We start from the raw sequence: 57671 nt of genomic DNA, 5'->3' as shown, positions 1-57671 counted from the left end.
GAAATCCGGCAATGATCCCGCCGATGAAGCCTGCTCCTGCTTCACTTCCGTAGAAGCTTCCATTTGCAGCGATATATCCGCCGATCATACCAGGGGCAAGACCTGGTCGATCTGCAATGCTGTAGGCAATGAAACCAGCTAGGATCGGCACCATGAATGTAAAGGACGCGCCCCCGAGCTTTTCAATGTTCTTCCAGAAAGAATCGTCCGGAATAACCAATCCGCCAGGTGTTTTATGTCCGCCAACCGTCAAGGCAATCGCAATCAACAGTCCGCCGATCACAATGAATGGGATCATATAGGAAACACCGTTCATTAAATGTTTATAGATCGGATTCTGTTTATCTTTTCTTTCCTGCTTATATTCCGAGACAGATTTCGCAGTCGATTGGAAAACAGGAACATCCCCGCTTTTAAATTTATTGATTAATTCTTCTGGCTTCCGGATACCTTCTTGGACACCTGCGACCAATAGTTTTTTTCCTATGAACCGGTCTTTATTCACCGTTTTATCCGCTGCAATGATGATCCCATCCGCTTCACGGATATCCGACTCTGTTAATTCATTTTCGACACCTATGGAACCCTGGGTTTCCACCTTCATTTTTACTCCTGATTTATCGGCAGCTTTTTGCAGATTTTCTGCTGCCATATACGTATGGGCAATGCCATTCGGACACGAAGTAATCGCTAACAGTTTCATCCTCTTCCTCCTCATCCACACATTTCGTAATCGCTTACATTTACTTTACAATACAAAACCTCGGAATAAATTTCGGATTTTTACCGCAGGTTCCGGAAATTTGGATTTTATTCAATGTCATAGGTTGATTTCCTTGGTAGAATGCTTCCTTTCAGAGGAGCGGGCGGAGTCCTGCACCTTCCGCTTCAATCAAAAAGAGCCGATGATTTGCGCTCATCGGCTCTTTTTCAGCAGGTGCTCCAAAAATATTTTTTGATCCATCTCGTGTACAGCAGCTTGAACCACTTCTGGCCGTTCCGTCAATTCGGACAGCTCTCTAAATAAGTCCTTTGTTTTATCCTTCTCATCAGGCCTGATGGCAATCATGAACACGAGTGAGACCAGTTCCGTCCCCCACTTCAAAGGCTTTTTCAATGCTGCTGCAGCAATCACAGATGAATGGACCATTTTTGGACTGCCATGGGGGATGGCAATCCCTGAACCAATTGTCGTAGCAGACATTCTCTCCCTGCTGAGGGCGCTATGAGGATAGTCTTTTCCCACATACCCTCTCTTCACTAATGCTTCTGCCATAAATTCAATCAACTCGTAAGGATGTTCAACATTACAGTCTAAAAAAATCAGGTCAGGCTCCAAAAAAGCCGACATCACGGATTTCTTGCCTACTTCACTTTCCGTTCTGCTCAACTGTTCAATAAAATGGCCCAATTGCTGTTCCTCGACAACATCCAACAATGGACTGACGACAATATAAGGAGTATCTTTTAACCCCTTCAGGTCAATCGTCGAGATCACGAAATCGACTGGGTACTTCTTGATGAATGACAGCAGCTCCAGTTTACCTATACAATCAATGACGCGGATGGAATGGAATTTCCTTTCAAGCTTTGTCCTTAATAACTGTGACATACCGATCCCCATATGGCATACGATGACCACTTCTTTCATCCGGCCATCTCTCTTTTGCAGTCGTTCGATCGAGGTTTGAAAATGCAGAGTCAGATAGGCCCCCTCTTCCTCTGGGATTTGCAGGGAGAATACATTATTGGCTTCATCGATTACGGTCATGACAACATCAAATATATATGGATACATTTTTTTGATGTCATTCAACATCGGATTCGAAACGGCCAGGCCGTAATTCAGTCGATTCAACACCGGCGTAATGTGAACGCTCAATCCATCGATCAGCGCTTGATCCAGTTCGAAACTCAGCGATGTCGCCTCACTCATTTTTTTGATGAGAAATGGCACTAACTCCGGTCCTTCCGGATGTTCCACCTTATCGCTCTGATACCTCTGCTTGCTTCCCAAGAAATGCAGGGCCAAATATATGATTTCTTCTTCAGGGAAATGAACAATGAAAATAATTTCCAATTTCCTTAGAAAGTGCTTGGCCCATTGATATTCCATTTTCTCTTTAATCCGTTCATGCTCATGAGGAGAAATGGTAATCGGATACTTAAGCTTCGTTCTTTTAATCAGGAACAATACATGAATTAGCAGATGTTCCATGGTCTCATCGGTAAAAGAGAGCGAGTATTTTTGCTGGAGATCCTTAAGTTCCGTTTGAACAATATCCATTTCATAAGATGAAAATTTCTCTTTTAACAAGTTCAATGTCGAAGAATGAATAAGTGCCGGAAGGTTTGCCAAAGCCTTTCTTCGATCCTTCTCTAAGCCTGTTACCTGAATGCCGACTTTTTGCCTGGCAGCCAGCATTAAATTCATTTCCCTCAGCCATTTTTCAATGCCATCAAGATCCTTTTTGATCACCGCTTTGTTGACGAAGTGCTTAGCAGCCAACTGCTCCAATGTCAAAGGCTCGCTGCTCATGATTAATTGAAAGGCAATATCCACTGCCCTGCTCCCTTCATCCGCCTTGTTAATGTGCGGGAAGGAATTCAATTCCTCAAAGAGCTTTCCTTCTTCTATTTCATTCCCCTCTAAAAAAACACCGACACCGGGCTTTCGCACAAGCTTTATGCTGGTATTCTCACTCAGCCGTCCCTGTATCGCGTGAAAATCATTTCGGATTGTTTTTTCCGAACAACCGGCCATCACAGCCAAATCCTGTACAAGTACCGGTTCCCCCTTATTCGCAAGCAATTGACGTAAAATAGCTCTCTGCCGCTGATTCATCCAGTCACCTCCTTGGAAAACGATGAAATATGTATGTATTCCGTTCCAATCACGATTCCAACACCAAATTATATCAAATCTTGCCATGGTTTTAAAAAACACAACTCGGATATACAAGGTTTAGAAACTTTTTTAGCAATATATTCGTAATACAATACAAGCAGCGGTACACTAATTTTAACAAGTGCTGTTCAATTAAAGGATTTATTCATTACGTATCATATACCTATGGAGGAATTCATATGAAAACCGAGCGCAAGATGTGGCGTATGTGGAAGGTATTGTCACTTGCCCTCTCCATCGTACTCCGGGTTTATTGGCATCGGATCACGAAAAAATCGGAGGCCGATAAAGAAGCCTTATGGGAAAGGATCGGCCAGCAATTCAGACAAACCTTATTTGAGTTGGAAGGCGTCCTCATCAAGGTCGGGCAAATGCTCAGCATCCGAGCCGATTTGCTGCCAAATGGATTTATCAAACAAATACAGGATATGGTGGACCAGGTCCCTCCTTCCCCATGGGAAAAGATTCAAAAGGTGCTTGAAGATGAATGGGACCGCCCGTTGAACAATGTCCTACATTCGATTGAAACAAAGGCCATCGCTTCGGCTTCAATCGGGGAAGTATATCAAGGCATCTTGAGGGATGGGACAAAAGTTGCCATCAAAGTACAGCGTCCAAATATCAAATCCCTTGTCAGGACAGATTTCCGATCTCTCGCGATCATCATCTGGTTTGCCGATCGCTTTGCTCCTGTTCCAAAGGGTTTTATCAATTTCAACATGCTGTATAAGGAATTGAAGCATGTCATTGAAAGGGAGCTGGACTTCAACAAAGAAATGGAAACGGCCATTCATTTCCATCAGCGCTTCCAGGAATTCAATGGAGCCAAAGTGCCAGGCGTCTATCCTGAACACTGCACATCAAAAGTAATGGTAATGGAGTGGGTCGAGGGCTTTCGCGCTACAGATACAAAAGCACTCGAACGCTGTAATATTAACCGAAATGAGCTTTCAGAACGCCTTTTGCGCCTGTTCCTTCCACAATGGCTGGAAGCCGGCATCTTTCATGCCGATCCACATTCCGGCAATGTACTCATCCAAGAAGATGGCACCATCATTTTGTTGGACTTTGGCATGGTAGGCGAAATCTCCAGGAAGGACGCCTCACACTTTCAATCATTCCTCGAGGCAGTCTTGATGAAAAATTATGAAAAGGCAGCAGGGGCACTGGGGCAGCTAGGATTCTTGCTCCCTGAAGCAGATCCGAAATCGATTGAATCCGTCCTTGCTGAGGCCCTTTCCTTTGACCTTGAAAAAATGAAGGAAATGGACATCCTCACAGCAAAAAAAGAAATCAATGATATGGTAAAGGATCTGCCTATTCAGGTCCCCACACGCTTTGTTTTTCTAGGGCGATCCTTTGTGACGATTGAAGGGATGATTCATATCATCACACCTGATAAAGAAACATTGGAGATCGTCAAACCTGCTTTCATGGACTGGCTGAAACATTCCAATACAAGCAAATGGCAATTATTTTTAAAATGGATGAATGCACAGCCATTCTTTCAAATCGTCCATTCTGTCCAAGATTATTTGGAGGCGCCGAAACGGCATCTTGAACTTCAGGAAAAGCAGCAATACGAGCAGTTTGAATTTTCGATGCTGGAAAACAGAAAGACACATGCTTTTTTCTTTAGCCTTCTTGGTATTATCGGCACCTTTTCGGGGATTTACTTTGACCGGACCATCCTCTGGGAAGGCGCGTCTCTCCTTTCTGCACTTGCTTTTATCGGCTACTTCATGACCAACAGGAAACAGCGTAAATGGCTAAAACGGGTCAAAATGAAACGCTGATTTCACCTAGTCCGTGACAATTCGGACTAGGTTTTTTTAGTCTAAAAAAAGTGATCAGTTTTGGACTAAAAAAATTTTTTTGAATCGATTGGAGCCGAAGGTGCGAGACTCCAGAGGGATCATCGGGCCAGGTGAGACCCCAGCATCGGATCGGGGAGAGGTATGGCGGATGTTCGATTAAGTTCGGCACGTCGTGTGCCAACATCGAACGACCTCACATCCTGTGAGGCCCCTCGGAAAGCGAGTATCCTACAGCGGAAATCAACCTTACACACAATTGATGAATAGCAAAAAAATCACGAAAGAACCATAAAAACAAAATGTCAAATACATTTGACATTTACAATAATTGGTATAGACTGAGAAATGTAAAAATCTTTTTACATTTCTCAGCCCGAAGGTGATGTGAATTATGAAGAACCAGATAAAAGTTCTTAGAAGAAAAAGAAACATCTCACAGGAGGAACTTGCCAAAAGGTGTGGAGTCACAAGACAAACCATCAATGCAATTGAAAATGATAAGTATGACCCTACATTAATGCTTGCCTTCAAATTGGCAGATGTTCTTCAAACAAATATCGATCAACTTTTTATTTTTAAGGGGGAATCAAAATGAAAATCCGCAAAGCCGACGAAATGGAAAAAGCACATAATGACAAATCAGCCAAAAATGCCTTTCTTTTTTATACCGCCGCATTATTGATCTGGTCCATGTATGACCTATTCACAAAAGGAAAAACAGGTTGGGAATTCACTGTACTCTTGATCGGAAACGCCATTTTTTTCTGGACAAGGGTAGCTTACGACCGAAAAACAAGAGAATAGTTATTGCTGAGCATTTTATTTCATCCATTTTACTGTCTTTGATATCATTGGTTTAACATGGAAAAAGGAGATGAGAAGATGGTGAAAAAGGTGAGGCTTGGGAAGTCTGAGTTACTTGTAAACCCGATTGGCCTTGGGACCAATGCAGTCGGCGGCCACAATATATATCCAAACTTGGACGAAGAAGTCGGGAAAAATATTGTCCGCACTGCCTTGGAAAACGGCATGAACTTTTTGGATACTGCTTTTATATATGGACCTGAAAGATCGGAAGAATTAATCGGGGAAGTCCTAAAAGAAAAGGGGACACGGGAAGATGTGGTGATTGCCACAAAAGGTGCGCATAAATTTGTCGGAAAAGACATCGTTGTCGACAATTCCCCCTCATTTTTGAAAAAAAGCGTTGATGAAGGCTTAAAGCGCCTGCAGACGGACTATATCGACTTGTTTTACATCCATTTTCCAGACAACGACACTCCAAAGGCCGAAGCCGTCGGTGCTTTGAAAGAACTGAAGGATGCAGGGAAAATCAAGGCGATCGGAGTGTCCAACTTCTCCATCGAACAACTGAAGGAAGCAAACCGAGACGGCTATGTGGATGTGCTTCAATCCGAATACAATTTATTTAAACGTCAGGCAGAAAAGGATCTGCTGCCTTACACCGCCGAAAATGGAATATCATTCGTTCCTTATTTCCCGCTTGCTGCAGGCTTACTGGCAGGAAAGTATACAAAGGACACCACTTTCAATGACGGAAGAGCGAAGAATCCGATGTTCCAGGGGGAAACATTCGCCAAAAATCTTGCAAAGGTCGATCAACTCCGCGATATCGCTGAAGCCAAAGGAGCCGAGATTCCCCATATCGTTCTGGCTTGGTACTTAACCGTCGACTCCATCGATGCCATCATTCCCGGAGCGAAAAAGCCGGAACAGGTCGAAAACAATTTGAAGACACTGGATATTTCATTATCAAGTGGTGAAATCGAAAAAATCAGCAGTATTTTCAAGGGTTAGTGACCCTTTTTATGCGATTCCAACTTTGACGGAATCGCTTTTTATTTCTTTTTTAAGGCTCTTTTCTCAAAGATTGTTGTTTTTAACAATTTTTCTTTAAAATAACTCATCATATGTTGTTGATTGGAGAGGAAGGTGCAAGACTCCGGAGGGATCAGCGGGCCAGGTGAGACCCCGCAGCGGAAATCAACCTTATTCAACCTTTAATGAATAGAAACAAACTTTACGAAAAGAGCTTTTTTTTAAGAATATTTCGGTTGAATCGACTACATCCTAACATAAAGGAGTTGAAGTTACATTGCCGAAAAGCAGCGATAATAACAATACCCAAGTAACTCCTCATCGTGATGGCGACTATGACCGCGTCATTTCCGATTCCAATTCTACACTGGGAAAAGAAGCCGGAGTCGTATCAGAAGATCACGAGCATGATAACCCTTATCACCTCTCGGAACTCGGGCATGATGATAAGCAGATGGAAAAGTTCAAACGGATCATGAAGGGGCGAAAGGTCGAAGATAAAGATTAATGCCTCTTACTTATCTTGATTGCAGAACTAAACAACAATCGGTACCAGCATGCTGGTACCGATTTTAAAGTTTTAGAATGATACAGCAAGCTTAATCAATCTGCTTTTTTAAATGTTAAATACACCGTGGTGCCCTCACCTTTTTTGCTTTTAAAGTTCAAGCTTCCCCCGTATTTATTCATAATGTTGTAGCAAATCATCAATCCAAGACCAGTACCAGAACTTTTAAGTGTATAAAACGGTTTACCAAGTTCTTTTAATTCATGCTCATCAAGACCTACGCCATTATCCGACACCTTTAAGGTAAAGTAATTTCCTGTACTTTGAGATGAAATTTGGACGTCCCCGCCAAATTTCATGGATTCGATTCCATTCTTGATAATGTTTACAAGAACTTGCTTGAGTTCGACCTTACTGCAATTCACCATAGTTGGTTCCGGTACATCGATAGAAAGTCGAATATTGTTCATGGAAGCATAGGAAGATAGCAAATCGACAACACTATTTACTGCCTCACGGGCGTTTACCGTTGCAGACTGTTCATCATTCGGCTTTGCCAGGGAAAGAAAGTCCTGTATCACGATTTCTGCCTGATCCATTTCACCGAGCATCAATTTAAAATGCTCTTTCGCATGTGCCGGAATGGATTCGTCTTCCCTGTAAAACTGTAAGAAACCCTTTACTACCGCGATCGGATTACGAATTTCGTGGGCCACTGCTGCAGCCAGCTGCCCCGTTGTCTTCAGACGCTCTGTAGATTGTATTTGTTCATTATATTGCTGTATCTTTTCAATCCGATTGGTGGTCATAAAAAAGACAAAATAGACAATGGCCTGGCTCCCGATAAAATCAAGAATATTCCCTGTGAAATCATTTTTCAAATAGGCAAAACCCGGATTCGTTGATGAATATACGTGAAAAAACAGCCACATGGCACCTACAAAATTCAAAATGAATATCGAATAAAATAATTTTTTATGATAAAAGCCAATTGCTACTGTCGGCAGCAGTGCAATAAAAATAAAATTAAGGCTTGTTTCCTGATACATCAGGAAAATGGCATAAAAATAAGCCGCTATCAAAAAAATTAAACTCCCCTTCAAACTGTTCGTTTCCTTATTAGGATACATCCATAGCAGAATGGAAATCAGCACGACAAAAATACTTTGAACGGAGATCCTCATTCCAAAGGACTCAAATGGAGAAGTGAATATTCCAAGGATCATGACAGCTATAACAATCATGATCATAAATCTATATAGCCTTAAATTAGGTAATTGATTGAACTCCTTCATCTTGAATTTCCCTTAGGGTCGAACATTGGACTTCATCCCCTCAATCATTAAATGTATTCGTTTTGTATTCAGGTTTCGTTCTGTATAACGCTACCCGATTCCCTTTCAACCTACACCTCAAAATATGTAATCTTGTTATTATTTAGTAATTATACCATTTACCTATAAAACGATATAGGTCTAAAGTATTATCTAAAATATTCCTTTTGGGCTCAAAGTCAGAAAAATTCATAAAAGACCCGCTTTCGTCGCATCTTATTAATGGACTCATTTTTCAAATGGCTGTTTTCGTATAGATTGTTCTTAAAATCTTACTGCCGATTTTAATGCGTAAATAGATGTTTAGCGCGTTGAAATAGAGGATCCTGGCTCTCTTCCCGCTTATTAGGCCATTTTAAAGATAAAAAAATTGAATGGACAATCCTATTTTAGTTGTTAAAGCAACGAAGTTTGAGAAAAGAGCCTTACAAATTGACTGACATTCTTCTAACAGCCGGCTTATTATCGGACAAATCGAGGTGATAAAAATGCATTTAGCAATACTGATATGGCTTGCCATCCAAAACATAAGAAAGAGAACATGGAAAAACATCCCTCGTTTTTTTCCCAGTGTGCTGTATGTTGTCATATTCAATGCCGGCTATTATTATTTATGTAATTATAAAGTGCTTTGGGAGTTTAAATCTCCTTTTCTCAAAACACGAACGATAAAAATCCTGCATTTATTTTTTATTATGCCTCTATTGATACTATCTTTTTTGTCCACTTATCCAAGTAATTTCCTGAGACAAATCGTTTATGTAATAAAATGGGTTTTGGCTTCATCATTAATAGAATGGATAGGATCAAAATTTAATGCCATTACATTCAAAAATGGCTGGAACTGCTGTTGGTCGACCTTTATCTACCTATTGATGTTCATATTCAGTAGAATGATCCTAAAAAAACCGTTTGTAACTTTGTTGCTCTCGGGTTCGACAACAGCTTTTTTGTTAACGATCTTTCAAATCCCGCTAAAGGTGACAAGACTGCCGTCCTTCAAAAAATTTTTTCTGCTTGATGATTGATTATTACAGATGAAAAGGAGGCCATGCTGACGGCCTCCCAATAAGCAATTAATTATTTTTCTTCCATCACTTTTATGAATTCCCGCAAATAATCCGGCAGATCCGGCGGACGCCTGCTTGAAACCAAGTGTCCATCCACTACAACGGGCTCATCCAGCCAAACAGCTCCGGCGTTCTCCATGTCATCCTTGATGCCAGGAGTGCTGGTAACCTTTTTGCCTTCCAATATTTTTGCTGAAATCAACACCCACCCCGCATGGCAAATCTGCCCGATCGGTTTCTTTTGTTCTTCCATGAACCGAAGGACAGCAAGGACTTCAGGGAATCGTCGGATTTTATCAGGGGCCCATCCTCCAGGCACAAGGATGGCATCAAATTCTTCCGCTTTTATTTCACCATAGGATAAATCGGATACTGCTGGAACGCCATACTTTCCGATGTACTTTTCTCCGGCATTTTCACCTGCCAACTGGACTGCGGCTCCTTCCTCCTGCAGCCTTAAGATCGGATACCACAATTCAAGGTCTTCAAAATCATGATGGACAAGACTAAGTACTTTCTTTCCTTTTAATCTCATCATTTTCCTCCTTCTTATTTCCATTCAATTTCTATGTTCAATTGCGCCTGATATATCATAATGGCTCGGATCCAGTTCTGTCGGCATTCCGAGAACCAATTTCGCCACTTCGGCGCCAAGGTAGGGGCCGCTTGTCAGCCCGGATGCCCCCAGGCCATTTGCGGCAAACAGCCCATCAAAATATGGAACAGGCCCAAAGACCGGAAGAAAATCAGGTGTAAACGGCCGGAATCCCACTCTTGTTTCCATTAACCTGCCGTTCCCCAGCCCCGGAGCGATCTCCAACGCTTTGCCCAATATTTCATTCAATCCGCCTGCCGTGACCCGATCATCAAATCCTGCCTCATTTTCATGGGTTGCACCCACGACCACCCGGCCACCTTCAAAGGTAAGGATGTATTGATCATTCGGAGGCATCACAACCGGCCAATTGGCAGTGTCCATATCCTGAAGCTCCAGGTGGACGATCTGCGCTTTTTGCGGCGAAACCTTAAATTCAATCCCTAGCGGGGAAAGTAATTCCTTCGACCATGCTCCTCCGGTGACAATCACCTGCTCCGTATCCAGGGTCCTTTCCTGTACACGAACCCCTGTCACCCGATTTCCTTCAAATACAAGCGAAGCACTTCCTTTAAGGAAGTCCGCCCCTTTTTTGAAAGCTGACTGGATGAGGGCGTTTCGCAGCGATCTTCCATTTACACGTGCCCCGCCGCTGATGTAAACAGCTCCATATTCGTCGGAGAGCGGAGGAAACATCGACCTCGCCTCGGCAGGGGAAAGAATTTGAATATCCCCGATTTCCGGTGCATCTTCCCTCCGCTTCTGAGCCCGTTCTGCCATTTTTTCCAGCTTCACAGGATCCTTGTGCAGGCTGATTGCCCCTACCCTGTTATAGCCGGTCTCTTTCTCGCACAGCTCTTTCAGTTGATTGATCAGCTGTGGATAGTAGCGGGCCCCGCCTTTCACCAGCTGATACCAATCCTTGTTGCGCCGCTGGGATATCCAAGGGCAAACGATCCCCGCTGCAGCATCCGTCGCCTGGCCGCGGTCAAACCGGTCGACCAGGGTCACCTCTACACCTGCATTCGCCAAATGGTAGGCCGTAGATGCCCCTAGTATTCCTGCTCCAACTACAATCACCTTTTTCATTCTAAACACCTTTTTCATCACAAAACTTTTTAATCATTATTTCACATTAAAAGGGATGCAAACAAACATTATGAAATTCGTCGGAACGAATAGTACTTTTTGGAAAAATACTAATTTTAAAATACTTTAACACTTCATTTACAAATCGATGATAGTCTATGAGCATTACAAAGGAGGGAACCAAATGAGAAAGCAGTTCAAATTAAGTCTTATACTAATTTTCATCTTCTCGATGATTCCAGTTTCCGCTAATGCCTTGGATGGACCAGTTACTGCCTCCGGAATCCAAGATGGTGGAATTGGAAACAGCACAAATTATTTAAATGAGGCCCCTAATATTTCCATCGATCAGAAAGTCAATCAGATTATCTATCCATTGTTTTCGACCCCGGCAATTAAAGAGAAAGGAGGAACATTAACACTAAAAGTTGATACACAAGGAAAAGAAGCCGGAGCTTGGATTGTAAAATTAAAACAAAACAATCATTCTTCCTTGACAACCGACTATGATTTGCCTGTCCTCTCCGTTCAGCAAGGTCAATCTTATTGGAGAAATAGTTCTACCATTTCTGATGTAACTGTAAAGATTCCTGATAATGTTCCAGAAAGATTATATGACTTAGAGGTATCCTATACAGGAAACGGGCAAAGAATCACGGATAAACAACCTCACTCGGTAAAAATCATCGATCAATTCAAAAAAGATTTTACTTTTCTGCATTTAACCGATATTCACGTGGGATCTCCAAGAAATGTCGGTGATCCTGACAATCCTACTTCGACTGATCCAGCATTGGCCCGAGAGACGGGTATGTGGGACCCTGATCCAAACAAACGCTGGCTCTACCTGCAAAAAGCCATCAAAGAAGTAAATCTGAAAAATCCTGACTTTGTTGTCCTTACAGGAGATTTAATTTTTGGACAAATGAATCCCCAAGAATATATTTATGAATACGAAGAAGTGTACAAAGTACTGCAAAAATTAAATGTTCCTGTGTACATTGTCCCTGGGAACCATGATTTCTATGCGCAAGATGCAACTTTGGCAGATGGAGCAAAATATTGGGAAAAATATTTCGGCCCTCAATATTTTTCATTTAACTATGGCCCCTATGCACATTTTATCGGATACAATTCATTTGATTGGAATAAAATTGACCGCAGCGGCCACGGAACTGTCTCTGTCCCGACTTGGGGAGGACAAGTTAGAGCGAAGCAATTGGCATGGATTAAAAGTGATTTAGAAAATAATGCAAAAACGGCTCAAAGTAATCAAATTCGAGGGTTATTCTCCCATCACAATCCTTTATGGCGCGACCGTGATATATGGCCGCAAACGGACTCGGAAGTTCAAAAATATTGGCAGCAATATGACCAGCAGCATGATCCTCAGTCGGTCGATACGCTTGCATTGGGGGAAAAACTGGGACTCAAATATGACCAACAATGGCATGGAGAAAATGCCCAAGCGTTGATTGACCTTATGAAAGAATATGGTGTAACACTTAGTCTTCACGGACATACTCATGTTGACAATGTTACAAAGCAAGATGGGATTCTTTATACGACGACAACAGCCATAGAGCTTACGGGAAAACCATGGGTTGGCTTCAGGGATTTCCAGACAAGCGATGGACAAATCACTTCCTATAATTATGAAGAGCCCGGCCACTCAATTCCTGTATATGAAAATGGCGATACAAAAAGCGGGATCATGTCCTATCAAGCAGATTACCAAAGTGCAAATGACGGAACTGCGTCCTCTCAGAAAATAACCATTTCTAATAGACTGAAGAAGGACTTAACCGTTTCAATACCTATTTATTTGACAGAAGGATCTTACAAAACGACAAACGGAGAACAAGTAGTACAGAACTATTCCGCAGATGGCAAACAATATCTTGAAGTAAAAGTTACTGTACCTGCGAACGATTCGAAAGTAGTGAGTGTAGAAAAAAATTAAACTAACTCACAAAAGTATGTCTTTATCACGGCAGACCGTTTTTAATAACAGGTGGAAATTCGTCAATACTAATTGCATGAATCATCTGCCATATTGTGATACGTTAAAAATGATTCATTAAGATGAAAAGGAGCGAGTCGTGTATGCGTGATAAAGAAACATTGAAGCAGGAAATCTTGGATGCTTACCATTTTAGACATGCAACAAAACAGTTCGATCCAGATAAAAAAGTGTCAGATGATGATTTTCATTTCATCATGGAAACAGGCAGGTTGTCCCCGAGTTCCTTCGGTTTTGAACCTTGGAGATTCGTGGTCATCGAAAACCCTGAACTAAGGGAAAAAATCAAAAACACGGCATGGGGCGCCTACGGAAAGCTTCCTGAAGCCAGTCATTTTGTCGTTATGTTGGCAAGGACGAAGCTCGATACGAAATATGATTCCGCCTACTTGCAGGATCATTTTAAAACGGTGAAAAGTATGCCTGAAGAACATTTGGAAAAATATCTTTCCCGAATTGAAGAATTCCAAAAGGTGGACTTCGATTTACTTGAAGGCGATCGTCCATTGTATGACTGGGCATGCAAGCAAACCTACCTAGCCCTTGGTAATATGATGACAGCCGCTGCCCAGATCGGCATCGACTCCTGTCCAATCGAAGGCTTTGATATTGAAAAAATGAACGCCCTGCTTGCCGAAGAAGGTCTCCTGGAGGATGGACATTTCAGCATCTCCGTCATGGTTGCTTTCGGATACCGCGTCAACGAGCCAAACCCAAAAACGCGCAGACCTTACGACGACATCGTCAAATTCGTATAAAAATACCGGTGCCTGTCACCAAAGTGCAGGGCTGCCTAAAATGGGGAGCCCTGCACAAAAATGCCCTCGGTCCAAGACCGAGGGCATTTATATACAGATCATCTCCTAAACCAATCAGCCCCTTCATCCATATGAAGGAAAGGGATATCCGTGTCCACTTCTCCAGTCAGTCGATCGATATCTAAGTCTTCCCCTTTCAGCCATTTTCCAAAATCAAGTTCCACAGGCTCACGGTCTCCGCCAAGCGCCATCCATGCTCTCAACTCATTCGGAAAGTATGCTGACGTATGAATGGTGCCTGCCCAGCTGCTGTACAGATCAGAGAATACCCCTTTGTTCCGATCGTTCATCATACGGAATGCATCGGATGCTTCTGAAGCTCCGTTTTCCTGCATAGCCTCCAGTCGTCTCTTTGAATCGACAAGATGGTTCCGGTTTTCTTCTGTCAGCAGTTCAAAATGATTTGTACAGGCCTGTGATTGGCGCACCGCAACTTTTCTTGGTGACGTTTCCACGACATAGGTCTCTCCGCTGCGATCAAATACTACATAGCTGAAAGAATGACGATGGGGGATTTCCTTCAGCATTTCGACGGCTTCTTGGACGTTAGCACATGATTCCAAGATCAGCCTGCCGATCATGCAGCAAATAAATCCGTCCCCCGGGTTTTTTCGATGCATGAAATTATAGCCAACCGCCAAGCCCTTCTCGTTCATCCCATCCATTCTGCCGGTCACCCGCTGGCTGGGACCGATGATCGCATAGCCTTGATCTGTCGGCTGGAACAAAACATAGCGTCCTTCATACGTTTTAGGATGGTAGTCATAGTTCCTGATTAAATAATCCTCACCTGTAAAGATTGAACAGCCGGATTTTACATAATCCAAACGGTAGCCTCCGAATTCCTTCAGTACCTTTTCCATAGGCCACTCCAGCGCCTCCTGCAAACCGAGCAGCTCTTCCCAGATTCCCGGCGCAAATTTGATAATCGCATCCTTAGCCTCTGCTTCGTCAATCGAAAACCTTGGCTTCCGCACCTTCCATTGGTTTTCACGATTGATGACGGCAAGCGAATCCTTCAGCCTTTGCCCTTGCATATAACCAAAATCCATGTGGGTTCCCCTGAATTGAATCACATTGCTATGTATTTTCTTCACTTTATTTTCACCTCAAGTATTACGGTCGTCTTTTATCAGGATAATCGATTACCAGCAAGAAATAAAATCCTTGGCACCCGACAGACAAAAAAAAGCCTGCCGCACCAAAGGGCAGCAAGCCAATTTCAAACAATTTTGCTTTTACTTTGCCATCGGCTGCGCCTGGCTCGGACCTGAATCGACTCTGCTGCCATCTGCTTGCTTCGCCGGATTCTTTGACCAGATCGTTGCCAGAATCGGACCCGAAATATTATGCCAAACTGCTGCAATGACGCTTGGAAGTGCAGCCAATGGACCGAAATAAGCCGAAGCTAAAGCCACCCCAAGACCTGAATTCTGCATCCCCACTTCAATCGATATCGCCCGGCGCTCCCCTTCGTCCAGCTTGAGCAGCCAAGCAGCGCCATATCCGAGGCACAGCCCGAGGAAGTTATGAAGCATGACCGCTGAAAAAATCAAACCACCGGAAGATGCGATATGATCACCATTTGCCGATATAACTGCTGAAACAATAATGATAATGGCCAATACGGAAATCAACGGAATGACGTTCTGGCTTTTTTGAACGCCTTTAGGGAAGATTTTTTGCACGATGAAGCCCAATACAATCGGAAAGATGATGACCTGAACAATCGAAAGGAACATCGCTTTTGGATCGACAGGCATCCATTGTCCGGCGAGCCCTAATAAAATCAAAGGAGTGGCAACCGGCGCAAGCATCGTCGAAATCGAAGTCATCGCAACCGATAATGCCAGATTCCCTTTTGCCAAATACACCATGACATTCGACGATGTCCCGCCTGGTACGGATCCCAGCAGGACCAATCCTGCTGCTAGCTCTTTCGGCAGCTGGAGCAAGTAGGCGATCGCTAATGCACCAAGCGGCATGATCAAAAATTGCGCCAGAATACCTGTAATGACAGGAAGAGGTTTCGTAAGGACCAATTTGAAATCAGCCGGCTTAAGCGTCAACCCCATTCCGAACATGACAACGCCTAATAATATGGTTATGTACCCCCCAAGTGGAAGAAACGGTGCCGGAACAAAATACGCGATCCCCGCAATTAAAATGACCCAAACAGCAAAATACTTCCCGGCAAATCGACTGATGGTTTCAAGTGTCTTCATTTATTTTCCTCCTTTTTCATATGAACCAATTTATAGGGGTTCAAAATTTCCATCGGATCGAGGGCAGCCTTTATTTTTTCCATCACCTGCAGAGCCTGCCCATGCTCTCTCTCCTGGTATTTCATTTTTCCGACACCGACCCCATGCTCGCCAGTGCATGTTCCATTCCGTTGTAATGCATACTCGACGATTTGCTCATTGAATATATTTGCCTTTTCAACCTCTACTGGATCATTGACATCGATCATGAGCAGCGTATGATAATTGCCATCACCAACATGGCCAAGAATCCCACCGACCATATCCAATTTTTCCATTTGGCTTCTGGCATGCTTGATCGCACCAGCCAGCTCCGAGAGGGGGACACAAACATCGGTCACCATCTGCTTTTTCCCGGGATGGCCATGAATATAGGCATAAGCGAGGTTGTGCCTTGCTTCCCACAGCTTATTCCGCGCTGCATTGTCCTTTTCAAATACAAGATCCTCACAATGGTGGTCCTTGACGATTTCCTTTGTAAATTCAACATCCTGGTTCAAACCTGCTTCGTTGCCGTGGAACTCAAGAAACAATGTCGGCTTCTCATTGTAGCTCGTATCACTGTATAAATTCGTCTGGACCATAGACTGCTCATCCAAAAGCTCCACCCTGGCGATCGGTATCCCAGCCTGTAAAATGGAGACAACAGCTGCGACCGCGTCATCCAGCCGTTCGAATGAAGCCCTAGCTGCTACAACATGTTCCGGAATGCCAAATACACGCAGCGTCAGCTCGGTAAAGCAGCCCAACGTTCCTTCCGATCCTACGAATAGGCTGTTCAAGTTATAGCCGGAAGAAGACTTCTGCGCCAAGTTTCCGGTATGGATGATGTCGCCATTTGCCAGGACGACTTCCAGATCACGGACCTGGTCTCTCATCACTCCATATTTCACCGAAGTCGTACCGCTCGCATTTGTGGCTGCCATCCCGCCGAGTGTGGCATCTGCACCTGGGTCGACCGAAAAGAATAGGCCGTATTTTTTTAAGTCTTTATTAAGCTGCATCCTCGTGACCCCTGGCTGGACTTTCACAAGAAAATCCTTCTCCCTGACTTCAAGAACCTTATTCATCAAGGAAAAATCGATCGTAATACCTTTTTCATAAGCAATCACATGCCCCTCCAAGCTTGTACCCATTCCGAATGGAATAATCGGTGTCTTATGAGCGGAAGCCAATTTGACGACGGCGCTCACCTCCTCGGCACTCTCAGGAAAGACGACAATGTCGGGAGAACTCGGCGTATGATAGGATTCATCCTTTCCATGCTGTTCGAGAATCGTTTCATTCACAGTGACTTGTTCATCTTTCAACAATGCTTTCAAATCGTCCAACAGCTTGCTCTTTGATGCGTTCATATGTATCTCCCCCTGTTGAAAAAAGTATAATGATTGGAATTATACCTAATACTCAGAATATTTCAATAGTAAATTGGATTATTTTTGTAAAATCCACCATCTCTTATTTCAAAGGCTACATTCTTAAAGTGGGCTGCTAATTATCAAAAAGGTGATTTCCACTAAAGGATCCCCACTTTCCGCGGGGCGGGCGGAGTCTTCGTCTTGCACTCCAATCAACAGCCAGCATAAGCTGAAAACCACAAACATGCTTAAACAAAACCTATTAAAAAAATCCGAATCAATTCGAATTCTAATGTAAGAATTTGAATTGTTCGGATTTTTCTTAGAAGAGAACACTTTTGTCCTAGCCTCTTCTTTCCTCTATGAACCTACTTTTGCATTCTTCATTTTTTCATCAAGGAGGTAGAAGGCTTTCTCTAAGTTCTCCTTCGGTACCCTTCCGTACTGATCACCTATACTCAGTTCATAGGAACATTGCGTTTCATTGATTTCTTTCACATATCCTGTCATGGCCACTCCTGTTTCTTCCGCAATCTCTGCCATGAGCGATTCCACCTTTTCTTTCGGCTCTTGGAAATAGACATGAAACATATTTGAGACCGGCATTTCAGGAATGGTAAATACTCCTTGGCAATCATTGAAGGCTGCGGCTGCTTCTTTAGCTTGCTCAAAATACTCTTGCATCCTTCCAATCCTTTTTTCAAAATAATGGTCCGCACTGATGATATATGGATACAGGCTGATCAAGTCACCGCCGTGGCGCCTCTTCCAAACCTTCGACTCCTTCACAAAGTCTTCTCCCCCAGCGAGGATCGCCCCTGCTACACCACCGATTCCTTTATAGAAGGAGATGTAGACACTATCAAAAAGACTGCAGATCTCTGCTGCCGATTTTTGATAGTATGGAAGGATTTCATAAAGCCTCGCACCATCCAGATGGAGCTTGATTCCCTTCTTACGGCAGTAAGCAGAAATCTCTTCAAGGGTTTTGTACTCCGGAAGCTGTCCGCCGATTTCACGCTGCGGCAACTCAAGCAGCAAACAGGCTATATCCTCGTTTAATTCGGTCACATCCTCTAACTCTATGACCCTATCTTTATCGGCCAATAATATGGGCTCGAGGTGGTGCAATTCCTTCAATCCATCCTCTTCATGAATCTCCAGATGGCAGAGTGGGTGGTAGGCAACTTTTTTCGTTCTTTTCCGATCGCACCAAATCCGTAAAGCGATTTGCTGCGCCATCGTCCCGCTCGGAAAGAAAACGGAGCTTTCTTTCCCAAGGTAGTTGGCCATTTTTATTTGAAATTCTTCAATGATCTTACCGGAGCCGTATACATCACTCTCTTCTTGATCCTCGATGTGTTCCAGCGCCTCCTTCAATACTTCCACTGTTCTTTTCCCGTTCCCCGGGAGTAAATAGGGTGCTTTTTTGAATGCTTCAAGCAGCGGATTGGGTGAAGTCAATTTCTTTTCCTCCTTTGTTTTTAGCTCTTTTTGTCATATTTGTTGATATTGGTCAAAGCTTGAGTAAGGTTGATTTCCACGGAAGGATGCTCGCTTTCCGAGGGCCCTCACACGAAGTGAGGTCGTTCGATGTCAGCTCACGAGGTGCCGAACTTAATCGAATATCCACTATATCTCCTCGCTTCGCTGCGGGGTCTCGCACCTTCCGCTCCAATCAACCGCTAATGTTCAATTATTTTCAAGAAAACCGTTCAACAAAAACAACCTTTTCAATAATGCATTCCAGTTATTTATAGGAGCGGGGGCTTTCGGTGTCTCGTACCTTGCTCGAACGCATAGGCAAGCTCGATCAATACCGGTTCACTGAAGGCTTTCCCTGTAAATGTAATTCCAACAGGCTCACCATCCCCTGTGAAGCCAGCCGGGACATTAATGGATGGATACCCAGCCTTCGCAGGGATGCCTGAGCCAAAATGGCTTGATGAAACGATTGCATCCAGCTGATGCTCTTCCATAACGGAATCGATTCCATGCTCTCTCGAAAAATATTGATCTTTTTCCAAGCACTTCAAATACTCCGCTTCTGTCAAATTCCCACTCGTATCCTGGGAATCGATCAATACTTTTTGACCATACTTCAATGTCTGCTCGCCCAACCTCTCATTGAATGAAATAACATCCGATAAGGAACGAATCCCGATTTCAGGATCGGTAGTCCTTAAGTATGCATTGACACCGGACTTGAATTCATAAAGCAGCACCTTGCTTTTCCATTCCTTATTTGCAGACGGAATACGAACATCCTCAACGACCTCAGCACCCAGTTCGCTCAGTCTCTTGACAGCCCCCTCCATCACTTGACGCTGGGACTCACTTAAATGCTTCATGAAAAGGCTTCGCGCGATGCCTATCCGTTTCCCCTTTAACCCATCAGCCTTTAGATGTTCCATGAAATCTATTTCAAGGAGCTCGTTGCTGCTGGTCACCGGATCTTTCTCATCAACGCCTTGCATGGCACCAAGTATTAATGCTGCGTCCGCAACCGTTCTCGCGATTGGACCTGCCGTATCCTGAGTGTGGGAAATCGGGATGATTCCCGTACGACTGATCAATCCCACAGTCGGTTTGATGCCTACAACTGCATTCTGGTTCGCTGGACTTAATATGGAGCCGGATGTTTCCGTTCCAATTGAAGCTGCGGCAAAATTAGCCGCTACGGCAACTGCCGATCCAGAGCTGGAGCCTCCAGCCTCAAACTCGACCCCATACGGATTCAGCACCTGGCCACCTCTGGAGCTGTAGCCCGAGGGCATATTTTCTGCCATGAAATTAGCCCACTCGGTCATGTTGGTTTTGCCAAGGATGACCGCTCCAGCCTTTCTCAATTTCTTTACGACAAAGGCATCTTCCTTTGCATAGGATTCAGCCAGCGCCAAAGACCCTGCACTCGTATGCATCTTATCTCCGGTATCGATATTGTCCTTAAGGAGAAGCGGTATACCGTGAAGGGGGCCTCTGCTTCCTTTGGTGCGACGCTCAAAGTCCAATGCAGCCGCTGAATACAGGGCATCGGGGTTTATTTCTATGATCGATTTCAATTCCTGATCGAACTCAGCAATCCGGTCCAAATACATCAAGACAAGATCCTTTGAAGAAACTTCACCAGATTGCATTTTATATTGAAGTTCCTCTATCGATATATCCAAAATCCATCCATTTTTGAGCCGATCTAGCGCTGGGTTTTCCATAGTTGAACCTCTTTTCTTAAAATTGTTTTGCCGTGCTACTGAATTTATTCGATAAGAAAAGAGGAAAATCCTTTAGGTGCACTGATAGGCAAGACGGTAAACAAGCATTTTCTCATAAGCATTTTTTTCATAGCCATGCAGGCCGATTTCTTCGAACAACTCAAACGGTGTCTGGTTTTCTAGGTAAAAAATATAATCTTCGGAGCTATAATATAAAATCAAATCGATGCGTCGTGGATTTTCCTCAAATGATTGCAGGATATTGTTGACGACTTTCATGAAAATTTGGACGGTAAAAGGATTAAAAAAGTAAAAATGATTATCCTCTGGGTGGATTTCGTAAGTTTCTGCCAGGCAGCAATGAAAATAAATGTTCCGCTTGTTAGTATTCTTTTTTTCAAAATAACGCCCTCTATTTTCAACTGCTTGTTCATAAAATAGCTCATCCATTTCCACTCCGATCATCGTGGACTGAAACAAGTGATGAGCGAAAAAGTTCAGCCTTCCTTTGCCACAGCCAAAATCGACTACCCTATCACTGCTTTTCAATGGATAATGGCGAAAAAACCGTTCGAGCGCTTCGTACGGAGTAGGCTCATAGCGATGGTAATGCAAGGAGGAATGAAATCCCGCCTGCTCCTTGCTTGTCCGGATATTCAGCAGCGCATCATATTCCTTATCCTTCATTTGCATTCTCCTTTTTGCTGACGAATCATGACTCCATTTTAACACCTTCTCAAAACATAATTATTGAATACACTGAAACAAAACCCATTTTATTGTTAAAATGGATAAAGATAGAAAAATAAAGGTGGTTTGACATGACATGTTTTCTTCAATTAATCTCCCTTCCCTCTTGCTGAATCTTGCAGTATGGGCAGGATCGGCTGCACTGGTCATTTTCTTTTATCGAAAGAATAAGGCTAAACTGACTGGATGGAAGGTCTTCCTTGCCACGTTTGTCGGTTTGTTCTCTTTTTCCATCACAGTCCCTTTATTCCACGATACATTTAAAATTGCCCTTTTGCCGCTTGGCGTCTGGATCTTATTTTTTATTTTTCGAAAAGTTAAAGACCGGTGGGTAAAATACCGTCCATTTGCATGGCTAGGATTTTTTTCAAACTACCTGTTCCTTGCCGCAGGGCTGCTGGCCATTCCGATCAACCATGGACTTTATCCGGAAAATGAAGTATCGACGTATCTATCAAGCTATGAGCAGCCTGTCTTGATTGCGATCAATCCGTCTGCTGATGAGCACCGGATCGATCGTGCAGCCCTTTCGACAGCTCTGAATAAAATGAAAGAAAAGAAGATTTATAGTACAGTGTGGTATCAAAATATTACTGGTCAAAACGGGAAAAAGGGGGATGAGCGGTTTCCCTATGTCCTTAAAGGTACATCATCAAAATCGGGCAGTGGGATCCAAACCATGGTCTTTGTAGAAAAGGATGGGAAGGGTATTTTAGTCAACTCACAAAGAAGACAGCGATATTTCCACTCGCCTTCTTCAATTTGGGAGGTGAAGAACCCGTGAAGAAAAGAATATGGATACTCTCTTCCACTATCGTTCTACTCATCATTATCACATTAGTCATGTATCGTTTTTTCCCTTGGCCTCCTTCTGCTTTCCCGAAAGAATCTCAATTGACAAAACGAATGAACGGATTGACAGTTACTATTCAGGCAGACAAGATTCAAGCAATCGTAGAGCTCGATGCCACCCATAAACTTGTCCCATTCGTTTCGACGAAGCATACATATGGGCTAAGCTTCTGGGTTTGGAATAAGCATGAATGGGAGCTGGATTCAATCGATACTGAGGGCAGTCCGCGGATTTGGAAAATGGATAATAATGACTTGGCTGCTCAATACATCGTTTGGAATCTCAAGCCTGATGACAATTTGAAAACCCTGGACTTTTATTTGATGAAAGATAGGGGATATATGGTCTCCGGAGGAGCTGAAACATATATGCCGAAAATTCAGATGAAGGACACCGTTAAAGTCCATGGACAATCATTCGGCATTATAAAGCTGCCTGAAGAATGGGTATATATCATGAAACAAACGTCACGAGTAAGCAATAGACAACAGCCTGATTATTTTTTTGAAACAGCTGACCCGAATATACATATCGGATGGCAGTCTAAGGACCAAAACGGGAATGAATACTATCCTGAAACACCCAATCATGGCTACAGCTACAGGATTGGAAATGATGATTTAGAAGTTATGATGCCTATTGATAATACCGATTTGGAATAATGAAAAATGAGCCTGGCGACAAAAGTGTTTTAGTAGTCGAAAAAAATCCGAACTATAATACCAAATCAATAGAATTCGAATTAGTTCGGATTTTTTAATAAGTATTATTCAAGCATATTTGTTATTTTTAGATTTTTTTTGCTGTTGATTGGAGTGCAAGACGAAGACTCCGGCGGGAAAAGCAGAACAGGTGTGACCCGCAGGAGCGCAGTGACGGGGAAGCTCACCGGCCGCCAGCGGAAAGCGAAATCTTGCATGGAAATCAACGGCGGTGACATTACAGATTCTAAAAGTTTGGTTCATGCTTATATTGTTTTCTTTTAGAGTGTAGTGATTGAGCTATGTCCCAACCTTATTACTTTCTATTCCTTATTGTTTTTCACAAACATATAAAATGATGCGCCAAAGATGATGATGTACCCGATGATGCTGTACATGTCGGGGACTTGGCCGAAGATCATGATGCTGATCAATGCTGAGTAAACAACGGTCGAGTAAAAGAAAATCGAAATTTCCTTTGCAGGTGCAAACTTATAGGCAATGGTGATCCCGAATTGCCCGATCGTTGCAAATACACCGGCTAATAATAGATAAATCAACTGCTTCAAGCTCATCGGTTCAAAGTAAATAAAGACAAACGGCAGCATCGACACGGTCGTGAAAAAAGAGAAATAAAAGACCACTGTGTAAAACTTCTCTTTACTGCCCAGTACACGCAGCACCGTATACGCCCCAGCTGCAAATACAGCCGATAATACCCCGGCAAGATAAGGGATGAACTCATAGCTGAAGGAAGGCTTGATGATAAAAAGGGTTCCCAAAAAAGCGATGATGATGGCGATGACCTGAAACATCCTTGCCCGCTCCTTCAAGAACAGGGCCGAAAATAAGATGGTCAGAAATGGGCTGAGTTTATTTAACATGTCTGCATCCGACAATACTAAATGGTCGATTGCATAAAAATAAAGGACAATCCCGATGGTGCCCAAACTTGAACGAAGCAAAAGGATTTTTTGATTTTCCTTCCGCCCAAATAGCCGTTCTTTATGATAGACAACAAAACCGAATGCAATGATGGCAGAAACCATATTTCGGAACAAGGTTTTTTGAACCGTGGGAACGTCCCCGGATAATTTGACCAGGGCAGCCATCATCGCAAATCCAAATGCAGATAATAACAATAAGATGATTCCTTTATTTCGATTACTCATAATTCCTCCAATTATAGCTATCTTTCTTTTAATGAAGCTTGTCCAAAGTATGCTCAAAAATACCTATACTTTTTAGACACCACCATAGTGTAACAAAACTTGAATGGAATACTAAAGAATTTTAATCCAAAAAAAAAAGACGCCCATTTTAAAGGACGTCTGACATTTTCGTTTTTAGTAGTAATAAGGGTATGGGTAGTATGGGTAGCCATATCCATAATACGGATAAGGATAACCGTATCCGTAGCCATATGGCGCATATAAAGCACTTCCCAACAATCCGCCCAATAAAAATGGAAAGCCGAATCCAAAGCCGAATGGTCTCCCAAATCCGAATGGTCTCCCAAATCCGAACGGTCTCCCAAAACCAAAAGGTCTTCCGAAGCCGAATGGTCTGCCAAACCCGAATGGCCGGCCGAACCCAACTCTGCCGATGATTCTTTCATCTCCAGGATTGGCATGGACTAATTCTTGATGCATACTTTCTCCTCCTCTTTTGTCTATACAGCAAATGGAGTGAACCTCCATCCATTAAAAGTTTCCACTATAAAGTATGTATCCACCCGAACCTTTGACTAGACGTTGACCCACTTTAACCCATAAGGGGCCTGCCACAGGCACTTTTTATCACCTGGGGGCACGGCCCTCTCCTTTACATTTGTTCTGCATTTGCTTGTGAAGTTCTAACCTCCACTGTCAATGCTCCGTTGTTCACGTAAGCTTTTAATAAAAATGGAATTTTTGTGGTGTTCTGAAATCGAAAGTCCAATCCGCCGAAAGAAACGGTCGCATCCCTTCCAGTCGGGACGTAGCCCACATGAACGGAATGATGGTGCTTTTCCACATAAGCGACCCCCAATTTATCCACGGCATTGTACAATGTGGAAGAAGTTTGGCAGATTCCCCCGCCAATCCCTTCAACCAATTTTCCATTCACCGCTTCCGCTGCGGGTTGATATCCATGCGCCTTGTCGCTTGGTCCGACCGTGGTGTTAAAAGAAAAAATATCCTGCGTGCCGACGATGACATTGTTGATGGCCTTGGCAGACAATTCTATATTCTTTGTTCTTCCTAAGACACTGGCATCAAATTGGGTTGTATAAGATGCGATCACCACTTCTCCCAGGTGGGAAACTTCTTCAGGCTTATAGCCGCTTTCCGTTACGTAGAGAGGCAGCTCGACGGTCCCTCCCTTTTCCGATGCACCGATGATTTTCTCGGCTAATTCGGATTCCTCCAATATTTTTCTCGGTTTCCCTTTGATGACCTGACCGCCATCCCCGATTCGGTCGGGGATCATACGTTGATCGAATCCAGCTTTCCCCTCAGCCCCCCTGGCAGCTTCCTTCGCCCACTTTTCAATATCCGCTTTGTACTTTTCCTTATCGGCGAAGTATCCCATTTCCTTAGGGTTCAGGGTTGCCACCACTGTTTTCGTTTCCGGGTCAATCACTTCAACCAACCCTTGCTTTTTTTCTGCTTCTTGTTTTTCTTTTTGCTTCGCAGCTTCCGCTTTCTCTTTCTTTAATTCATCAATTTGTTTTTGCAGCTCTGCAACCTGTTTCTGCAACTCCTTTTCCTTGGCTGTTTTTCCAGAGCACCCCGCCATACCGATCAGGCTGCAAGTCAATACAATTGCCGCTATCCATTTCATTTTTGAATATGTCCCCCATTGAATAAATTTGTGAAGCTTCTGCCCATTTTTTAAATCTATTCAATAGCTGCAAGACTATGACTCTGAGACATGAAACGATGGACTCATTTTAAAGACAAGAGACAGCCAATACAAAAAGCCGGTACACTCATGCACCAGCAGACTTTTTCAACGATGCCCGTTCCTATTAAGATTTTCTCTTCCCCGTGGTCAATGCGGCAATGATCAGCATGACCATGGCTGAAACTATACCCATTAAGGCTTGATTCATAGATACAAGAACGATGTTCACCACCAAGGCGGCAATGATAAGAATGACCGTGTACCATTTGAATTTCATTCAAGGCTCCTCCTTATTGAGCGGGTGAAGATTCCCTATTTTCAATAAAACTTCTCGGGTTTCATGACCCTCATCGAACGAACTTCACCGCATTTTTTGCATATGTTCAAAAGCAGTGGCGATCCCATGCTCATCATTTTATCAACCGGTCTTACGACTGAATATCCGTCCATTTTTCCTTCCGCAAATTCAGTCCCGCCACAATTTCTGCACACATTTTCATGATTGCCGGTTTCCATGTTCCGCACCTCTCAAATAGTTGGTATCTATCATTACGATTCAGATTGGAAATTGTTTCAATTAATAATCAGCATTCGTTTTTGGCAAAATCAACTAAAATGAAACAAATTACACGCGTGAAGATATAACCGCTAAACATAATGGAATAATTTGATTAAGCGATTGAAAAACTCTACAACATCATTGGATAACCTGCCAAATTTGATAAAAAAAGGGGCTGCAATCGATGATTTCCACCGTCCATAATATTTAATCAAACGTTTGATTATGAGTGATAAAAGCTAATATACCAAGCCTTTCAAGATTTAATCAATCGTTTGATTAATAGAATTCTCTTAAGCACCATGAAACTTTTCCAATTCTTAGACGTATGCACTAGTAATACACAAAAAGGAAGTGTTTTACATGAACGAAGCGTTGAAAAAAGTCGATACATATGCAGCGATTTTCGGACAGATGAAGAACAGGTTCCGCTGGAGAGTGTCGGATTCAAGGATCTTGATGATGGCCGCCTCCTTATATGTGACAAGTGAACGGGATTTTGATCTGCAGCGATTTGATGAGCTCAGTGAGTTTATCAAAGACGAAGTCGGCATGTTTTCCACATTGAAGCATCAGGAACGATTCACCATTGCCGCGATGCTGGATACACGCTTTGAAGCCCCAAAGGACAAGTTGCACGAGTTCCTATCCATTTATGAAGATTTGAAGGATACCGGTTTTCATCGAAGTGTGTATACGTATATTGCTGCCATGGTCGCCCTCTCAGGGGAAAAACATCATAAGGAGTCTGTCCCCCTCGCCTTCAGCATTTATAAAAAAATGAAAGAGCATCACTTCTTCTTAACAGGACAGGACGATTACCCGCTAGCCATGCTTCTGGCACAAGGGGATCAGGATACAGACGAATTGATGGATCAAATTGAAGGCTATTATCGAAAATTGAATGGGGCTGGATTCAGGAAAGGCAATGAGCTCCAAAGCATGAGCCATATTTTATCCCTTCAAGATGAAGTTGCCCAGGATGAAATGGTGAACCGGTGCAGCCAATTGTTTCAGATCATGAAACAGGGCGGCATGAAAGCTAAAGCAATGCATTATCCCCAAATCGCCTTGCTCTCCTTCTTGGAAGATGCTAAGGCACGTTTAGCACAATTGGAGGAAATTTGGGAGAGGCTGAATTCGGAAAAACTATTCAAATGGCATAAAGATATCAATATGCTTATGGCCGTTCAGTTTTTGATCACCGAACAAATCGAGCATTCATCCATGCTGTCTACCAGCTTATATACAACGATGGAAACGTTGATCCAAGCGCAGCAGGCTGCCTCTGTAGCTGCCATTTCAGGGGCTGCCGCAGCCGCAGCTGCCAGTAATTAAAAGAAAACCTGAGACTGCCAACCAACTGGCAGCCTCAGGTTTTTTGATTGCTTATACTTTTAAATCTCTTTTTCTGTAAAAGATAAATGTGATCATCAACAGGAGGAAAATCATCGAAAAGGTAAGAATGACAAACCCGGCATCAAGTCCGCCGCCATGCATCACATGCTTTGCTTCAAAATATTTAAACGGAGTGATGTATTTCAAAAAATCCAACTGATCATTCAAGTCAATGGCGAATGATAAGATAAAAGTCAGCAAAAGGACCCCTGTGGACACCGAGGCAGCTTTGTTGGGTCTTTTTGTCACAGCTGCAATCGATGCTCCTATAGTTAAAAATAATAGCTGCAAGATGAACATTCCTGCAATCGTCATGGAAATGTCTGTGCCCACTGCCACTCCATCACTATACCTTCCAACAATGACGAGGCATGTCAGCCATGTCACCAGTGTTAGAATAATGACGTTCATCAAGGCTGCAAGAAGCTTGGTGGCAATGATTTTGCTTCTTGAAATCGGTTTGACAAACAGAAATTCAGCTGTTTTATCCCGTTCTTCCTTCGAGAGGATGGTTGCACCAAGCATTGCGGCGTGTATCGTCCCAATCAAGAGCAAGTATAAGAACAGCAGCCCTCCATAATATCCGCTTGCCGTCGAGATATCGAAACTGCCGATCCCCATCAATACCTGCAGCGATTTTGGCATTTGCGCCATCAAATCATTCATTGATTGTCCAGATGATGACAACCCGGCGTATTTCCCCATACCTGCCACGATCATGGCGATCATCCCGATGCACCATATGATCAACGACTTCCGCTGAAATTTCATTTCTCTCCAAAAAACATTCACTCACCTTCGCCTCCTTTCCGTTCCAATTTAGACTGAATGAATATCCTTCTTCGTGTAAATTAGATAGCTGGCTGCAAGGGAAACAATAATAACCCCGGTTCCCACCAGTGCATATGATGGCTCATAACTGGAATTTCTTATGATATAGGCAGTATCAAAATATTTAAATGGGGAGAAATAATGTCCGCCATCCTCTCCTCCAACTGCCGCAAGCAACCCGACCATAAAGAACATGAAAACGACCCCAAGTGATACGGTAATGACGGATTTGATTTTTGAAAAAACGACAGCAATCAGGATACCCATAGAGAAGAATATCATCTGAATGAAAAAGAGGGTCAAAGAAATCATCAGAAAGATTTTGAGGCTGTACGCTTCCGTCTTCACCAAATTTGCCAACAAGACAGCTGCAATGATAAAGATGACATTTGTGACGATCAAAGATGTAATCGCTGCTAAAATTTTGGAAGACAGCACTTTCTTCCGGGTCACTGGTTTCGTCAAAAGGAAGTCCGCCGTTTTTTCCCTCGTTTCCTTCGAAACAATCGAGATGCCAAAGTTCATTCCTTGTATCGCTCCGCATAATGTCAAATATAAAAACGTGTACGAATAAAATCCTACCACTGTCCCCATACTCTCGACCTGCAGTCCGATCGCTTTTCGGACACCTTCCGGAAATCCTTCAAGTATCTTTTTGAACTCATCGAAATCATGGGCGATGGAGGGAAACAAAGACATGAAGAGAATGAGTAAAAACACTAATAAGGCAGTCCATAGCATCGTAGACTTTCGATAAGCCTTTAGCTCATGAATATAAATATTCATAGATTGCTAGGCCTCCTTTTCATAGTAGTGCATAAAGATTTCTTCCAAGTCCGGCTCCTCGATCCACAGATTCTTGATTTCAATTTCTGCAATTTTTCTCATTACTTGATTGATATCCCCTCGAAATAAAAAGCTGATGTGTGCATTCTTAGCTTCAATCTTCGTGACGCCGTCCATTTCAAAGTATCCCGGTTCAATCTCACTGCTTACTTCTATTTTGAATTTTTTATGATTGTTTTCTTTTAAGATACTGATTTTTTCGACTTGGACGATCTTTCCTTCCTTGATGATCGCCACCCTGTCGCATAAGCGCTGAACCTCGCTCAATATATGGGACGAAAACAAAATCGTCGCTCCTTTTTTATTTTCTGCCTCCAGCAAATCAAAGAATTTCTGCTGCATCAGTGGATCCAATCCGCTTGTCGGCTCATCCAGTATGATTAGCTTAGGCTCATGCAGAAGTCCTTGAACGATGCCCACTTTCTTTTTGTTTCCGAGTGAGAGGTCATCTATTTTTTTCGATACATCCAAATCCATGATTTCCGCTAATTCCCTAATCCGTTTATTACAGTCTTTTTTATAAAAACTGGCTGAATACTTCAGCAAATCAATGACCTTCATATTGTCATAATAAAAAACTTCAGATGGCAGATACCCTACTTCTTTCGCGATTTCGGGTGCGTATTGGATACAGTCCTTGCCAAAGATCTTGGCACCTCCGCTTGTCGGATAGATCAATGACAACAGGGTCCTGATCGTAGTGGATTTTCCAGCGCCATTCGGTCCGATGAACCCAAATATTTCTCCTTCTTCCACATTAAAGCTGATTGATTCAATCCCTCGGGAACTTCCATATGTCTTCGTCAGGTTGTTGATTTCTATCACATTCATCGCATGAACCTCCCTTTGCCTCTTCATTTTTTTCCCCTATTTATAAAAAGACTGTTTCAAAATATGGATGTAAGCATCAATCTCAGACAATATCTCTTCTTTATCAAGTTGATCGACCGGCACCTCTTTATACCTTTCCTGATTTCTTCTGCCCATGCCTTCAAAAGTCCAATGAATGATTTTAATGGACTTTTGGACATCCACGCTTTCTTTAAATTTATTCACATCGATATTCGCGAATAACTTTCGGAAGCTTTCTGCAATCAACTTTTCCTTCTTGCGATTGATTTCGCCGGCCACTTCACTGTCTGTTTCCTGGTACACAGCGTTTAAAAAATCAGTCATTTCAGGATAAACTTTGAACAGCTCAAATTTCAGCAATACGATCTGCCTTAACACGCAGAAAATATCACTCTCCTCCCAGTCAACCCGTTCATAAATTTTCTCTAAAAACAAATCCGATAATTGTTCGCTTAATGAGAGATACAAATCTTTCTTGCTTTTGAAATAATGGAACAATAGCCCCTTTGATATCTTTGCTTCTTTGACGATGGCATTGGTCGAAGCTTTTTGATAGCCATTTTGCGAGAAGACTTTTAAAGCTGCATTAACGATTCGGTCCTCTTTTTCAGGATCGATATTCAGCGATTTAAACAACAATTTTGAAACGCCTCCGATTTTTCATTGACCAGTATGGTCAACTCAATTATATTCCCATTGACCACTCGGGTCAATGACTCCTCAGCTAAATTTTGGATAATGCATAAAACTTTGACAGGAAGAAGATAATGAGTTAAATTATAAATATACGAACATTTATTCAAAACAAAACTTTAATATTCGTTTTTAGGGGTGTAAAACATGGAAAATGTATTCGATTACGAAGATATTCAATTGATTCCTGCAAAATGTGTCGTCAACAGCCGTTCTGAGTGTGATACGACAGTGACATTGGGTGGACATATTTTTAAATTGCCGGTGGTTCCTGCGAACATGCAGACGATTATAGATGATAAAATCGCACTAAACTTAGCTGAAAACGGTTATTTTTATATCATGCACCGATTTGAACCAGAAAAGAGAAAATCCTTCATTCAAGATATGAAATCACGTGCATTGATTGCTTCGATCAGCGTAGGTGTAAAAGAGGAAGAATATGATTTCATCCTCCAGTTAGCAGAAGAGCAGCTTGTACCGGATTTCATCACAATCGACATTGCCCATGGCCATTCGAATTCAGTGATTGCCATGATACAGCATATTAAGAAGCACTTGCCGCAAAGCTTTGTCATTGCAGGGAATGTCGGGACGCCTGAAGCTGTAAGGGAGTTGGAGCATGCTGGAGCAGATGCGACCAAAGTGGGCATCGGGCCAGGTAAAGTATGCATCACGAAAATCAAAACAGGATTCGGGACAGGTGGATGGCAGTTGGCAGCACTACGATGGTGTGCCAAAGCTGCAAGCAAACCAATCATTGCCGACGGTGGAATCCGCACCCATGGAGATATCGCGAAATCGATTCGATTTGGCGCTACCATGGTTATGATCGGCTCCCTTTTTGCTGGTCATGAAGAATCTCCTGGAGAAACGATTGAAATTGACGGAAAGTATTATAAAGAATACTTCGGTTCAGCATCCGAATTCCAAAAAGGTGAAAAGAAAAATGTAGAGGGCAAGAAAATGCATGTTGAACATAAAGGCTCTTTACAGGATACGCTGATTGAGATGGAGCAGGATCTTCAATCATCCATCTCCTATGCTGGCGGAAACAAGCTTGATGCCATCCGGACAGTGGATTATGTCATCGTCAAGAACTCCATCTTCAATGGGGATAAAGTATATTGATGGATTTGATCAAAGAGAGCGGGCTTTTTATGCCGCTCATAAAAAAACGAGAAGAGCCGCCTGCTCTTCTCGTTTTTTTAAACCAATTCAATTTTCGCAACTGCTTCTACATGCATCGTTTGCGGGAACATGTCCACCGGCTGAATTTCAGCGGTCTTATAGCCTCCGTCCTCTAGCACCCTCAAATCCCTCGCCAGCGTTGCCGGATTACATGAAACGTAGACCACCTTTTTCGGCTTCATATCAATAATGGTTTGCAATAAAGCTTCATCGCAGCCTTTTCTTGGTGGATCGACGACGAGGACATCCGCTTTGTTGCCTTCCTTGTACCACCGGGGGATGACCACTTCCGCTTCCCCTGCCTCAAATTCAGCATTGGCGATTTCGTTGAGTTCGGCATTTCGCTTTGCATCTTCAATCGCTTCCGGAACAATTTCCACTCCGAACACCTTTTTCGCTTTTTGAGCCAGGAACAGTGAAATCGTACCGATACCGCAATATGCATCGATAACCGTTTCTTCCCCGCTCAAACCGGCATACTCAAGCGCCTGTTCATAAAGCACCTTCGTTTGAGCCGGATTAACTTGATAGAAAGAACGGGCAGATATGGCGAACTTCACGTCTCCGATGTAATCGTAGATCACTTCTTCTCCCCACAAAACCTTTGTATCCTTCCCAAAAATCACATTGGTGCGCTTCGAGTTCACGTTATGGACGATTGATTTGATTCCTTTTATGGAGCCTGCGATTTCCTCGATGATTTTGTTCTGATGGGGAAGTTCTTTCGTACGGGTGACCAGGACTACCATAACCTCACCTGTTTTATGTCCGATGCGGGTCATGATATGACGTATGGCGCCACTATGCTTATGCTCGTCGTAGGCGCGGACGCTGTACTTTTTCAAGATATCCTTCACGACTTGAATGACTTCATCATTTTTTTGATCCTGGATGATGCATGCATCCATATCAATGATTTCATGGCTCCGCTTTTGATAAAAGCCTGCAATCAGCTCTCCATTCCTTTCCCCGACCGGAACCTGGGCTTTATTCCGGTAGTGCCAAGGATCTGTCATCCCGAGAGTCTCGTGGATTTTCACGTTTTCCAGTTTGCCGATGCGCGTCATTACATCCCGTACATGCTTTGTTTTAGCGGCTAATTGCCCTTCATAGCTGTAATGCTGAATTTGGCAGCCACCGCATTCTTTATAGATGGGGCAAGGCGGTTCTTGGCGATGACGGCTTTCTTCATAAAGCTCCATCAGACGGCCGAACCCATAGCCCTTGCCAGTCTTGACGATTTTGATCTTCCCTTTTTCTCCTGGCAGGCTATTCGGCACGAAAATGGGATAGCCCTCTACTTTTGCAACACCATTGCCATCGTGGGTCAAATCTTCAAACCCCACGTCACAGTATTCATTTTTCTGGACAGGTGCATGTATTTTTTTACTCATCTGCTTACTTCCTTTTCTATCCGTTTTTTGCTCTCCTGATTGTAACATAATCGAGGATTGAATAGCGATTACGCCTTATTGTAATTAAATGTAATTTTTTCAAATTCACTTCCATTGTACTAACATCTTTTGTTATCACTTCACATATTCTCTATTCAGGGACTTCATAAAGGGGGAGAAAACCATGAAGAAAGTCCTTTTTTTCACAGATCCGGGAATCGATGATGCCATTGCATTGATGTACGCCCTGCTTCATCCGGACATTGAACTTGTCGGCATCGTTTCGAGCTATGGAAATATCAGCAAAAAGGAGGCGACACGGAATATCGCCTTTATTTTGCATACTGCAGGCAGGAGCGATATCCCCCTGATCGGAGGGGCAACAAGACCATTTGATGGCCTTCCGCCTACCTATTACCCAGAAATCCACGGACCAAAAGGGTTAGGACCGCTGATCCCCCCAGACTTTATCAACGGCGAGCTCCTGAACTTCAGCCGCGTGTTTGATATTATGAAAGAGCACCCCGACCTTACAATCGTCGATGTCGGGCGCTCCACCTCCCTGGCAACCGCCATGATCTTAAGCAGCAAGGAAGTTTCGGAGGTAAAGGAATTCTATATTATGGGCGGGGCTTTCTTAACCCCGGGAAACGTCACGGAATATGCCGAGGCTAATTTCTTCGGCGACCCCCTTGCAACAAATCTTGTTTTGACGAGCTTAAAGAACGTTCACATTATGCCATTGAACATCACCAATACAGCAATCGTGACCATGGATATGGTTGAGTACATTTTACAGCATGCCCAGAATAAGCTTGTACACCTGCTTAAGCCGCTGATGAATTTTTATTGTGAAGTGTATGCTGAATTGGTTCCAGGACTTCAAGGCGCACCGATCCACGACGTGACTGCCATGGCCATGCTGACCTACCCTAGCCTGGGAAAATTCCTTTCACGCGATGTAGACGTTCAGACGTTTGGAATGACCAAGGGACAAAGTGTAGCCGATCTTCGCCCGAAGGCTCCCCCATCCAAAAATAACATCAACATATATTTGAAGATGGATTATCAAAAATTCATTAAGGATTTTATTCATACCATGATCGGCCCCAACCTCAAATAAGTGCATCCCACAATTGAAAACTTTTCTCAATAAGCTGTTGACAAGAGTTCCTCTTGTCACTACAATTAGGTTGAGAATGATTATCAACGTCATAACTATTCAAATGGGGTGTCTACATGTTATCAAGCTTATTTCTGTCTTTTCGTGAGGGCTTAGAAGCCGCATTAATCATAGGCATAATCCTCGTACAACTTGCCAAGTTCAATAAAACAACCTTGGCAAAAGCCGTATATTTTGGAGCCATCGCCGGTCTTGTCGTAAGCGCTGTCGGAGGCGTGATCGGTTTTAATGAGGCAAAGGAAATGGAGAAGGCTGGAGAAGAAATTTTCGAAGGCATCATGATGGTGCTCGCAGCTGGTCTCATAGCTTATTTCATTTTATGGCTACATAAAAATAAACAAATGTCGAGCCAAGTCGTTTCCCAAGTTGAAAAAGGAACGAGCTGGATTGGACTATTTGTCCTTGCCTTCCTTTCAGTTCTTCGCGAAGGCATCGAACTGGTCATCTTCACTATGACCCAAATTTCACAAGATGCTGCAAATGTAGCGTTCGGAAGCATCGCTGGAATTGTATTGGCCATCATCCTGGCCTATGTTGTGTTCAAAACAACGCTTAAATATAATCTCGGATTTATTTTCAAAGCTTTGGGAGCCATTTTGATTTTCTTGGGCGGCGAATTATTCGGGGAAGGCTTAGTCAAGCTTTTCGAAGATGGCGGGGAAGCGCTGGAAACCATCGGCATGATTGTTTTCATCGTCCCATCACTCTACATTTTTCTAAAGGACGATATCAACCGCATCAAAGGACAGAAGAAATCGAACGAAAAGCCAAAAGTAAGCTAATAAATAGAACCTTTTAAAATATAAGGGAATCCGACATAGTGCTGCGGATTCCTTTTTTCATTCAATGATCAAAGACTGGTACGAATAGCCCCAGCAAAAAAAGCTTCCTCACTTGATGAAAAAGTGTGGAAGCTTTTTTTCTGTCTTTTATTCAAGATTTTCCGGTCGATCCTCCGGACGGATTTGGTCGATTGGGACAAATACCTCCAAGTGGCGGTACAGATTCTCAAATTCTGCCGGAAGGACTCCGCCAAACTCCCCATCGATATTCAGCTGCATTTTTTCCTTGGAACGGACCTTAATATGATTTGCCTGTGTATAGATGACATTCGGATCCTTCACATGATCTCCACGAAGTGCCATAGAGGCAATACGGATAAATTCAGCTAAATTTGTTTTTTTCAAAACGAGCAGGGAAAACAGGCCGTCATTAATGGATGCATCTGGTGCCAATTTCTCGAAACCGCCTACTGAATTGGTCAGCCCCACCAAGAATAGCATGACTTCCCCTTCAAAGATTTTCCCATCATACTCGATTGAAACCTCGGTTGCGCGGATGGAAGGAAGCATTTCCATGCCTTTCAAGTAATAGGCAAGTTGTCCAAGCATCGTTTTCAGTTTGCTCGGCACTTCATATGTAAGCTCCGTTAATCTTCCGCCCCCGGCTATATTGATAAAGTAGCGGTCATTCATGCGTCCGATATCGACCGGGATGGTATCTCCCTTGACGATGATGTCCGTTGCAGCCATTATGTCGCGCGGGATGTGCAGCGCCCGAGCGAAATCGTTGGTCGTCCCTACAGGTATGATCCCCAGCTTAGGCCGGAAATCCTGCTCGGCAAGTCCGTTGACCACTTCATTGATCGTGCCGTCGCCGCCTGCAGCGATGACAAGGTCATATTTCCTTTCCACTGCAATCCTGGCAGCATTCGAAGCATCGCCCTCACACGTTGTCGCGTGGCATGAGGTTTCATATCCGGCCACTTCCAGTTTCATTAATACTTCCGCTAAACTTTTTTTAAAGATTTCTCGACCGGAAGTAGGATTATATATAATTCTTGCTTTTCTCATTACCCCATCATCCTAATCTACTTAAAATTCTTGTATTTGAAGCATGCTGGTGTTCATTTATTTTAGGAGCCGCCGCTGTCCATAAGCATGTGATCAGCCCCAGCCATTCTCGAAGCATCTGACGCAGAATATCATACCTCTTTTAGTAAAAAAAATCTAATTAAATAATTGTGTCATGTTCAGACTGTTAACAAACACGAACTATCTTCATCTTCTTCATCATACCTCTTTTCCGCCAAGAATAAACGGCCAAAGGAAAATCAATCTTTACAATTAATTGAAAATCCACTTTTTTACAAACGCTCTTTTCGTAAAGTTTGCTGCTATACATTAAAGGTTGTGTAAGGTTGATTTCCGCTGCAGGATGCTCGCTTTCCAAGGGGCCCTCTTTCCCCTCCGGAGTTTCGCACTTTCCCCTCCGATCAACATCATATGATGAGTTTTTTGAGAGAAAAACTGTTAAAACCACAATCTTTTGAGAAAAGAGCCTTCATATAACAGCCCCCCTCCTTGGTGACAGGCACCTGTGAGAGGGGGGCTGGGGTTAGTTTTGGTGGATGATGTTGATGCTGTATGAATGGTCGATGGACAATGAATTGGTGCCTTTTCCTATTTTAAGGACGGCTGAAGACTGGCTGCCTGAGTGATCCCCTGTATTCTTGCTTGCTGCAGGGACCCATCCTTCAGCTTCCCCAAAGCTTTCCACATGATCGGCGTAAACTGTCATATCCGTTTTTGGTGAAACTTGGATGGAGACATCTCCGCCATTATGGATGGTCCAGTTCGTAATCATCTTCCTAGGTTTCAAAGAGATGGATTGCTGGCCGGCTTCCACCTCAAGCATTAACTTACTGGGAACGACAACGGTAGCTGACAATTCTGCAGAAGTATCGAATGGCCGAATGATTGCAGGCGGCCTTTTCAATGTGAGGTATAACGTATCTCCATGTTTTTCAGACTGAACGTAATCCTGCGATTTGCTGATCAAGCTTTTGCCTTTCATCATGTCCGCCCGGTAGGTACCGAAGATGGAAAGGGCGCTTCCACTCGAGCCTTCAATCGTTAATGGCTGCTCTCCAGCTTGTATGACCACCCTTTTTATCCCTTGATCAAACGTTTGATTAAATGCCGGAAGATCCTCTGTTCTTATTTCAGCATTCATCGTATCCGTAACCTTTGCCAATACTCCTGTTGCCGTTAAAGCGGAAAGGCCGATGCCGATTGTTCCAATCAGTCCTACAAAAAAGATGCTGAGCAAATCAAATTTCAGCGATGCTTTTTCATCCTTTTTCAAATAAAGAAATACAAGGATCTCTCCTCCGAGGATGATTAATAGAACCGGCCACCACGCCATCATCACTTGCGTACCGTCAATATCCAATACTCCTATCAGCAGCAAAAATACCCCCAGGAACAGAAGTGCTGCTCCCATAGTAATCGTTCCGACACGCCAAGTTCTCATTATTCTGCCACCTTCTGTTCATTCGGTTTTCTTTTCGTTCCCAACATCAGCTTGATTCCGCCTGCAATTAAAATGACGCTGACGACCCCTGTTTGGAAATAGCGGTCAAACCAGAAAGTCAAATCGATATTTATGATGTTGTATAGCACCGGTGTCAGCGCAGGTACAAGTACATTGCTCGTCAAATAATAGAGGCCCAGCAGCAGCAGTCCGATCCCGATCCACCGCTGATGATTGATCAAATAATAAATGACCGGTCTGTCCTCCAGCTCTTCCTGGCCCGCCTTCGATGCCTTCTGGAGTCCGTCAAAAAAGCTGTAAAACCAAATGATCGGAACAAGGAAAAGGAAGATCCCCAGCCGCAAGACGTCCAAAATATAAATGGAAAACAGGAACCCTGCCATCAATTGGACCCCTCTCTTCTGGAGTCCCAAATAAAGGTGGCCGGCGCCAGGGAAGATGGAGAGAAATGTGGCGACCGATTTACTCTTTTTCCCGCTTTCTCGGCGCTCTTCAAAGTCTTCCATGATGGAACGATCCATTAATGCTTCTCCACGCTGTTTCTTATTCAACTGCTGCATTGCATCAAAAAAGTTGTAGACCCAAATCATAGGAAGAAATGCAAGAAACACAACAAATTCCTCACGGTGGGATAGGAACGTAATGAATAGAACCATGACCCCAAGCCCTAAGAACGCTGCCAAAAAACTGATTCCACGATTCATCAACCCAAGCTGGAAGTGGCCAAGTCCTGGAACAAAGGACAGGATGATCGTAAAGAATCTTTCTGATTCCTGATTTGTGGACGTGCGATCGACCTCATCCTTAGAAGGCGTTTGATAAAGTCTTGAAGCAGTGATGGCTGTATCGATGAAGTTGATTAAATAAATCAGGAGTCCACCTAATCCAAAGAGGATGAAGAACCCATCCCCATATGTTAACTTCATGCCGATGAACATGATGATCGGTAATCCAAATACAGCAAATGTATAGGCAAGCCCCCTTATTACTTTTCCAAGATACAACAGTCCTCCTCCTGGAAAGAAGGCCAATAAGAATGCAATGATAGGGTTTTTCAAATTATTTCTCCTCCTTGGATTCATTTTCCACCCGGTCAACGATGGATACTGTTTTATTCATGATATGTTTTGTAAACGATGTATTCGGCTGCTGGGCAGATTGCTCGAACTGATTTACATATGACGATATCGTCTGGAAGATGCCGGAAGACATCAGCAGGAGCGTCATAGCCGCTGCAACAACATAATGGAAAATGGGCTTTTGATGAAATGCACCCGTTTTGATCTTATCTTTCTGCTGCGAATACCCCTCTTCTTTTGCTGGAGATATGACCGTGGAAATCTGCATGATTTCATCCATGATGGAATTGGTGATGGCAGCTCCATCCCGAATGGCGGGAAAATCATCTTCCCATGCTTCGACTGCCTTCATATAAAGCGCCATACAATGGTCACACTCATACATATGGTCCTCATATTCATTCTTCATGCCCCGAGGCAACTCATCCTTAACATATAAAAGCCATTTTTCATAAGGGATATGATTCATCAGAAATCATCCTCCTTCCAATGCTTTTTCATCCATTGCCTAGCTCTGTATAATTTCGTTTCAATCGTCTTAACTTGCTGATGCTGTTCACTTGCAAGCTGCTGATATGTTTTCTCTTCTATGTAAAATCCATATATCACATCTCGATAATTGTCTGGCAAATCGTCAAGCTTTCGACGAAGCAGCAATACCTTTTCCTTTTTTAAAATATTCGCCTCCAAGCTTTCAAGCTGAAGATCATCCGAGATTGTTTGTTCAATATCCTCGTTCAGATTCTCCCGCCTTCTTTGCTGCTTCCGTTTCATATCAATGGCATGATTGACGGCAATCCTCGTAATCCATGTCTTGAAGCCTTGATTCTCATATCGGGGGAGAGAAGTGTATATTTTGATGAAAACTTCCTGAAGCGCATCCTCTGAATCCTTTTGGTTTCGTAAAATGGCATAGATGCTTCGAAAGAGATCCTGTCGGTATCTTTCAATGATGATCCGGAACGCATGATCATTCCCCTTAAGCACCTGTTCGATCAACGACTGATCCAATAAACTCTCCCCCCTCTCGACGTCTGTTCACTAAAATAGACGAACTTCACCAGACACCCCCCTACACAAAATCCAAAAAAAATAAATAAATCACCCCTGCCCCTTGGTGACAGGCACCAAAGGTACAGGGGTGATTTTCAATCAGAGCATGTTTGATACTGTTGTAAAAGTGGTTCAGTGCTGCTTTGAATGGAGTGAATGAGGTGATGCAGGGAAACTTGCACGCTTTGAGCTTGATCGCTAGACATTTGTTTCGTATTCACCGCTTCCTCAAGATCATCCTCATCCAAAATGTACATTTGCTTATCAGGCAGGAGCACGAGGTCTAGATACGCATCCAAGTACCAAGGGGAGTTCCTTTTAGCATCGAAGCCCTGATCGAAGCACAGATCATAATAATATTGGACCACTTTCCCCGTTTCATCGATCATCGCGGTCAAGGTGTATGGAAGCTCAAACCGAAACCACTGGATCCAGGTGTAGCCATCTGCGGCAATACAGATCCTTTGCTGATCATACTGAACATAAAGAGAAGGTGAGACTTTCTGAAGATCGAGTCTTGTTTCATATGTAAGATTGCCATGATTGCCGAGCACACGCACATGATAGTTTCGTTGTTTCACGCGTTTCCAATCTAGACGATCACCATACTTTTTCTTCATTTGCCCCTCCCGGCATCCTTGAGAATCCATTAAAACAATGAAACACCACGCTGCTTTAAAAACCGGATGGACTCATCAAGTGAATTTTCATCAATTTTATAGACTTCCTGAACATACTTCTTCCACTTGTGAATATCCTGGAGATTGATTTCTGATATATTGCGATAGGTCATGACCTTCAAAGAATGGTCCCTTAAAAAGTAGCATTCGTGCCCATTAAAACGGACTGCTGTTATCCTTCGCATCGTTTGGTTTTCATCATCATCGAGATAAGAGCATTCGATATCATTGATGATGTCCTCTTCCGTAAGCGGCTTCCATTCGATCTCTTTTCTCACAAAAGACTTCCCATTTGCACGCCTGTCAACCTCATAAATGTCCTTGCTTTTTTGCGTGAAAATGATATCCTCACCAAAACCATGGAGGGTGTGCTGCCTTTTCGCTTCAAGTTCGATAGGCTTCATGATCGGAGAACCATAGCCTACATCCGCATAAAACTTTTTGGAGCCCAGGATCACCATTAAGGCCAAATGTCCGGGCTTGACCCTCACAAGGTGGCAATCGAACTGCAAGGCCTTTAAAAGTCTGGCAAAATTTATGTTCAAGGTGAAGCATGTGCCGCCCCACCCCTTTTCAGTTAAATTCTGAACGAATATATCCAGCGAAGGGACATACCGGGGATCGATTGAATAGTAGTGAAACTTACTGAAGGTTTCATATGGCACTCGAAACAAGTGCTGTTGAATCAGCCTTTGCAAATAATTCAAGCTTGGCGATTCCACTCCAATCCGTAAACAATTCAAATATTGATTTATCGTATCATTCATCTTTATCACTCTTCCATCCTATGCTAAGTTCAAAAAAACATGCCTAGTAAAGTCTGTGAACGAAATAGAATCCCTAATCCGTGACTCCAAGAGCCAATACTGGGCTCATTCCCTTCTCATCTTCTATTAAACAATTCTTATGTGACAATGAAATGACACTAATATGATAAAACGAAGACTTGTGGTGTTGAATCTGTCAATGATGTTAGCGCTAATTGAAAACGTTAAGTTTGAAATGTCTTTTTACCGATTTTACTAGTGAAAACGACGAAAATCAATTTCTATCGTTCTTCATTTTTTTCAAAAAGACTCGGGAAAAATCAAAGTTTAGCAGTTTTTGTTAACGATGTGAAACCAATTGAGCATCTCAATCGTCTATACTAATAAATAGACGATTTTTGAGGAGCCGGTGAAATGCGCAGAAGAAAAACTTTTATATCCATATTGATAGCAGCTCTCGTATTATACGGTTTACTCATCATTGACAGTGCGAACAAAGAGGCAAGAAAGATCGAACTCGAAAAAAAAGTGATTGGTTACATCCAAAAGCATGAGCACAACGGCCAATTACATATTAACTTCTCGAAAGACTTGAATCTTTCCTTTGACAAAGTCTATATTTTCCCACCATATACTCCTGAAAAAGAAATCAAACAGCATCTCGGTCCGCGATCCCAGGACCTTAAACCTTATGGCATTCACTATCGGGACGACATCTCCCTGCTGGTCTTTGTCCAAAATCAAGAGATTAAAAACGTGGTGGAACTTCCATCAAAATACGAAGTCACCCATCCCGGCAAGCCTCATCAGCCCTATTTAATACCGTCAACCGTTCAAATCAATGTGGCTACCTAATAAAGAGCCCCCCACCCTTGGTGACAGGCACCAAGGTGGGGGGCTTGTTTTTTGCAGAAAATACAGGTACTGGGTCGGCATAATTGAATTATCAGGAAAAACGAGCCGAACCAATCCCGCCAATTAGGCCCTTTGTCTTGAAGAATCATACCTTTGGTTCTTGAAAAGTATGTTATTTATTGTATAACATAGGAGATGGATTAAAATATTGGGGGTTTCATGATGTTTAATATCGTGATTGCCATAGTTGGCATTTTCATCTTATACGAATTAATCAAGACAAAGAATGAAGTGATTGATTTGAATGATACGGTAAAAGATTTAAAAGAAGAACTGACAAAAAAGAAAGAAAAAGATTTTGATTTTTAATAGAAATCATTTTCATATAACGAATAAAAAATGGAGTATAGTCCGAAGCGGCTATACTCCATTTTCGCTATAATGGCTGTTTTCGTAAAGATTGTTGTTAAAATCCTAATGCCGATTTTAACGAACAAAATAGCCATTTTGTTCGTTGAATGAAAGTTTTCCAGCTCTTTTCTCCCAATATACGATTTTGAAGTTGAAACTTTGCTTACTTTATTAGCAAAAGCAACAATGTATGAGAAAAGAGCGAAAATAAAAAAGAATTCAGTAATGATTACTTATAGGGGCTGTGAATGCAAACAATCTTCATAATGACGTTGATTAAATCGATTTCCCATCATTCATTTTTTGAACATTTTCTTTCATCGTTTTCTCCAGGTCTTCTGTAAAACCTTTTAACATAACCGAACGTTCTTTTTTAAAATACTCCACTACTTCATTATCAAATTCGATTTCTATCAACTCGCGAATATCCCAGATCCTTAAAGCTATCATGATGGATATCAAGTGAGCGACAGTCAAGGATTTTTTCTTGAAATGAACCAGTTCATTAATCGTTGCTACGCGCAGTCCTGTTAACCGATGAAGATCACCTTGTGTCATTCCTCTTTCCTTCAGGATTTTCCCGAGTTTCACATTTACTTTGTGAGGATATGTCATGAGTGTTTCTTTGATAATCTCATTGGTTTTCTGATGTATCATTTCGAAAAGCCCTCCAGTCCTATTAGATATATTACCGTGACTAAAGAGTTTAGTGAACACATGAACATGCTCCAATTTTTGGATTATGTCCAATTTTTGTCTTTGATGAAGGCTGGCTGCTTCCGAATATTATACCTATCATAACGTACTTTGATTGAATATCAAAAAACGATATACTTATTTTCAAAGATTGTCATTAAATCTGGCTCTATTCATCCCTTTTTTTGCTATTAAAAATTGGTTTTAGCTGCTTTCCACTGCAGGATGCTCGTAATGAAAAACAGCAATTTTTCAGAAAAACCCTAATAATGATTGAAATTTATGTTTGAAAGAAGTGAAACTTAATGAATTTTATCGCTGTGGGAGTCGGGGGAGCAATTGGCAGCCTTCTCCGCTTTCTCGTCGGAATAGGAAGCAATCATCTGTGGAATGTACATTTCCCTTTGGGTACGTTGATCGCTAATTTGCTCGGATGCTTTATCCTGGGCTGGTTTACATCGTCATACATAAAGATGAAAAAGCTGCACCCGCATATTTTGACGGGCGTCGGAACGGGAATGATAGGTTCCTTCACTACCTTTTCCACCTTCAGTGTGGAAAGTGTCCAATTGATGCAGGAAAACCATTATGGCACGGCCTACGCTTATATCATGCTCAGCATGATCGGTGGCCTCTTCATGTCCTGGCTTGGATATAAGCTGGAGACGACAATTAAAAAACCTGCAGCAGCGGAAAGAGGTGACTTATAAGATGAATGTTCTTTTGATTGCGGTCGGCGGCTTTTTTGGCGCCATAGCAAGATACAGCATTTCCCTCTGTTTTAAAAAGGTCTATCCAACCACATTCCCCCTTGCCACATTGACAGTCAATCTGTTAGGTGCATTTTTGCTTGGGATATTGGTTGGATCAGGCATGGCCTCCTCTGCCTATTCGCTTCTTGGTACGGGGTTCATGGGGGCATTCACTACTTTCTCCACCTTTAAGCTTGAAAATATCCAGCTAAGGGAAGGGAAAAATCACAGCACATTGATTTCCTACCTGCTGGTCACCTATACAATTGGAATTTCCGCTGCATTCTTAGGCATCCATCTCGGATCCAGCCTATGAAAAATCCAGCCCTGCCCTTTAGTGACAGGCACCAAAGGGCAGGGCTGGATTCCGTGACAAAATAAAAACCCCCTGTGAAAAATGAAAGGGGCTTGCTGGAAGATCGGATGAATTAAGTGTGAAAATACTATTCCAAGTGCGCATCTATGATAGTCTTCACTTTATGGTAGTAGTATCTCACTTCCGCTTTACTCTCTGCTTCCTTTATCTTTTTAATGAAATCCTCAGCTTCCTTTAATTTTTCCGGGGGTAATTCAACCTTGACTTTCTCTTCCTTCGACATCGTCAACCGGGTTCACCTCATTGTGTTTAGTAGATCCGTGATCGGACTTTGTCTCAAGTCTATATCTAGCTAGCTCTCCAAGATAGTAATCCTTCGTACGCTCTAAACTTTGTTCCAACTTTCTTGTAATTACAGAGCTGCCCCCTATTCCTGACACAAGACTAATGTAAACGACATACCAGATGGGAACTGACTCAGCCACCGGCAACACGGATAGCAAACCAGCAATGATGCCAATCAAAATGTCCTTGATCGATCCAAAAACGTAATGTGTTTCTCCATTCTCTGTCACAAACTTCCGAGGAAACGTAAATTCTCCATCCTTAAAAACTAAAATGTGTCCTAACCCCCCGATACCTCCCATTAACATCGGCAACACGATCATTTCAATTAAGGACATACCATACACCCTCTGGAATGATTTACTATTATTATATATTATTGACAGAATATTCTGAATGGACAATTAGGAGCATTTTTTCAAAATAAAGGAAATCATATTTTGCACAAACTCGTGATTAAAGTCACAACCCTAATGGCATCAGGCCTCCATCCCACCTTTATAGTACTCCAAAAGGAGGAAACAAGCTGTTCGGCAGACATGTAATTTAGGCTAGCGGGAAAATGGCGCAATTCAGCATTCACAAAGGTTTTGGAGGCAAATTCATCCTAGTTTCTCCAAATGAATCGAGTTCCCTTATCTTCCTCTTTTTGAAGCTGTGCAGCCGTCAGCTTCAACTGCGGCAATCCGCTTGCAAACAACGGCGGGTCCGGCAGCCCCTTCTCCACCACAAATGGAGTTCCTATCGAAACATACGGATATAACGTTTCAATATCAGCGTTGGACAGACGGATGCACCCGTGCGTCACTTTTTTCCCGATAGACAAAGGATCATTCGTCCCGTGAATGGCATAGCCATCAGATAATACAAGCCCCCTCGTCCCAAGCATTCTGTCGCCTCCATTCGGATTCACAACGCGTTGCGAAACTTTGTTGTGATCGAATGGCAGCGGCTGCTTCCCCGATGCCACCGTGAAGGACCCTAAAACCATCCTCTTAGCAGGAGCACCGGCTTTCACCAGCAAAAGCTTATTGGCCTCCGGGTAAAAGTGGAGCTCCAATCTACTTTCCATCCATTGTGCTTGGCCTCCATCCGCACTTTCTCCACTTCCATTCAAGAGCCCTGCAGGGACATCGTTCTCGATCCCCTCCCATTTGGAGAGAAAATTAGAAGGAGCCCCGCCGGTTAACTCGTCGAGGCTTGCTGGGAACGCACCATGCATTTCCTTATATCGGAAGATGGCATTCGATGCTGCGAGCATCGGCACCTCCCCTTTGATGGAATCCTTGTCACTGCCAAGGAGGGCTGCCCCATCTGTCTTTTGATCATCCGGGGAAGGCTGATGATATTCATGATACTGATAAAAATAATCATTCTTCTCTATGAAAAATTTATTTTCGATATATTTCCAACCTGCCAATAGGATAAAAAGGAATAATACCAGCAAAAAGAGCGCCAGCAGCCATTTCCATAAACTTGATTCTCTTATCTTTTCTTTTGGATTGGCTCTCGGCCAGTCATTGAATTTATTCAACAGCTCTAAATCTCTCTTGGCCTGGATATATCCGAGATCGCTCGACTTTTGCAAATACTTGATCCCTTCTGCTAATTTCCCTTTATCCAGCAATTGATGGGCGTGATTATACAACAAAAGGCGGTCTTTCGGAAAGAACTTCAGACATTTCTCTACATAATTGGGATCACTGTTTGCCACATACGTATACGGCCGAATTTCAGTCAAATGCTTCTTTAAGTCGTCCAATAGTCTACCACCCCCTATTCATTACTACTCCCAGAATCGACTTTTATGTCATGTCAAACATAAAAAGTTTCTTAAAATACTGAACTTTTTACAGCTTGAATCGTCTATAAGTAGAACAATCATTTTAGGAGGGTGAAAATGGCAAAAGTCGTTGCATTTGAAATCAGCACACAAGACCCTGAAAAGGCATCCAATTTTTATTCAAAGGTATTTGGATGGAAAGTAGGCGAAGCCAATTGGGGATATCATCCGGTGGATACGGGTAGTCAAGCAAACGGGGAAAATGGAATCAACGGCGGCATCGCCTTGGGACCGAGCGACTATCCGCACGGCGTCCGCCTTCAATTGGAAGTGGACTCCATTGATCAAGCTCTGGAGGAAGCCAAAAATAACGGGGCACAAATCGTCCGTGAAAAAATGGAGTTTGATGAGTTTTATCTCGCCTATATTGTCGACCCCGTCGGAATGGGCGTCGGGTTGATTGAACAGAAATAATGGAAAAGGGATGTCCAATTGTTGGACATCCCTTATATCATATGGATTAATGAACGCCGACTGCATCAAATGCTGCGTTCACGCTGCTGACTTCCTGGCTGCTGGATCCGTATAGATCTGAAGCGGATTGAACCGCTGCCGCCCGAAGTTGGCTGAATGTTGCATTAGGTGTCAAATATTGAGTCAATGCCCGATAGAAGATCGCACCCGTTTTGCTTGTACCGACTCCTGTCACCTTCACACCGTATGCAGTCCCGCCTTGGCTGAGAAGATAGGCAGCCTTATTGCTTATACCGCTATTCGTATGGACGCCGCCATTGTCGCTCGTGCCGGTATAGCGATTGGCATAATTGTCAGGATCTCCATATTTCGTAGGATCTGACATCGACCTTAGAGCATCCCCCTGCTTGTTCGGCGTATAAATATCCTCGCCGATTTCCCAATCCGGATTATTGTTCGAATAGAATTCTACTAGAGTACCAAAAATATCAGAAATGGATTCATTGATGGCGCCTGACTCTCCAGAGTAGACCAATCCAGCCGTTCTTTCCGTGACCGCATGAGTCAACTCGTGAGCGACGACATCGATGCCACCGGAAAATTCAATGAAGTTTGTACCGTCTCCATCACCGTATACCATTTGCTGGCCATTCCAGAATGCATTGTTATAGCTGCGGCCATAATGGACGGACGCTTTCAAGGCAGCACCATTTCCATCATAGCTATTGCGGTTGAACACATTTTTATAATAGTCGTATGTCACACCTGCATAGTAGTGGGCATCGACTGCAGCCGCATCATAGGAAGCATTGAACACATCATCTGCATCTGTCCATAATGAACCTGGGAGCCTTTGGCGATTTTTGGCGTCATACGTATATATCCCCTGCCCGCGTGTATTATCCTGCAAGTAATAAGTGGATCCAGATAGAGTTGTATTCACTGATTTCTGATCTCCCAATACACCAGTACCGGTTCCGACCGTATTGGTGCCTCCAGTGGCTCCGCCTCCGCCGCCCGGTTTGGCATGATCGATAGAATTATATTTTGATAGAATTTCACCTGAGGAAGCATCGACAAAGTAGTCCCAGTTGCCTGGTTCCGGTGATAAGAAGTTATAGTTTACATGATAGGCAAAATGTGCGGCATCATCCTTCATGAAGATGACGAATTCTGCTTTCGGGGCATATTCATAGTCTGGCTGTGATCCAACCGCTTGAACTAAATCGGACTCACCCATTTGGATGGCTTCTTTCTTGGCAAGCTTGTGGGATGACTTTAAAGATGCCTTCGTGTCCAGATTTGGTTGAACAGCTCCGGAAACCGCTGTAAGCACACCCTCCTTGTTGACATGCGCCGTCACGACAGACCCGAAGACAGGCGTCCCTTGATAAACCTGCTGAAGGCGTAGAACTGTAAATCCTAGCTCGTCCTTCTGCTTGCCGATGATCTTAAAGGAATTCTTCGCATCGCCAGAAAACTTGAACGTCCCTTTCTTCCCGTTAAAATAATCAAAAACAATCGCTTCAGGAGATGCAGAAGATGCTTTTGTCAATTTTCCTGATACGAATTCCGGCGTACCTACTTTGTGGCTCCAATTCACCTTCTCAGACAAACCGGCAGACCCTGCAGCATAAGTGGACAGCGTCGGACTCATCACAAGCCCTGCAACCAAACCAAACGTGACCAAATGTTTTTTCAACTAAACAACACTCCTCTTTTCATTGATTTTATGAGTACAAGCTAAAATATACAGAAAATAACAAATATTTAAAATAGTTAAATATTACTTATTTTTTCTGTTTCTCAAAAATACACACGGGAGTATTAGACTGTTTTTTATAATTGTAGGCATATTAGTAATTTCATTTGGAAAATGGCGTGAATATATCGTGATCAAGGTAATAGATTCGGCCTTTGTTGGTGCCGATTTGCGGGAGATTTAGGGAGGTGAGGAGTTTTTTTGCGATAGTTCGGGATTGTATGTGCAGAAAGTCTCGAGTCTCTTTGTTCGTGATTTTATTATCAATTAAAAGTAAATAATCACTTAGTGCTTTAATATGGGCATTTTTTGAATGATGACCACACAACTGACAGCACCAGGTCCCTCTCAAACGATTCATGGGGAGACCCAAACATTTTGTGCATTGAACTCCTGTTAAAATATCAGAGATTGGTATCCCCATCATTTCTCTAGCATTTCTTTGTAGTTCAACATTTAATTTACAAATCTTTTTAGATATTCTTTTCAACTGCTGAAGATCATTTAATGTTTTAGGAATCTTTTTTGTCAGAGATAAGATTTCTAAAGGAACCTTCGCACTATGAATAATTTTTTCAATAATTTGATTACTATGAGAGGTCATTTTGATAATTGTTCGGAGATTTCCAATAACAACCGATGATTTCACTGGGAGATCGGGTAAATTATGAAGCTTTAAAAACTTTTTTAATTGATATGTTTGGCGATCAACTTGGATAAGCGGATAAGGAAAGGCTTCTTCTACCCCATCTTGAACCCTAATCAATTGGTTCAGCTTTGGGTCGAAATGCAGAATGCCTGAAATATTTTTAACCTCTAAAATATTGTAGCAATGACGTGAAATGATCAGAGTGTCTATTTGAAAATACTGTCTCCCGTCAAAAAGCCGTAAGTCATTTAGAATATAATATTCTTTTTCTGGAAGGAGCTCTACGTGATAATCTAATTCCTTTTCGCCTTTAAACCCTGCTCTTCTTTTGCGAAGTGCCTCTTTTACTCTTTCTGATTTTTGATTATTGGCTTTTAATCTTCGATCCAGCGCTTCTAAATGATTCAAATATTGGGGAAACTTACGGGGTTTTATGTTCATTTAGTTCTCCTTTCTCGATTTATCCTCTTATTTCTCTAAGGGAACATTCAAATCCTTTAATACTGGTAAAAATTCAAAGATCAATTGAGCGGTTTTATACTAAAAAAACATATTTCGGTCTGTTTCTTGCATATATCGGTCTAAATTAAAATTTATCAGTCTAAATCTAAATATATCGGTCTAAACCCACAAGATATCGGCCAACCGACAACAGACGACAAATTTCGCACTACCACAAACAATCAAATATTCGCACGCACCCTTCCCAAACAAAAAAAAGCTGGCCGAGGCCAGCTTCTTCAAATCAAATCTTTTTATCGTTTGTCCATTTCTTGAATCAATAATTTGTTGACCATTGGCGGGTTGGCCTGGCCTTTAGTCGCTTTCATGATTTGTCCGACTAGGAAGCCTAGTGCGCGGTCCTTCCCATTTTTGTAATCTTCGATGGATTGTTCGTTGGCATCGAGGATTTCGGTGACGATCTTCAACAGCTCGCTTTCGTCCGAAATTTGGACGAGTCCTTTTTCTTTGACGATCTTTTCAGGGTCTCCGCCTTTTTCAACCAATTCCTTGAAGACTTTCTTCGCGATTTTGGAAGAGATCGTTCCTTTTTCAATCAGCTTGATCATTCCTGCCAAGCTCTCAGGCGTCAACGCGACGTCGTGGAGCTCTTTTTGCTCAGCGTTCAAGTATGCGGAGACTTCACCCATGAGCCAGTTGGAAGCAAGCTTCGTATCGGCTCCGGCAGCGATGGTTTCTTCAAAGAAATCGGACATTTCTTTTGTCAGCGTCAATACCATGGCATCGTATGCCGGCAAGTTCAATTCCTCGACATAACGTTTTTGGCGCTGGTCCGGAAGTTCAGGGATCTCAGCACGTACTCGTTCCTTCCACTCTTCGTCGATATGAAGGGACAGGAGATCTGGCTCAGGGAAGTAGCGGTAGTCATCCGAACCTTCCTTGACGCGCATCAAAATGGTCTTTCCAGTGGATTCATCGAAACGGCGTGTTTCCTGCTGGATGATGCCGCCGGACAATAGTTCTTTTTCTTGGCGTTTCTCTTCAAACTCAAGGCCTTTACGGACAAAGTTGAAGGAATTCAAGTTTTTCAATTCAGCCTTCGTACCAAATTGTTCTTGTCCGATCGGGCGAAGGGAGATGTTCGCGTCACAGCGAAGGGATCCTTCTTCCATTTTACAATCGGATACGCCTGTATATTGAATGATGGATTTCAATTTCTCCAAGTAAGCATAAGCCTCTTCCGGCGTCCTCATGTCCGGTTCGGATACGATTTCAATGAGAGGTGTGCCTTGGCGGTTGTAATCGACCAAGGAATAACCTTCGCCGGAGTGGGTCAACTTACCGGCATCTTCTTCAAGATGAAGACGGGTGATCCCGATTTTTTTCTTTTTCCCGTTTACTTCGATTTCAATCCAGCCGTGCTCGCCGATCGGTTTATCAAATTGGGAGATTTGATAGGCTTTCGGATTGTCCGGGTAAAAATAGTTTTTGCGGTCAAATTTCGTATCCGTTGCGATTTCACAGTTCAATGCCATCGCAGCCTTCATCGCGAAATCGACTGCACGCTTGTTCAAGACCGGCAATACACCTGGGTAGCCAAGGTCGATCACGTTTGTATTTGTATTAGGCTCCGCCCCGAAGTGCGCCGGTGCAGGAGAGAAGATTTTCGAATCCGTTTTTAATTCAACATGGACTTCAAGTCCGATGATCGTTTCAAAGTTCACTCGTTTTCACCCCTTACAGTCCTGGTTTTTGTGTATGAAAATCTGTTGCTTGTTCAAATGCATGCGCCACGCGGTATACTGTGCTTTCATCGAAATGCTTTCCAATGATTTGCAATCCAAGCGGCAATCCAGTGGAAGATAAACCTGCAGGGACGGAGATTCCCGGGACGCCTGCCAAGTTTACTGGGATTGTCAAAATATCATTGGCATACATCGTCAATGGATCATCGATTTTTTCACCGATTTTAAAGGCTGGTGTCGGTGTCGTAGGTCCAACGATGACGTCATAGTTTTCGAATACGTCTTCGAAATCCTTTTTGATCAATGTACGGACCTGCTGAGCTTTTTTATAGTACGCATCATAATAGCCTGAGCTTAATGCAAATGTTCCGAGCATGATGCGGCGCTTCACTTCTTCCCCGAAGCCTTCGGAACGTGTTTTCTTATAAAGCTCCATCAAGTTTTCGGCATTAGGGGAACGATAACCGTAGCGTACCCCGTCAAAACGCGCCAAGTTGGCAGACGCTTCAGAAGATGCCAATAAATAATAGGTTGCAACCCCGTATTTAGAATGTGGTAGGGAAACTTCATCCCAAGTTGCGCCAAGACCTTCAAGCACCTTTAACGCACTCATTACGGACTGTCTCGTTTCTTCGCTTACGCCTTCACCCAAATATTCTTTCGGTACAGCGATGCGCAGCCCTTTAACATCCCCGGTCAATGACTCGGCAAAGTTCGGCACATCGACATTGGCAGATGTTGAATCATTCGGATCCAGACCTGAAATCGCTTGTAATAGATAGGCATTGTCTTCAACTGTACGAGTGATCGGTCCGATTTGGTCCAATGAAGAGGCGAATGCCACTAAGCCGAAACGGGAAACACGGCCATATGTAGGCTTCAATCCGACCACACCGCAGAATGCTGCCGGCTGGCGGATGGAGCCGCCTGTGTCGGAACCTAATGAAAATAATACTTCTCCTGCTGCAACGGATGCCGCAGATCCGCCTGAAGATCCACCTGGAACCGTTTCAAGATTCCAAGGATTGCGAGTCTTTTGGAAGCCGGAATTTTCTGTGGAGGACCCCATTGCGAATTCATCCATATTCAGCTTTCCAATCGTTACTGTTTCCGCCGCATGAAGCTTGTTTATGACGGTTGCATCATAAATCGGGTTAAAATTCTCAAGGATTTTACTGCCGCATGTCGTACGGAGATCATTCGTCACGATGTTATCCTTGATTCCGATTGGCATTCCGAAAAGCAGTCCTTTTGATTCATCGGTGCCAAGCTTGGCGTCCAATTCCTTCGCTTTTTGACGGGCACGTTCTTCATCAAGCGTCAAAAAAGCCTTCACTTGATCTTCCACTGCTCCGATTCTTTGGTAAGATTCACTCACAAGATCTGAGACGCTGATTTCTTTCTTATGTAAAAGCTCATGAAGCTCTGAAACTTTATGGTCAAATAATGACATCAATACCCCTCCTTATTCTAAGACGGATGGTACACGTACTTGTCCATCTTGATGATCTGGTGCATTCTTCAACACTTCTTCACGAGGAAGACCTTTCGTCGGCTTATCCTCACGCATGACGTTTTTCATATCAAGCACGTGGGATGTCGGCTCAACGGATGATGTATCCAATTCATTCAGCTGTTCTGCGAAGCCGATGATGGCATCAAGCTGATTCGTGAATTTTTCAACTTCTTGTTCTGAAAATTCAAGTCTGGCAAGGTGTGCAACGTGCTTTACCTCGTCTTTGGAAATTCTGGACATTCCTTTCACCTCCGAAAATATTCGAGCAAAAAATACAATAATATTGATAATATCAAAATTCTTTGTTTAGTATCAACTTCAAATAGACACAGTCCAACAATTTATATTGTACCACGAAGTCTACATATCACAAGGATGGCCGATTATCCATGTGATAAAACATTCGGCTTGTTGCAAATATGGTGAAAAAGAGGAATCGTTCATACCATTTTTTACCTATGAATTCAAGTCTCTTCATTATATGGACAATAAAATATACTTTTATATAGAAGGAAAAAGGGGTTGATCATATGAAGTTTTATCGCTTTGATCCAGACACAAAAAGAAGCATCACCCGCTTCAACAGCCGCGGGGTTGGCATCAGTCCGATTTTGAAGACGCAAACGCCGTTTCAGATTGGCTGCATGCATTTCGAATCAAGCAGCGTCCTTGGAATGCATCAGGCAACTTGTCCACAACTCTTTCTTGTTGTCGAAGGAACGGGATGGGTGAAAATAAAAGGCGAAGAACCACACCCCGTCAAACCCGGGATGGCCGTTTATTGGGATACGGGTGAAGAGCATGAATCGGGTTCGGAGAATGGGATGACTGCGATGGTCATCGAGGGTGAAGCATTTGATCCGGAAGCGTACTTAAAAAGCCTTTAATATCAATTGAATAATATCCTATTTCCTCTTTTGAACCTGCTTGTTTTCCAAGCAGGTTATTCTAAATAAATCGACTTAATATTTTTTTGACTAAAGTGGAAAAAATGGGAGAAAAATAATATCGTTGAAACCCTTCAGAACACGCCTCGAAAGTTGACTAAATATTTATATAATATTTATGTCGGTATATTCTGAATAGTTTTACTTTAATTTGTTTTTAACCAGCGCTCATCCCTTATCTCATATAGGGTGAACGGACTTCCGTACAATGTTTCAAATGTTTCAATTCCTTGAACATCGGGTAAATCTTTGTTAGGTTATTGAACCGTAGGCTAAGAGCAGGCGGTTCGTCGTTCAGCCGCTCTTAAAAATTACAACATCAAAGGAGAGATAAAGTGGAAATAGGAACGATAATATCGTTAGGAATTTACTTTGTCGGTATGTTGCTAATTGGTTTTTATGCATATAAAAAATCAACTGGGAACTTATCGGAATATATGTTAGGTGGACGTGGATTAGGTCCAGCCGTTACTGCATTATCTGCAGGTGCATCCGACATGAGTGGATGGATGCTAATGGGATTGCCCGGTGCCATGTACGTAGACGGTTTATCCGGGGCATGGATCGCGGTAGGATTGTCCATCGGGGCATACTTGAACTATCTATTGTTGGCACCTCGTCTTCGTACCTATACGGTGGTTGCAAATGACTCCATTACTATCCCAGACTACTTTGAAAACCGCTTCATGGATAAGTCCAGAATTCTACGCTTTGTTTCAGGTATCGTTATCATCATTTTCTTTACCCTGTACACTTCCGCAGGACTGGTTTCCGGTGGAACACTATTCGAATCAGCCTTCGGACTGGATTACCGCATGGGCTTATTCATCACGGCAGCTGTCGTAATCTGCTATACACTATTCGGCGGATTCTTGGCAGTAAGTTTAACGGACTTTGCACAAGGCTGCATCATGTTTGTCGCTCTTGTCATGGTTCCGATTGTGGCCTTTACAGATCTAGGCGGTACTGCCACTGTATTTAATGAGGTCAGAAGCATTGATCCGACATTGCTCGATTTATTCAAAGGGACAACCTTTGTTGGAATCATCTCTTTACTTGCATGGGGCTTGGGCTATTTCGGACAGCCGCATATCATCGTTCGATTTATGGCCATTTCTTCTATTAAAGAACTGAAGCCTGCTCGCCGCATCGCGATGACTTGGATGATCATCTCCATCATCGGTGCATTGCTTACAGGTTTAGTCGGACTTGCTTATATTCATATGAATAATCTTACGCTGGATGATCCAGAAACGATTTTCATCTATTTTGCACAAGTATTGTTCAATCCTTATATTACAGGATTCTTGCTGGCAGCCATCCTTGCTGCGATCATGAGTACAATTTCTTCACAGCTCCTCGTAACGTCCAGTGCGTTGACGGAGGATTTCTATAAAGCATTCCTTCGCCGTAATGCATCTGATAAAGAGCTTGTGTTGATTGGTCGTTTAGCAGTACTATTGGTTGCAGTCGTTGGTATCTTATTATCATTGACGCCTAATGACACGATCCTAGGACTCGTTGGTAACGCTTGGGCTGGATTCGGTTCTGCATTTGGACCTGCCATCCTTCTAAGCTTGTACTGGAAACGGATGACAAAATGGGGCGCATTGGCCGGCATGATCGTCGGTGCAGTTACAGTCGTCATTTGGATTAGCGTCGATGCATTAAAAGATTACATGTACGAAATGATCCCAGGCTTCTTCCTAAGCTTAATCGCGGTTATTGTTGTAAGTAACATCACAAACCGTCCTAAGAAAGCTGTTGAAGAAACATTTAATGAAATGGAAGAAGTATTGGAGGCCGAACACAAATAATCGGCGGAACATTTATAGAAGAACCGGTTCCTTCAGGGATCGGTTCTTTTTTATATCATCTTCCATTGTAAAAGGCTGTTTTCTCAAAGATTGTTGTTTTTAACTGTTTTTTTAAGATAACTCATCATAAGAAGTTGATTGGAGCGGAAGGTGCGAGTCTCCGGAGGGAACAGCGGGCCAGGTGAGACCCCGCAGCAAAGCGAGGAGGCTCACGGCACGCCCCTCGGAAAACGAGCAACCTGCAGCGGAAATCACCCTTACACAACCTTTGAAGGATAGCAACAAACTTTACGAAAAGAGCATTGCAAAAACACGCATTGATTTATACGATGTATTCCCTTTTCATAAAATAATAAACAATTTTTTAAACCCTTCAGCGAGAGGTTTTTTACCCATTAAGGTATGTTTATCTTATTTTCTCAAGGGAAAACACCGTATGTAATCTTTCGAGGAGGGATACTTAATGAATGTTGAATCAGAAACAGTCAATCAGCTCCCTAGAATCGGCTCTTCCGCACCTGATTTCACAGCACAAACCACCCATGGCCAATTATCACTCTCTGACTTTAAAGGAAAGTGGTTCGTTCTATTTTCTCACCCAGCTGACTTCACACCTGTTTGCACAACTGAATTTGTAGCATTTCAACATATATATCCGCAGCTCAAGGAAGAAGGGGTAGAATTACTGGGGTTGAGTGTGGACAGTGTTTCTTCTCATCTTGCATGGATACGAAACATAGAACAAAACTTTAATCTATCCATAGAATTCCCTGTTATTGCAGACCTGGATCGGAAGGTCGCCACATCCTATGGAATGATCATGCCCGATGAAAGCCAAACGGAAACAAGCAGGGCCGTCTTTGTCATCGACGACAATCAAAAGGTCCGTTCCATTATTTATTACCCGCTGACCACCGGCAGGAATATGGATGAAATTGTCCGGCTCGTAAAAGCACTAAAGACGACAGACAAACACAAAACACCGACACCTGCCAATTGGAATCCTGGTGATAGTGTTCTTTTATCTCCGCCTAAAACACATGATGATATGAAAGTAAGGGAACAACAGCAAGACCTCGAATGTATTGACTGGTATTTGTGTAAAAAAAGGCTGCCTTAAACATCGATCATCATGTCAGAAACCTCAAAAAGAAAGCTGACCGATAAATCGGTCAGCCTTTTTAGTATGATTAAAGCATTTCTGAAGTTGTTTTCGCCTGCATATGCAAGAGCAGGTAATCCGGGCCGCCC

58 protein-coding genes (1 of these 58 running past the window's edge) are annotated in these 57671 nt (G+C 43.0%); 22 read left to right on the top strand and 36 right to left on the bottom strand.

Features of this window, described 5'->3' with window-relative positions; all coding sequences use genetic code 11:
• On the bottom strand, window positions 1–703 hold the 5' end (the start) of the coding sequence (locus D9X91_RS16115) for a PTS fructose transporter subunit IIABC (RefSeq protein ID WP_121681678.1). 1232 nt of this gene lie to the left of the window's left edge; the window shows 703 of its 1935 coding nt (coding positions 1–703); it begins with the start codon at window positions 701–703; its stop codon lies off the left edge, out of view.
• 213 nt (window positions 704–916) lie between these two features.
• On the bottom strand, window positions 917–2845 hold the full coding sequence (locus D9X91_RS16110; protein ID WP_121681677.1) for a BglG family transcription antiterminator: 1929 nt from the start codon (window positions 2843–2845) through the stop codon (window positions 917–919).
• A 242-nt stretch (window positions 2846–3087) separates the two neighbouring features.
• Between D9X91_RS16110 and D9X91_RS16105 the strand changes: the two genes are divergently transcribed.
• From D9X91_RS16105 to D9X91_RS16085, 5 genes are all read left to right on the top strand, one after another.
• Window positions 3088–4704 carry an ABC1 kinase family protein gene (locus tag D9X91_RS16105; protein WP_121681676.1) on the top strand — a complete coding sequence of 539 codons (1617 nt, stop codon included), beginning with the start codon at window positions 3088–3090 and terminating at the stop codon, window positions 4702–4704.
• 412 nt (window positions 4705–5116) lie between these two features.
• Entirely contained in the window at window positions 5117–5320 is a 204-nt protein-coding gene (locus tag D9X91_RS16100; protein WP_121681675.1) for a helix-turn-helix transcriptional regulator, read from the top strand.
• A gap of 2 nt (window positions 5321–5322) precedes the next feature.
• Complete coding sequence (locus D9X91_RS16095; RefSeq protein WP_121681744.1) at window positions 5323–5529, top strand: hypothetical protein; 207 nt, start codon at window positions 5323–5325, stop codon at window positions 5527–5529.
• A 78-nt stretch (window positions 5530–5607) separates the two neighbouring features.
• A complete protein-coding gene (locus tag D9X91_RS16090) occupies window positions 5608–6543 on the top strand; it encodes an aldo/keto reductase (RefSeq protein ID WP_121681674.1) in 936 nt (311 codons plus the stop codon).
• A gap of 298 nt (window positions 6544–6841) precedes the next feature.
• Window positions 6842–7072 (top strand): hypothetical protein, encoded by a 231-nt coding sequence (locus D9X91_RS16085; RefSeq protein WP_121681673.1) that lies wholly within the window; start codon window positions 6842–6844, stop codon window positions 7070–7072.
• 95 nt (window positions 7073–7167) lie between these two features.
• Here D9X91_RS16085 and D9X91_RS16080 read toward each other — a convergent pair whose 3' ends face one another.
• Window positions 7168–8367 (bottom strand): sensor histidine kinase, encoded by a 1200-nt coding sequence (locus tag D9X91_RS16080; RefSeq protein WP_121681672.1) that lies wholly within the window; start codon window positions 8365–8367, stop codon window positions 7168–7170.
• A 527-nt stretch (window positions 8368–8894) separates the two neighbouring features.
• Here D9X91_RS16080 and D9X91_RS23155 point away from each other — a divergent pair.
• Window positions 8895–9434, top strand: coding sequence for a CBO0543 family protein (locus D9X91_RS23155; RefSeq protein WP_121681671.1), 540 nt, complete (start codon window positions 8895–8897; stop codon window positions 9432–9434).
• A gap of 52 nt (window positions 9435–9486) precedes the next feature.
• Here D9X91_RS23155 and D9X91_RS16070 read toward each other — a convergent pair whose 3' ends face one another.
• Both D9X91_RS16070 and D9X91_RS16065 read right to left on the bottom strand, forming a co-directional pair.
• Entirely contained in the window at window positions 9487–10011 is a 525-nt protein-coding gene (locus tag D9X91_RS16070; protein ID WP_121681670.1) for a type 1 glutamine amidotransferase domain-containing protein, read from the bottom strand.
• Window positions 10012–10035: 24 nt separating this feature from the next.
• Complete coding sequence (locus D9X91_RS16065; protein ID WP_121681743.1) at window positions 10036–11169, bottom strand: NAD(P)/FAD-dependent oxidoreductase; 1134 nt, start codon at window positions 11167–11169, stop codon at window positions 10036–10038.
• A 175-nt stretch (window positions 11170–11344) separates the two neighbouring features.
• On the opposite strand from D9X91_RS16065, the gene D9X91_RS16060 reads away from it, so the two are divergent.
• Both D9X91_RS16060 and D9X91_RS16055 read left to right on the top strand, forming a co-directional pair.
• Window positions 11345–13123, top strand: coding sequence for a metallophosphoesterase family protein (locus D9X91_RS16060; protein WP_158598346.1), 1779 nt, complete (start codon window positions 11345–11347; stop codon window positions 13121–13123).
• A gap of 143 nt (window positions 13124–13266) precedes the next feature.
• The gene (locus tag D9X91_RS16055) at window positions 13267–13941 is read left to right on the top strand and encodes an NAD(P)H-dependent oxidoreductase (protein ID WP_121681668.1); all 675 of its coding nucleotides are present in this window, start codon (window positions 13267–13269) and stop codon (window positions 13939–13941) included.
• A gap of 98 nt (window positions 13942–14039) precedes the next feature.
• On the opposite strand, the gene D9X91_RS16050 is transcribed toward D9X91_RS16055, so the two are convergent.
• The 6 genes from D9X91_RS16050 to D9X91_RS16025 all read right to left on the bottom strand — a co-directional run bounded on the left by D9X91_RS16050 (window position 14040) and on the right by D9X91_RS16025 (window position 21522).
• The gene (locus D9X91_RS16050) at window positions 14040–15098 is read right to left on the bottom strand and encodes a C45 family autoproteolytic acyltransferase/hydolase (RefSeq protein WP_121681667.1); all 1059 of its coding nucleotides are present in this window, start codon (window positions 15096–15098) and stop codon (window positions 14040–14042) included.
• 141 nt (window positions 15099–15239) lie between these two features.
• The gene (locus D9X91_RS16045; RefSeq protein WP_121681666.1) at window positions 15240–16226 is read right to left on the bottom strand and encodes a bile acid:sodium symporter family protein; all 987 of its coding nucleotides are present in this window, start codon (window positions 16224–16226) and stop codon (window positions 15240–15242) included.
• A complete protein-coding gene (locus D9X91_RS16040; protein ID WP_121681665.1) occupies window positions 16223–17620 on the bottom strand; it encodes an FAD-binding oxidoreductase in 1398 nt (465 codons plus the stop codon). The genes D9X91_RS16045 and D9X91_RS16040 overlap by 4 nt, the downstream gene beginning before the upstream one ends.
• A gap of 363 nt (window positions 17621–17983) precedes the next feature.
• On the bottom strand, window positions 17984–19087 hold the full coding sequence (locus tag D9X91_RS16035) for a threonine aldolase family protein (RefSeq protein ID WP_121681664.1): 1104 nt from the start codon (window positions 19085–19087) through the stop codon (window positions 17984–17986).
• Between the two features lie 290 nt (window positions 19088–19377).
• Window positions 19378–20835 (bottom strand): amidase, encoded by a 1458-nt coding sequence (locus tag D9X91_RS16030; protein WP_121681663.1) that lies wholly within the window; start codon window positions 20833–20835, stop codon window positions 19378–19380.
• Between the two features lie 72 nt (window positions 20836–20907).
• Window positions 20908–21522, bottom strand: coding sequence for a class I SAM-dependent methyltransferase (locus D9X91_RS16025; protein WP_121681662.1), 615 nt, complete (start codon window positions 21520–21522; stop codon window positions 20908–20910).
• A 139-nt stretch (window positions 21523–21661) separates the two neighbouring features.
• On the opposite strand from D9X91_RS16025, the gene D9X91_RS16020 reads away from it, so the two are divergent.
• The gene (locus tag D9X91_RS16020; RefSeq protein WP_121681661.1) at window positions 21662–22369 is read left to right on the top strand and encodes a hypothetical protein; all 708 of its coding nucleotides are present in this window, start codon (window positions 21662–21664) and stop codon (window positions 22367–22369) included.
• The gene (locus tag D9X91_RS16015; RefSeq protein ID WP_121681660.1) at window positions 22366–23100 is read left to right on the top strand and encodes a hypothetical protein; all 735 of its coding nucleotides are present in this window, start codon (window positions 22366–22368) and stop codon (window positions 23098–23100) included. The genes D9X91_RS16020 and D9X91_RS16015 overlap by 4 nt, the downstream gene beginning before the upstream one ends.
• Window positions 23101–23462: 362 nt before the next feature.
• Here D9X91_RS16015 and D9X91_RS16005 read toward each other — a convergent pair whose 3' ends face one another.
• The 5 genes from D9X91_RS16005 to D9X91_RS15990 all read right to left on the bottom strand — a co-directional run bounded on the left by D9X91_RS16005 (window position 23463) and on the right by D9X91_RS15990 (window position 26544).
• On the bottom strand, window positions 23463–24311 hold the full coding sequence (locus D9X91_RS16005; RefSeq protein WP_121681659.1) for a DMT family transporter: 849 nt from the start codon (window positions 24309–24311) through the stop codon (window positions 23463–23465).
• Window positions 24312–24485: 174 nt separating this feature from the next.
• Window positions 24486–24791: a hypothetical protein gene (locus D9X91_RS16000; RefSeq protein WP_121681658.1), complete on the bottom strand. Its 306-nt coding sequence runs from the start codon at window positions 24789–24791 to the stop codon at window positions 24486–24488.
• A gap of 172 nt (window positions 24792–24963) precedes the next feature.
• Window positions 24964–25965 (bottom strand): VanW family protein, encoded by a 1002-nt coding sequence (locus D9X91_RS15995; RefSeq protein WP_121681657.1) that lies wholly within the window; start codon window positions 25963–25965, stop codon window positions 24964–24966.
• 187 nt (window positions 25966–26152) lie between these two features.
• A complete protein-coding gene (locus D9X91_RS22575) occupies window positions 26153–26305 on the bottom strand; it encodes a hypothetical protein (protein ID WP_158598345.1) in 153 nt (50 codons plus the stop codon).
• Between the two features lie 41 nt (window positions 26306–26346).
• Entirely contained in the window at window positions 26347–26544 is a 198-nt protein-coding gene (locus D9X91_RS15990) for a hypothetical protein (RefSeq protein WP_121681656.1), read from the bottom strand.
• A gap of 406 nt (window positions 26545–26950) precedes the next feature.
• Between D9X91_RS15990 and D9X91_RS15985 the strand changes: the two genes are divergently transcribed.
• Window positions 26951–27925: a DUF4003 family protein gene (locus D9X91_RS15985; RefSeq protein WP_121681655.1), complete on the top strand. Its 975-nt coding sequence runs from the start codon at window positions 26951–26953 to the stop codon at window positions 27923–27925.
• 51 nt (window positions 27926–27976) lie between these two features.
• Here the strand turns inward: D9X91_RS15985 and D9X91_RS15980 are convergent, their stop codons facing one another.
• Genes D9X91_RS15980 through D9X91_RS15965 form a run of 4 tightly spaced genes read right to left on the bottom strand, consistent with a single transcriptional unit; the run spans window position 27977 to window position 31153 of the window.
• Window positions 27977–28777 (bottom strand): ABC transporter permease subunit, encoded by an 801-nt coding sequence (locus D9X91_RS15980; RefSeq protein WP_121681654.1) that lies wholly within the window; start codon window positions 28775–28777, stop codon window positions 27977–27979.
• Between the two features lie 27 nt (window positions 28778–28804).
• Entirely contained in the window at window positions 28805–29602 is a 798-nt protein-coding gene (locus D9X91_RS15975) for an ABC transporter permease subunit (protein ID WP_121681653.1), read from the bottom strand.
• Window positions 29603–29608: 6 nt separating this feature from the next.
• The gene (locus D9X91_RS15970; RefSeq protein WP_121681742.1) at window positions 29609–30493 is read right to left on the bottom strand and encodes an ABC transporter ATP-binding protein; all 885 of its coding nucleotides are present in this window, start codon (window positions 30491–30493) and stop codon (window positions 29609–29611) included.
• A gap of 36 nt (window positions 30494–30529) precedes the next feature.
• Window positions 30530–31153: a TetR/AcrR family transcriptional regulator gene (locus D9X91_RS15965; protein WP_233569822.1), complete on the bottom strand. Its 624-nt coding sequence runs from the start codon at window positions 31151–31153 to the stop codon at window positions 30530–30532.
• A gap of 201 nt (window positions 31154–31354) precedes the next feature.
• On the opposite strand from D9X91_RS15965, the gene guaC reads away from it, so the two are divergent.
• Window positions 31355–32338, top strand: coding sequence for a GMP reductase (gene guaC, locus D9X91_RS15960; RefSeq protein WP_121681651.1), 984 nt, complete (start codon window positions 31355–31357; stop codon window positions 32336–32338).
• Window positions 32339–32415: 77 nt separating this feature from the next.
• On the opposite strand, the gene rlmD is transcribed toward guaC, so the two are convergent.
• On the bottom strand, window positions 32416–33792 hold the full coding sequence (rlmD, locus tag D9X91_RS15955) for a 23S rRNA (uracil(1939)-C(5))-methyltransferase RlmD (RefSeq protein WP_199738125.1): 1377 nt from the start codon (window positions 33790–33792) through the stop codon (window positions 32416–32418).
• Between the two features lie 184 nt (window positions 33793–33976).
• Between rlmD and D9X91_RS15950 the strand changes: the two genes are divergently transcribed.
• Both D9X91_RS15950 and D9X91_RS15945 read left to right on the top strand, forming a co-directional pair.
• Window positions 33977–34915 (top strand): nucleoside hydrolase, encoded by a 939-nt coding sequence (locus D9X91_RS15950; RefSeq protein ID WP_121681650.1) that lies wholly within the window; start codon window positions 33977–33979, stop codon window positions 34913–34915.
• Between the two features lie 116 nt (window positions 34916–35031).
• Window positions 35032–35757, top strand: coding sequence for an FTR1 family iron permease (locus D9X91_RS15945; protein WP_121681649.1), 726 nt, complete (start codon window positions 35032–35034; stop codon window positions 35755–35757).
• A gap of 147 nt (window positions 35758–35904) precedes the next feature.
• Here the strand turns inward: D9X91_RS15945 and D9X91_RS15940 are convergent, their stop codons facing one another.
• The 7 genes from D9X91_RS15940 to D9X91_RS15905 all read right to left on the bottom strand — a co-directional run bounded on the left by D9X91_RS15940 (window position 35905) and on the right by D9X91_RS15905 (window position 41890).
• Window positions 35905–36828: a diacylglycerol kinase gene (locus D9X91_RS15940; RefSeq protein ID WP_121681648.1), complete on the bottom strand. Its 924-nt coding sequence runs from the start codon at window positions 36826–36828 to the stop codon at window positions 35905–35907.
• Window positions 36829–37372: 544 nt separating this feature from the next.
• Window positions 37373–38290 carry a hypothetical protein gene (locus D9X91_RS15930; RefSeq protein ID WP_121681646.1) on the bottom strand — a complete coding sequence of 306 codons (918 nt, stop codon included), beginning with the start codon at window positions 38288–38290 and terminating at the stop codon, window positions 37373–37375.
• Window positions 38290–39369 carry a hypothetical protein gene (locus D9X91_RS15925; protein ID WP_233569821.1) on the bottom strand — a complete coding sequence of 360 codons (1080 nt, stop codon included), beginning with the start codon at window positions 39367–39369 and terminating at the stop codon, window positions 38290–38292. Before D9X91_RS15925 ends, D9X91_RS15930 begins: the two co-directional genes overlap by 1 nt.
• A gap of 1 nt (window position 39370) precedes the next feature.
• Window positions 39371–39859 carry a hypothetical protein gene (locus D9X91_RS15920; protein WP_121681644.1) on the bottom strand — a complete coding sequence of 163 codons (489 nt, stop codon included), beginning with the start codon at window positions 39857–39859 and terminating at the stop codon, window positions 39371–39373.
• Window positions 39859–40401, bottom strand: a complete 543-nt coding sequence (locus D9X91_RS15915) for an RNA polymerase sigma factor (protein WP_121681643.1) — start codon at window positions 40399–40401, stop codon at window positions 39859–39861. The genes D9X91_RS15920 and D9X91_RS15915 overlap by 1 nt, the downstream gene beginning before the upstream one ends.
• A gap of 137 nt (window positions 40402–40538) precedes the next feature.
• Window positions 40539–41063, bottom strand: a complete 525-nt coding sequence (locus D9X91_RS15910; RefSeq protein ID WP_158598344.1) for a DUF402 domain-containing protein — start codon at window positions 41061–41063, stop codon at window positions 40539–40541.
• 29 nt (window positions 41064–41092) lie between these two features.
• The gene (locus D9X91_RS15905; protein ID WP_121681641.1) at window positions 41093–41890 is read right to left on the bottom strand and encodes an arylamine N-acetyltransferase; all 798 of its coding nucleotides are present in this window, start codon (window positions 41888–41890) and stop codon (window positions 41093–41095) included.
• Window positions 41891–42304: 414 nt separating this feature from the next.
• On the opposite strand from D9X91_RS15905, the gene D9X91_RS15900 reads away from it, so the two are divergent.
• Window positions 42305–42745: a hypothetical protein gene (locus D9X91_RS15900; RefSeq protein WP_121681640.1), complete on the top strand. Its 441-nt coding sequence runs from the start codon at window positions 42305–42307 to the stop codon at window positions 42743–42745.
• A gap of 222 nt (window positions 42746–42967) precedes the next feature.
• Window positions 42968–43114, top strand: a complete 147-nt coding sequence (locus tag D9X91_RS22570) for a hypothetical protein (RefSeq protein WP_158598343.1) — start codon at window positions 42968–42970, stop codon at window positions 43112–43114.
• A 318-nt stretch (window positions 43115–43432) separates the two neighbouring features.
• Here the strand turns inward: D9X91_RS22570 and D9X91_RS15895 are convergent, their stop codons facing one another.
• Window positions 43433–43813 (bottom strand): helix-turn-helix domain-containing protein, encoded by a 381-nt coding sequence (locus D9X91_RS15895; RefSeq protein ID WP_121681639.1) that lies wholly within the window; start codon window positions 43811–43813, stop codon window positions 43433–43435.
• Between the two features lie 344 nt (window positions 43814–44157).
• Here D9X91_RS15895 and crcB (D9X91_RS15890) point away from each other — a divergent pair, with 344 nt between their 5' ends.
• Both crcB (D9X91_RS15890) and crcB (D9X91_RS15885) read left to right on the top strand, forming a co-directional pair.
• Complete coding sequence (crcB, locus tag D9X91_RS15890) at window positions 44158–44562, top strand: fluoride efflux transporter CrcB (RefSeq protein WP_121681638.1); 405 nt, start codon at window positions 44158–44160, stop codon at window positions 44560–44562.
• Between the two features lies 1 nt (window position 44563).
• On the top strand, window positions 44564–44920 hold the full coding sequence (gene crcB, locus D9X91_RS15885; RefSeq protein ID WP_121681637.1) for a fluoride efflux transporter CrcB: 357 nt from the start codon (window positions 44564–44566) through the stop codon (window positions 44918–44920).
• Window positions 44921–45174: 254 nt separating this feature from the next.
• On the opposite strand, the gene D9X91_RS15880 is transcribed toward crcB (D9X91_RS15885), so the two are convergent.
• Both D9X91_RS15880 and D9X91_RS15875 read right to left on the bottom strand, forming a co-directional pair.
• The gene (locus D9X91_RS15880; RefSeq protein WP_121681636.1) at window positions 45175–45603 is read right to left on the bottom strand and encodes a DUF4257 domain-containing protein; all 429 of its coding nucleotides are present in this window, start codon (window positions 45601–45603) and stop codon (window positions 45175–45177) included.
• A gap of 269 nt (window positions 45604–45872) precedes the next feature.
• A complete protein-coding gene (locus D9X91_RS15875; RefSeq protein WP_121681635.1) occupies window positions 45873–47027 on the bottom strand; it encodes a L,D-transpeptidase in 1155 nt (384 codons plus the stop codon).
• Between the two features lie 138 nt (window positions 47028–47165).
• On the opposite strand from D9X91_RS15875, the gene D9X91_RS15870 reads away from it, so the two are divergent.
• Window positions 47166–47522 (top strand): VOC family protein, encoded by a 357-nt coding sequence (locus tag D9X91_RS15870; RefSeq protein ID WP_121681634.1) that lies wholly within the window; start codon window positions 47166–47168, stop codon window positions 47520–47522.
• A 46-nt stretch (window positions 47523–47568) separates the two neighbouring features.
• Here D9X91_RS15870 and D9X91_RS15865 read toward each other — a convergent pair whose 3' ends face one another.
• From D9X91_RS15865 to gatC, 5 genes are all read right to left on the bottom strand, one after another.
• The gene (locus D9X91_RS15865; protein ID WP_407644202.1) at window positions 47569–49224 is read right to left on the bottom strand and encodes a M4 family metallopeptidase; all 1656 of its coding nucleotides are present in this window, start codon (window positions 49222–49224) and stop codon (window positions 47569–47571) included.
• Window positions 49225–49387: 163 nt separating this feature from the next.
• Window positions 49388–50374: a nuclease-related domain-containing protein gene (locus tag D9X91_RS15860; RefSeq protein ID WP_121681633.1), complete on the bottom strand. Its 987-nt coding sequence runs from the start codon at window positions 50372–50374 to the stop codon at window positions 49388–49390.
• A 314-nt stretch (window positions 50375–50688) separates the two neighbouring features.
• Complete coding sequence (gatB, locus tag D9X91_RS15855) at window positions 50689–52119, bottom strand: Asp-tRNA(Asn)/Glu-tRNA(Gln) amidotransferase subunit GatB (protein ID WP_121681632.1); 1431 nt, start codon at window positions 52117–52119, stop codon at window positions 50689–50691.
• 13 nt (window positions 52120–52132) lie between these two features.
• Complete coding sequence (gene gatA, locus D9X91_RS15850) at window positions 52133–53593, bottom strand: Asp-tRNA(Asn)/Glu-tRNA(Gln) amidotransferase subunit GatA (protein ID WP_121681631.1); 1461 nt, start codon at window positions 53591–53593, stop codon at window positions 52133–52135.
• 12 nt (window positions 53594–53605) lie between these two features.
• Entirely contained in the window at window positions 53606–53896 is a 291-nt protein-coding gene (gatC, locus tag D9X91_RS15845; RefSeq protein WP_121681630.1) for an Asp-tRNA(Asn)/Glu-tRNA(Gln) amidotransferase subunit GatC, read from the bottom strand.
• A gap of 290 nt (window positions 53897–54186) precedes the next feature.
• Between gatC and D9X91_RS15840 the strand changes: the two genes are divergently transcribed.
• The 3 genes from D9X91_RS15840 to D9X91_RS15830 all read left to right on the top strand — a co-directional run bounded on the left by D9X91_RS15840 (window position 54187) and on the right by D9X91_RS15830 (window position 57540).
• Complete coding sequence (locus D9X91_RS15840) at window positions 54187–54543, top strand: cupin domain-containing protein (RefSeq protein WP_121681629.1); 357 nt, start codon at window positions 54187–54189, stop codon at window positions 54541–54543.
• Between the two features lie 395 nt (window positions 54544–54938).
• On the top strand, window positions 54939–56420 hold the full coding sequence (gene putP / locus D9X91_RS15835) for a sodium/proline symporter PutP (protein WP_121681628.1): 1482 nt from the start codon (window positions 54939–54941) through the stop codon (window positions 56418–56420).
• A 463-nt stretch (window positions 56421–56883) separates the two neighbouring features.
• A complete protein-coding gene (locus D9X91_RS15830; protein ID WP_121681627.1) occupies window positions 56884–57540 on the top strand; it encodes a peroxiredoxin in 657 nt (218 codons plus the stop codon).
• The last annotated feature ends 131 nt before the right edge of the window (window positions 57541–57671 follow it).

Source organism: Falsibacillus albus (assembly GCF_003668575.1).
Classification (GTDB): Bacteria; Bacillota; Bacilli; order Bacillales; family DSM-25281; genus Falsibacillus; species Falsibacillus albus.
Note: the sequence above shows the minus strand (reverse complement) of the source record. Positions and strands in the feature narration are given on the sequence as shown.

Coding starts and splice junctions, on each gene's coding strand:
- D9X91_RS16110 (WP_121681677.1), bottom strand. CDS start 2,845: ATGAATCAGCGGCAGAGAGCTATTTTACGTCAATTGCTTGCGAATAAG.
- D9X91_RS16105 (WP_121681676.1), top strand. CDS start 3,088: ATGAAAACCGAGCGCAAGATGTGGCGTATGTGGAAGGTATTGTCACTT.
- D9X91_RS16100 (WP_121681675.1), top strand. CDS start 5,117: ATGAAGAACCAGATAAAAGTTCTTAGAAGAAAAAGAAACATCTCACAG.
- D9X91_RS16090 (WP_121681674.1), top strand. CDS start 5,608: ATGGTGAAAAAGGTGAGGCTTGGGAAGTCTGAGTTACTTGTAAACCCG.
- D9X91_RS16080 (WP_121681672.1), bottom strand. CDS start 8,367: ATGAAGGAGTTCAATCAATTACCTAATTTAAGGCTATATAGATTTATG.
- D9X91_RS23155 (WP_121681671.1), top strand. CDS start 8,895: ATGCATTTAGCAATACTGATATGGCTTGCCATCCAAAACATAAGAAAG.
- D9X91_RS16070 (WP_121681670.1), bottom strand. CDS start 10,011: ATGAGATTAAAAGGAAAGAAAGTACTTAGTCTTGTCCATCATGATTTT.
- D9X91_RS16060 (WP_158598346.1), top strand. CDS start 11,345: ATGAGAAAGCAGTTCAAATTAAGTCTTATACTAATTTTCATCTTCTCG.
- D9X91_RS16055 (WP_121681668.1), top strand. CDS start 13,267: ATGCGTGATAAAGAAACATTGAAGCAGGAAATCTTGGATGCTTACCAT.
- D9X91_RS16045 (WP_121681666.1), bottom strand. CDS start 16,226: ATGAAGACACTTGAAACCATCAGTCGATTTGCCGGGAAGTATTTTGCT.
- D9X91_RS16040 (WP_121681665.1), bottom strand. CDS start 17,620: ATGAACGCATCAAAGAGCAAGCTGTTGGACGATTTGAAAGCATTGTTG.
- D9X91_RS16030 (WP_121681663.1), bottom strand. CDS start 20,835: ATGGAAAACCCAGCGCTAGATCGGCTCAAAAATGGATGGATTTTGGAT.
- D9X91_RS16025 (WP_121681662.1), bottom strand. CDS start 21,522: ATGAAGGATAAGGAATATGATGCGCTGCTGAATATCCGGACAAGCAAG.
- D9X91_RS16020 (WP_121681661.1), top strand. CDS start 21,662: ATGTTTTCTTCAATTAATCTCCCTTCCCTCTTGCTGAATCTTGCAGTA.
- D9X91_RS16005 (WP_121681659.1), bottom strand. CDS start 24,311: ATGAGTAATCGAAATAAAGGAATCATCTTATTGTTATTATCTGCATTT.
- D9X91_RS16000 (WP_121681658.1), bottom strand. CDS start 24,791: ATGCATCAAGAATTAGTCCATGCCAATCCTGGAGATGAAAGAATCATC.
- D9X91_RS15995 (WP_121681657.1), bottom strand. CDS start 25,965: ATGAAATGGATAGCGGCAATTGTATTGACTTGCAGCCTGATCGGTATG.
- D9X91_RS22575 (WP_158598345.1), bottom strand. CDS start 26,305: ATGAAATTCAAATGGTACACGGTCATTCTTATCATTGCCGCCTTGGTG.
- D9X91_RS15990 (WP_121681656.1), bottom strand. CDS start 26,544: ATGGAAACCGGCAATCATGAAAATGTGTGCAGAAATTGTGGCGGGACT.
- D9X91_RS15985 (WP_121681655.1), top strand. CDS start 26,951: ATGAACGAAGCGTTGAAAAAAGTCGATACATATGCAGCGATTTTCGGA.
- D9X91_RS15975 (WP_121681653.1), bottom strand. CDS start 29,602: ATGAATATTTATATTCATGAGCTAAAGGCTTATCGAAAGTCTACGATG.
- D9X91_RS15970 (WP_121681742.1), bottom strand. CDS start 30,493: ATGAATGTGATAGAAATCAACAACCTGACGAAGACATATGGAAGTTCC.
- guaC (WP_121681651.1), top strand. CDS start 31,355: ATGGAAAATGTATTCGATTACGAAGATATTCAATTGATTCCTGCAAAA.
- rlmD (WP_199738125.1), bottom strand. CDS start 33,792: ATGAGTAAAAAAATACATGCACCTGTCCAGAAAAATGAATACTGTGAC.
- D9X91_RS15950 (WP_121681650.1), top strand. CDS start 33,977: ATGAAGAAAGTCCTTTTTTTCACAGATCCGGGAATCGATGATGCCATT.
- D9X91_RS15945 (WP_121681649.1), top strand. CDS start 35,032: ATGTTATCAAGCTTATTTCTGTCTTTTCGTGAGGGCTTAGAAGCCGCA.
- D9X91_RS15940 (WP_121681648.1), bottom strand. CDS start 36,828: ATGAGAAAAGCAAGAATTATATATAATCCTACTTCCGGTCGAGAAATC.
- D9X91_RS15930 (WP_121681646.1), bottom strand. CDS start 38,290: ATGAGAACTTGGCGTGTCGGAACGATTACTATGGGAGCAGCACTTCTG.
- D9X91_RS15920 (WP_121681644.1), bottom strand. CDS start 39,859: ATGAATCATATCCCTTATGAAAAATGGCTTTTATATGTTAAGGATGAG.
- D9X91_RS15910 (WP_158598344.1), bottom strand. CDS start 41,063: ATGAAGAAAAAGTATGGTGATCGTCTAGATTGGAAACGCGTGAAACAA.
- D9X91_RS15905 (WP_121681641.1), bottom strand. CDS start 41,890: ATGAATGATACGATAAATCAATATTTGAATTGTTTACGGATTGGAGTG.
- D9X91_RS15900 (WP_121681640.1), top strand. CDS start 42,305: ATGCGCAGAAGAAAAACTTTTATATCCATATTGATAGCAGCTCTCGTA.
- D9X91_RS22570 (WP_158598343.1), top strand. CDS start 42,968: ATGTTTAATATCGTGATTGCCATAGTTGGCATTTTCATCTTATACGAA.
- D9X91_RS15895 (WP_121681639.1), bottom strand. CDS start 43,813: ATGATACATCAGAAAACCAATGAGATTATCAAAGAAACACTCATGACA.
- crcB (WP_121681638.1), top strand. CDS start 44,158: ATGAATTTTATCGCTGTGGGAGTCGGGGGAGCAATTGGCAGCCTTCTC.
- crcB (WP_121681637.1), top strand. CDS start 44,564: ATGAATGTTCTTTTGATTGCGGTCGGCGGCTTTTTTGGCGCCATAGCA.
- D9X91_RS15880 (WP_121681636.1), bottom strand. CDS start 45,603: ATGTCCTTAATTGAAATGATCGTGTTGCCGATGTTAATGGGAGGTATC.
- D9X91_RS15870 (WP_121681634.1), top strand. CDS start 47,166: ATGGCAAAAGTCGTTGCATTTGAAATCAGCACACAAGACCCTGAAAAG.
- D9X91_RS15860 (WP_121681633.1), bottom strand. CDS start 50,374: ATGAACATAAAACCCCGTAAGTTTCCCCAATATTTGAATCATTTAGAA.
- gatA (WP_121681631.1), bottom strand. CDS start 53,593: ATGTCATTATTTGACCATAAAGTTTCAGAGCTTCATGAGCTTTTACAT.
- gatC (WP_121681630.1), bottom strand. CDS start 53,896: ATGTCCAGAATTTCCAAAGACGAGGTAAAGCACGTTGCACACCTTGCC.
- D9X91_RS15840 (WP_121681629.1), top strand. CDS start 54,187: ATGAAGTTTTATCGCTTTGATCCAGACACAAAAAGAAGCATCACCCGC.
- D9X91_RS15830 (WP_121681627.1), top strand. CDS start 56,884: ATGAATGTTGAATCAGAAACAGTCAATCAGCTCCCTAGAATCGGCTCT.